The sequence below is a fragment of the Actinocorallia sp. A-T 12471 genome (assembly GCF_033875155.1).
Classification (GTDB): Bacteria; Actinomycetota; Actinomycetes; order Streptosporangiales; family Streptosporangiaceae; genus Actinocorallia.
Genome location: NZ_JAWZTE010000010.1, coordinates 171,279 through 226,841, shown reverse-complemented (window position 1 = coordinate 226,841; position 55,563 = coordinate 171,279). Strand labels below are relative to the sequence as shown.

Annotated in this window: 56 protein-coding genes and 1 riboswitch (2 of these 57 running past the window's edge); of the genes, 35 read left to right on the top strand and 21 right to left on the bottom strand. The window is 72.0% G+C overall.

From position 1 onward, the window contains the following. Nucleotides 1-66 carry the beginning of an AMP-dependent synthetase/ligase gene (locus R9X44_RS25675; RefSeq protein ID WP_319816834.1) on the bottom strand. Its footprint begins 1,716 nt before the window's first position, so 66 of the gene's 1,782 nt are visible here — the first part of the coding sequence; the start codon lies at nt 64-66; the stop codon falls past the left edge of the window. Nucleotides 67-203: 137 nt separating this feature from the next. Between R9X44_RS25675 and R9X44_RS25670 the strand changes: the two genes are divergently transcribed. The 6 genes from R9X44_RS25670 to R9X44_RS25645 all read left to right on the top strand — a co-directional run bounded on the left by R9X44_RS25670 (nt 204) and on the right by R9X44_RS25645 (nt 4,268). Further along, nucleotides 204-977 (top strand): metallophosphoesterase family protein, encoded by a 774-nt coding sequence (locus tag R9X44_RS25670; protein WP_319816833.1) that lies wholly within the window; start codon nt 204-206, stop codon nt 975-977. A 58-nt stretch (nt 978-1,035) separates the two neighbouring features. Continuing rightward, nucleotides 1,036-1,485, top strand: a complete 450-nt coding sequence (locus R9X44_RS25665; RefSeq protein WP_319816832.1) for an SRPBCC family protein — start codon at nt 1,036-1,038, stop codon at nt 1,483-1,485. A 167-nt stretch (nt 1,486-1,652) separates the two neighbouring features. Beyond that, nucleotides 1,653-2,045, top strand: a complete 393-nt coding sequence (locus tag R9X44_RS25660) for a DUF5304 family protein (protein WP_319816831.1) — start codon at nt 1,653-1,655, stop codon at nt 2,043-2,045. Between the two features lie 55 nt (nt 2,046-2,100). Next, entirely contained in the window at nt 2,101-3,045 is a 945-nt protein-coding gene (locus R9X44_RS25655; RefSeq protein ID WP_319816830.1) for an ROK family glucokinase, read from the top strand. A gap of 7 nt (nt 3,046-3,052) precedes the next feature. Then, complete coding sequence (locus R9X44_RS25650; RefSeq protein WP_319816829.1) at nt 3,053-3,733, top strand: endonuclease/exonuclease/phosphatase family protein; 681 nt, start codon at nt 3,053-3,055, stop codon at nt 3,731-3,733. Nucleotides 3,734-3,851: 118 nt separating this feature from the next. Then, the gene (locus R9X44_RS25645; protein WP_319816828.1) at nt 3,852-4,268 is read left to right on the top strand and encodes a hypothetical protein; all 417 of its coding nucleotides are present in this window, start codon (nt 3,852-3,854) and stop codon (nt 4,266-4,268) included. A gap of 10 nt (nt 4,269-4,278) precedes the next feature. On the opposite strand, the gene R9X44_RS25640 is transcribed toward R9X44_RS25645, so the two are convergent. Next, complete coding sequence (locus tag R9X44_RS25640) at nt 4,279-5,022, bottom strand: hypothetical protein (RefSeq protein ID WP_319816827.1); 744 nt, start codon at nt 5,020-5,022, stop codon at nt 4,279-4,281. A gap of 225 nt (nt 5,023-5,247) precedes the next feature. On the opposite strand from R9X44_RS25640, the gene R9X44_RS25635 reads away from it, so the two are divergent. From R9X44_RS25635 to thiI, 9 genes are all read left to right on the top strand, one after another. Further along, nucleotides 5,248-5,922 carry a lysophospholipid acyltransferase family protein gene (locus R9X44_RS25635; protein ID WP_413774986.1) on the top strand — a complete coding sequence of 225 codons (675 nt, stop codon included), beginning with the start codon at nt 5,248-5,250 and terminating at the stop codon, nt 5,920-5,922. Then, on the top strand, nt 5,919-7,061 hold the full coding sequence (gene macS / locus R9X44_RS25630) for a MacS family sensor histidine kinase (protein WP_319816825.1): 1,143 nt from the start codon (nt 5,919-5,921) through the stop codon (nt 7,059-7,061). Before R9X44_RS25635 ends, macS begins: the two co-directional genes overlap by 4 nt. A gap of 91 nt (nt 7,062-7,152) precedes the next feature. Next, entirely contained in the window at nt 7,153-7,908 is a 756-nt protein-coding gene (locus R9X44_RS25625) for a hypothetical protein (RefSeq protein WP_319816824.1), read from the top strand. A 541-nt stretch (nt 7,909-8,449) separates the two neighbouring features. Continuing rightward, a complete protein-coding gene (locus tag R9X44_RS25620) occupies nt 8,450-9,100 on the top strand; it encodes a response regulator transcription factor (protein WP_319816823.1) in 651 nt (216 codons plus the stop codon). A gap of 111 nt (nt 9,101-9,211) precedes the next feature. Further along, the gene (locus R9X44_RS25615; protein ID WP_319816822.1) at nt 9,212-10,162 is read left to right on the top strand and encodes a TIGR04222 domain-containing membrane protein; all 951 of its coding nucleotides are present in this window, start codon (nt 9,212-9,214) and stop codon (nt 10,160-10,162) included. Beyond that, on the top strand, nt 10,159-10,974 hold the full coding sequence (locus tag R9X44_RS25610; RefSeq protein ID WP_319816821.1) for a DUF692 domain-containing protein: 816 nt from the start codon (nt 10,159-10,161) through the stop codon (nt 10,972-10,974). Before R9X44_RS25615 ends, R9X44_RS25610 begins: the two co-directional genes overlap by 4 nt. A gap of 10 nt (nt 10,975-10,984) precedes the next feature. Next, nucleotides 10,985-11,404, top strand: coding sequence for a hypothetical protein (locus tag R9X44_RS25605; protein WP_319816820.1), 420 nt, complete (start codon nt 10,985-10,987; stop codon nt 11,402-11,404). A 116-nt stretch (nt 11,405-11,520) separates the two neighbouring features. Beyond that, complete coding sequence (locus R9X44_RS25600; protein ID WP_319816819.1) at nt 11,521-12,537, top strand: 6-phosphofructokinase; 1,017 nt, start codon at nt 11,521-11,523, stop codon at nt 12,535-12,537. 261 nt (nt 12,538-12,798) lie between these two features. After that, nucleotides 12,799-14,010 (top strand): tRNA uracil 4-sulfurtransferase ThiI, encoded by a 1,212-nt coding sequence (gene thiI / locus R9X44_RS25595; RefSeq protein ID WP_319816818.1) that lies wholly within the window; start codon nt 12,799-12,801, stop codon nt 14,008-14,010. Nucleotides 14,011-14,282: 272 nt separating this feature from the next. On the opposite strand, the gene R9X44_RS25590 is transcribed toward thiI, so the two are convergent. Beyond that, entirely contained in the window at nt 14,283-15,239 is a 957-nt protein-coding gene (locus R9X44_RS25590) for a DUF5954 family protein (protein ID WP_319816817.1), read from the bottom strand. Nucleotides 15,240-15,365: 126 nt separating this feature from the next. Beyond that, the gene (gene aroF / locus R9X44_RS25585) at nt 15,366-16,409 is read right to left on the bottom strand and encodes a 3-deoxy-7-phosphoheptulonate synthase (RefSeq protein WP_319816816.1); all 1,044 of its coding nucleotides are present in this window, start codon (nt 16,407-16,409) and stop codon (nt 15,366-15,368) included. Between the two features lie 265 nt (nt 16,410-16,674). Between aroF and R9X44_RS25580 the strand changes: the two genes are divergently transcribed. Together R9X44_RS25580 and R9X44_RS25575 are read left to right on the top strand one after the other, a co-directional pair. Continuing rightward, complete coding sequence (locus tag R9X44_RS25580; RefSeq protein WP_319816815.1) at nt 16,675-17,259, top strand: molybdopterin-dependent oxidoreductase; 585 nt, start codon at nt 16,675-16,677, stop codon at nt 17,257-17,259. Nucleotides 17,260-17,314: 55 nt separating this feature from the next. Beyond that, the gene (locus R9X44_RS25575) at nt 17,315-18,106 is read left to right on the top strand and encodes a LytTR family DNA-binding domain-containing protein (RefSeq protein WP_319816814.1); all 792 of its coding nucleotides are present in this window, start codon (nt 17,315-17,317) and stop codon (nt 18,104-18,106) included. Nucleotides 18,107-18,482: 376 nt separating this feature from the next. Here the strand turns inward: R9X44_RS25575 and R9X44_RS25570 are convergent, their stop codons facing one another. The 5 genes from R9X44_RS25570 to thiO form a co-directional block, all read right to left on the bottom strand. Next, entirely contained in the window at nt 18,483-19,331 is an 849-nt protein-coding gene (locus R9X44_RS25570; RefSeq protein ID WP_319816813.1) for a deoxyribonuclease IV, read from the bottom strand. Nucleotides 19,332-19,380: 49 nt separating this feature from the next. Continuing rightward, nucleotides 19,381-21,480 carry a protein kinase domain-containing protein gene (locus R9X44_RS25565; RefSeq protein ID WP_319816812.1) on the bottom strand — a complete coding sequence of 700 codons (2,100 nt, stop codon included), beginning with the start codon at nt 21,478-21,480 and terminating at the stop codon, nt 19,381-19,383. Nucleotides 21,481-21,557: 77 nt separating this feature from the next. Further along, complete coding sequence (locus tag R9X44_RS25560) at nt 21,558-22,358, bottom strand: thiazole synthase (RefSeq protein WP_413774985.1); 801 nt, start codon at nt 22,356-22,358, stop codon at nt 21,558-21,560. 2 nt (nt 22,359-22,360) lie between these two features. Next, nucleotides 22,361-22,576, bottom strand: coding sequence for a sulfur carrier protein ThiS (thiS, locus tag R9X44_RS25555; protein ID WP_319816811.1), 216 nt, complete (start codon nt 22,574-22,576; stop codon nt 22,361-22,363). After that, nucleotides 22,573-23,667 (bottom strand): glycine oxidase ThiO, encoded by a 1,095-nt coding sequence (gene thiO / locus R9X44_RS25550; RefSeq protein ID WP_319816915.1) that lies wholly within the window; start codon nt 23,665-23,667, stop codon nt 22,573-22,575. Before thiO ends, thiS begins: the two co-directional genes overlap by 4 nt. After that, nucleotides 23,667-23,775, bottom strand: a riboswitch (TPP riboswitch). It overlaps the preceding gene by 1 nt. 138 nt (nt 23,776-23,913) lie before the next feature. Between thiO and R9X44_RS25545 the strand changes: the two genes are divergently transcribed. The 5 genes from R9X44_RS25545 (at nt 23,914) to R9X44_RS25525 (ending at nt 27,370) form a co-directional block, all read left to right on the top strand. Continuing rightward, a complete protein-coding gene (locus R9X44_RS25545; protein ID WP_319816810.1) occupies nt 23,914-25,107 on the top strand; it encodes an NAD(P)/FAD-dependent oxidoreductase in 1,194 nt (397 codons plus the stop codon). A gap of 27 nt (nt 25,108-25,134) precedes the next feature. After that, the gene (locus tag R9X44_RS25540) at nt 25,135-25,512 is read left to right on the top strand and encodes an Rv2175c family DNA-binding protein (protein WP_319816809.1); all 378 of its coding nucleotides are present in this window, start codon (nt 25,135-25,137) and stop codon (nt 25,510-25,512) included. A gap of 1 nt (nt 25,513) precedes the next feature. After that, nucleotides 25,514-26,185: a thiamine phosphate synthase gene (thiE, locus tag R9X44_RS25535; protein WP_319816808.1), complete on the top strand. Its 672-nt coding sequence runs from the start codon at nt 25,514-25,516 to the stop codon at nt 26,183-26,185. 10 nt (nt 26,186-26,195) lie between these two features. After that, on the top strand, nt 26,196-26,327 hold the full coding sequence (locus R9X44_RS25530) for a hypothetical protein (RefSeq protein WP_319816807.1): 132 nt from the start codon (nt 26,196-26,198) through the stop codon (nt 26,325-26,327). A 119-nt stretch (nt 26,328-26,446) separates the two neighbouring features. Further along, nucleotides 26,447-27,370: a serine/threonine-protein kinase gene (locus tag R9X44_RS25525; RefSeq protein WP_319816806.1), complete on the top strand. Its 924-nt coding sequence runs from the start codon at nt 26,447-26,449 to the stop codon at nt 27,368-27,370. Nucleotide 27,371: 1 nt separating this feature from the next. Here R9X44_RS25525 and R9X44_RS25520 read toward each other — a convergent pair whose 3' ends face one another. The 3 genes from R9X44_RS25520 to R9X44_RS25510 form a co-directional block, all read right to left on the bottom strand. Beyond that, a complete protein-coding gene (locus R9X44_RS25520; RefSeq protein WP_319816805.1) occupies nt 27,372-28,301 on the bottom strand; it encodes a HEAT repeat domain-containing protein in 930 nt (309 codons plus the stop codon). An 89-nt stretch (nt 28,302-28,390) separates the two neighbouring features. Continuing rightward, entirely contained in the window at nt 28,391-29,581 is a 1,191-nt protein-coding gene (locus tag R9X44_RS25515) for a thiolase C-terminal domain-containing protein (protein ID WP_319816804.1), read from the bottom strand. A 125-nt stretch (nt 29,582-29,706) separates the two neighbouring features. Then, a complete protein-coding gene (locus R9X44_RS25510; RefSeq protein WP_319816803.1) occupies nt 29,707-30,759 on the bottom strand; it encodes a polyprenyl synthetase family protein in 1,053 nt (350 codons plus the stop codon). Between the two features lie 129 nt (nt 30,760-30,888). Between R9X44_RS25510 and metF the strand changes: the two genes are divergently transcribed. Beyond that, complete coding sequence (gene metF / locus R9X44_RS25505; RefSeq protein WP_319816802.1) at nt 30,889-31,797, top strand: methylenetetrahydrofolate reductase [NAD(P)H]; 909 nt, start codon at nt 30,889-30,891, stop codon at nt 31,795-31,797. Nucleotides 31,798-31,800: 3 nt separating this feature from the next. Here metF and R9X44_RS25500 read toward each other — a convergent pair whose 3' ends face one another. The 5 genes from R9X44_RS25500 to R9X44_RS25480 form a co-directional block, all read right to left on the bottom strand. After that, nucleotides 31,801-32,391, bottom strand: coding sequence for a GNAT family N-acetyltransferase (locus R9X44_RS25500; protein ID WP_319816801.1), 591 nt, complete (start codon nt 32,389-32,391; stop codon nt 31,801-31,803). 34 nt (nt 32,392-32,425) lie between these two features. Beyond that, a complete protein-coding gene (locus R9X44_RS25495) occupies nt 32,426-32,641 on the bottom strand; it encodes a hypothetical protein (RefSeq protein ID WP_319816800.1) in 216 nt (71 codons plus the stop codon). 785 nt (nt 32,642-33,426) lie between these two features. Further along, nucleotides 33,427-35,142, bottom strand: a complete 1,716-nt coding sequence (locus R9X44_RS25490) for a hypothetical protein (RefSeq protein WP_319816799.1) — start codon at nt 35,140-35,142, stop codon at nt 33,427-33,429. 93 nt (nt 35,143-35,235) lie between these two features. Further along, a complete protein-coding gene (locus tag R9X44_RS25485) occupies nt 35,236-35,586 on the bottom strand; it encodes an arsenate reductase family protein (protein ID WP_319816798.1) in 351 nt (116 codons plus the stop codon). 295 nt (nt 35,587-35,881) lie between these two features. Next, a complete protein-coding gene (locus R9X44_RS25480; protein WP_319816797.1) occupies nt 35,882-36,346 on the bottom strand; it encodes a YbaK/EbsC family protein in 465 nt (154 codons plus the stop codon). Between the two features lie 436 nt (nt 36,347-36,782). Between R9X44_RS25480 and R9X44_RS25475 the strand changes: the two genes are divergently transcribed. After that, on the top strand, nt 36,783-37,223 hold the full coding sequence (locus tag R9X44_RS25475) for an SAV_6107 family HEPN domain-containing protein (RefSeq protein ID WP_319816796.1): 441 nt from the start codon (nt 36,783-36,785) through the stop codon (nt 37,221-37,223). Between the two features lie 2,680 nt (nt 37,224-39,903). Here R9X44_RS25475 and R9X44_RS25470 read toward each other — a convergent pair. The 3 genes from R9X44_RS25470 to R9X44_RS25460 all read right to left on the bottom strand — a co-directional run bounded on the left by R9X44_RS25470 (nt 39,904) and on the right by R9X44_RS25460 (nt 42,402). Further along, complete coding sequence (locus tag R9X44_RS25470; protein ID WP_319816795.1) at nt 39,904-40,557, bottom strand: CE1759 family FMN reductase; 654 nt, start codon at nt 40,555-40,557, stop codon at nt 39,904-39,906. Then, complete coding sequence (locus R9X44_RS25465) at nt 40,550-41,821, bottom strand: LLM class flavin-dependent oxidoreductase (protein ID WP_319816794.1); 1,272 nt, start codon at nt 41,819-41,821, stop codon at nt 40,550-40,552. Before R9X44_RS25465 ends, R9X44_RS25470 begins: the two co-directional genes overlap by 8 nt. Before the next feature lie 158 nt (nt 41,822-41,979). Next, nucleotides 41,980-42,402 (bottom strand): pyridoxamine 5'-phosphate oxidase family protein, encoded by a 423-nt coding sequence (locus tag R9X44_RS25460; RefSeq protein ID WP_319816793.1) that lies wholly within the window; start codon nt 42,400-42,402, stop codon nt 41,980-41,982. Nucleotides 42,403-42,542: 140 nt separating this feature from the next. Here R9X44_RS25460 and R9X44_RS25455 point away from each other — a divergent pair, with 140 nt between their 5' ends. Further along, nucleotides 42,543-43,940: an MFS transporter gene (locus R9X44_RS25455; protein ID WP_319816792.1), complete on the top strand. Its 1,398-nt coding sequence runs from the start codon at nt 42,543-42,545 to the stop codon at nt 43,938-43,940. Between the two features lie 52 nt (nt 43,941-43,992). On the opposite strand, the gene R9X44_RS25450 is transcribed toward R9X44_RS25455, so the two are convergent. Beyond that, entirely contained in the window at nt 43,993-44,487 is a 495-nt protein-coding gene (locus R9X44_RS25450; RefSeq protein ID WP_319816791.1) for a transcriptional regulator, read from the bottom strand. 356 nt (nt 44,488-44,843) lie between these two features. On the opposite strand from R9X44_RS25450, the gene pyrR reads away from it, so the two are divergent. From pyrR to gmk, 10 genes are all read left to right on the top strand, one after another. Continuing rightward, nucleotides 44,844-45,413, top strand: coding sequence for a bifunctional pyr operon transcriptional regulator/uracil phosphoribosyltransferase PyrR (gene pyrR, locus R9X44_RS25445; RefSeq protein ID WP_319816790.1), 570 nt, complete (start codon nt 44,844-44,846; stop codon nt 45,411-45,413). Beyond that, nucleotides 45,410-46,345, top strand: a complete 936-nt coding sequence (locus R9X44_RS25440; protein WP_319816789.1) for an aspartate carbamoyltransferase catalytic subunit — start codon at nt 45,410-45,412, stop codon at nt 46,343-46,345. Before pyrR ends, R9X44_RS25440 begins: the two co-directional genes overlap by 4 nt. Then, nucleotides 46,342-47,655, top strand: coding sequence for a dihydroorotase (locus tag R9X44_RS25435; protein ID WP_319816788.1), 1,314 nt, complete (start codon nt 46,342-46,344; stop codon nt 47,653-47,655). Before R9X44_RS25440 ends, R9X44_RS25435 begins: the two co-directional genes overlap by 4 nt. Continuing rightward, complete coding sequence (gene carA / locus R9X44_RS25430) at nt 47,652-48,776, top strand: glutamine-hydrolyzing carbamoyl-phosphate synthase small subunit (RefSeq protein ID WP_319816787.1); 1,125 nt, start codon at nt 47,652-47,654, stop codon at nt 48,774-48,776. The genes R9X44_RS25435 and carA overlap by 4 nt, the downstream gene beginning before the upstream one ends. After that, nucleotides 48,777-52,079, top strand: a complete 3,303-nt coding sequence (gene carB / locus R9X44_RS25425) for a carbamoyl-phosphate synthase large subunit (RefSeq protein WP_319816786.1) — start codon at nt 48,777-48,779, stop codon at nt 52,077-52,079. A gap of 132 nt (nt 52,080-52,211) precedes the next feature. Further along, on the top strand, nt 52,212-53,003 hold the full coding sequence (locus tag R9X44_RS25420) for a dihydroorotate dehydrogenase electron transfer subunit (protein WP_319816914.1): 792 nt from the start codon (nt 52,212-52,214) through the stop codon (nt 53,001-53,003). 30 nt (nt 53,004-53,033) lie between these two features. Further along, the gene (locus R9X44_RS25415) at nt 53,034-54,017 is read left to right on the top strand and encodes a dihydroorotate dehydrogenase (RefSeq protein WP_319816785.1); all 984 of its coding nucleotides are present in this window, start codon (nt 53,034-53,036) and stop codon (nt 54,015-54,017) included. Continuing rightward, on the top strand, nt 54,014-54,709 hold the full coding sequence (gene pyrF / locus R9X44_RS25410) for an orotidine-5'-phosphate decarboxylase (RefSeq protein WP_319816784.1): 696 nt from the start codon (nt 54,014-54,016) through the stop codon (nt 54,707-54,709). The genes R9X44_RS25415 and pyrF overlap by 4 nt, the downstream gene beginning before the upstream one ends. Nucleotides 54,710-54,895: 186 nt before the next feature. Next, the gene (gene mihF, locus R9X44_RS25405) at nt 54,896-55,213 is read left to right on the top strand and encodes an integration host factor, actinobacterial type (RefSeq protein WP_211359585.1); all 318 of its coding nucleotides are present in this window, start codon (nt 54,896-54,898) and stop codon (nt 55,211-55,213) included. Between the two features lie 90 nt (nt 55,214-55,303). Continuing rightward, nucleotides 55,304-55,563, top strand: the beginning of a protein-coding gene (gene gmk / locus R9X44_RS25400) for a guanylate kinase (RefSeq protein WP_319816783.1). 328 nt of this gene lie beyond the right edge of the window; 260 of the gene's 588 nt are visible here — the first part of the coding sequence; its start codon is at nt 55,304-55,306; the stop codon falls past the right edge of the window.

The following is a 55,563-nucleotide window of genomic DNA, read 5'->3' as shown; positions in this document are numbered from 1 at the left end:
CACGGTGTCCGTCGTCGTCGCCGAGGCGGGCACCTCCACCAGGGCGGGGGCGGTGTATTCACGCACTGAACTGGTCCTTCGCGTCTTCGCGGGCAGGGGCTGGCCCGAACGTACCGTGAATTGGCTACCGCCCGGTAGCCCCACGTTCGAGGATATCCCCCTGTGCTCGTTCCTTGACCTGACCGCGACGTTATGTTGGAGGCATGCGGATTCACGTGGTGAGCGACGTCCACGGCAGGGCCGACGCGCTGGCCCGCGCGGGCGACGGCGCCGACGCGCTGATCTGCCTGGGCGACCTCATCCTGTTCGTGGACTACGCCGACCCCGCCCTCGGCATGTTCGGCGAGCTGTTCGGCGCGGAGGCCGCCAAGGAGTACCTCGCCCTGCGCTCCGGCGGCTTCTACGACGAGTCCCGCGCGCTCGCCGACCGGCTGTGGGCCACCCTCGACGGCGACCCGCGCACCTACATCGACGCGGCGGTCCGCCGCCAGTACACCGAGCTGTTCGCGGCGATGCCCGTCCCGTCGTATCTGACGTACGGCAACGTCGACGTCCCCGCGATGTGGCCCGAGTTCGTGCGGGCCGGCCAGACCGTCCTCGACGGCCAGACCGTCGAGATCGGCGGGCTGACCTTCGGTTTCGTCGGCGGCGGCCTGCGCACCCGCTACCACACGCCCAACGAGATCGCCGACGAGGAGTTCGCCGCCAAGGTCGCCGCCGTCGGCGCGGTCGACGTGCTGTGCTGCCACATCCCGCCCGCGGTGCCGGAACTGCTGTACGACACCGTCGCGCGCAGGTTCGAGCGCGGCAGCGACGCGCTGCTCGAGGCGGTCCGCGAGACCCAGCCCAGGTACGTGCTGTTCGGGCACGTCCACCAGCCGCTCGCGGCGCGGACCAGGATCGGGCGGACCGAGTGCGTCAACGTGGGGCACTTCAGGGCCAGCGGAGAGCCCTACGTGCTGCGCCTTGAGGAGTAATCTCCGCGTAGGACCAGGCGTAGGACAGGCGCAGGACGCGAACGACGAAGGGGACGCGATGGCCGACCGGACGAGCTCGAGCATCAGGATCAACGCCGCCAAGTCGCAGATCATGGGAGTGATCGCCGACTACGCCGCCTACCCGCAGTGGGCCGACGGCGTCACCGCGGCCGAGGTGCTCAGCGCCGACGACCAGGGCCGTCCCGAGATCGTCAGGATGACGCTGGCGTCGGGGCCGATCAAGGACACCTACAGCGTGCGCTGCCACTGGTCGGGCGACGACGAGCTGCGCTGGGACCTCGCCGAGCCGGGCACTGTGGTGTCGGGCCTGAGCGGCAGGTACGCGCTGGGCGAGGCGGCCGACGGCGTCGAGGTCCGCTACGAGCTCGCGGTCGACGTGAAGATCCCGATGATCGGGATGATCCGGCGCAAGGCCGAGAAGGTCATCATCGACTCGGCGCTCAAGGGGCTGAAGCGGCGCGTCGAGGTCACCGCCGCCGCGGGGTGAGCCCTGCGGGGCGCGTGGGACGGCTGTGCGGGTGGACGGCTCGGGCTGGCGGGTGGACCGATCGAAACGGACAATAGTGCTGTGTGCCGAAAAACGATGCGGTACGCGCGGGTAACCGACCGGGCACGGTACGGTTACCGGCCGACCATGAGGCGAATGGGAAGCGCATGACCGATCAGCCGGGAAACGTCCTCGAAGAGGCATTCAAGCTGTTCGAGGCGGTGCGCCGCAGGGTGGGCGACGGCCGCGACGGCCGTGCGGGCGGTGACGTGTGGAGCGAGGCGGTCCGTGAGGAGCGGGCGGAAGGCGTCTGCCCGCACAACTGTCCGGCCTGCCGGGCGATGGAGGCCGCGAGGGCCAACGGTCCCGAGGTCGTCGGCCACGTGGTCGAGGCCGGCCAGGCGCTGTTCGCCGCCTTCCAGGAGGCAGTGGCCGGATACGAACGCACGCGCGCGTCGCGTCCGGCGGGCGAGCCCCCGGAGCACGGGACGCGGGCGGATCGCGCGCCCCGGGAGGGGGAGCGCGGTTCCGGCGGGGACGACCCGCTGGACATCGGCTGAGGTGGCACACCCGGACGACGGGAACCGTCCGGTGGGAAAGAGGAGGATTCGGGCGATGTCGCTGACCATCGGTGTGGATGTGGGTGGCACCAAAGTCGCCGCGGGAGTGGTCGATGATCAGGGGCGAATCCTCGAGAAGCTGCGCAGGCCGACACCGTCGACCAACCCCGAGCTGACCGCGGGGGTGATCGCCGAGGTGACCAACCTGCTGAAGGCCAAGTACGCCGACGTCAGCGGCGTCGGCCTCGGCGCGGCGGGCTTCGTCGACGAGACGCGCTCGGTGGTGCTGTTCGCGCCCAACCTCGCGTGGCGCGACGAGCCGCTGAAGCAGAAGGTCGAGAAGCTGACCGGCCTTCCCGTGGTGGTGGAGAACGACGCGAACGCGATGGCGTGGGGCGAGTACCGCTTCGGCGCGGGCCGGGGCGAGCAGCACGTGGTGTGCGTGACCCTCGGGACGGGGATCGGCGGCGGGATCGTCATCGACGGCAGGCTCTACCGCGGCAGGCACGGCATCGGCGCGGAGCTGGGCCATGTCCGGGTCGTCCCGGACGGGCGGCGCTGCGGCTGCGGCAACCGAGGCTGCTGGGAGCAGTACGCCTCGGGCAACGCCCTGTCGCACGAGGCGCGCGACCTGGCGCGGGTCGAGCCGAAGCGCGCGGCGCGGATGATCGAGCTGAGCGGCGGCACCACCGAGATCACCGGCCTCGCGGTCTCGCAGGCCGCGCGTGAGGGCGACGCGGCGGCCCTTGAGTGCTTCGACACCGTCGCGGTCTGGGCCGGGCAGGGCCTTGCCGATCTCACCGCGACGCTCGACCCCGGGCTGTTCATCATCGGCGGCGGGCTGTCGGCGGTCGCCGACCTGTTCCTCGAGCAGATGACCAAGGCGTTCACCGAGCACGTCACCGGACGCGGCCACCGGGGCCTGCCGGAGATCAGGGTCGCCGAACTCGGGCCGGACGCAGGGATCGTCGGCGCGGCCGACCTGGCGCGGCAGGAGTAGACGCGGGGTGCGCGCGGCCGGGGCGCGGGTACTGGGCTACAACCTCAGATCGCTGCGCGACGACCCGGCCGCGGTCGCGCGCGTCGTGCGGGCGTGCGCGCCGGATCTGCTGTGCCTTCAGGAGGTGCCGCGTTATGGCCGCTGGCGTGCGGCGCGTGCCGCGCTTGCCGACGCGGTCGGGATGCGGGTGCTGGCCGGGCGGCGCACTGCGGGTTTGGCGGTGCTCGGCGGGCCGCGGGTGCGGCTGGTGCGTCGGGGTTTTCACCGGCTGAGCTGGTCGCCGCCCAGGCACCGGCGTGCGCTTGCCGTCGCGGTGGTGGAGGTCGGGGGGCTTGAGCTTGCCGTCGCCTCGACGCATTTCGCGCTCGATCCGGCCGAACGCGTCAGGCATGTGCGGGAGTTGCTGGGGGTGCTGCCTAGGTACGGCGCGCCGGTCGTGCTGGGCGGGGACTTCAACGAGGGCCCGGACGGGCCCGCGTGGGGTCTGCTCAGGGAGGCGCTGCGCGACGCGCACGCGGCGGCCCCCGAGGGCGGCTCGGCGACCTTCCCGGCGCGCGCTCCCCGTCGGCGGATCGATGGGTTCTTCACCGACCCGTCGCTCGCCGTGCTCGGTTGCGGGGTCCCCGCCGACCCCGTCGGGGACTTCCCGCGCGCCACCGACCACCTTCCGGTGCTGCTGCGGCTCTGACCGGCCGCTGACCGAAGGACCCGGGTCCCGGTCAGGTCAGCCGGGCGGCGTCGCAACCCCCGCGCGGGCCGCCTCCGGCCGCTAGGGTTCGGCGCAAAGGCAGCGTGGAGGGCGGGTCATGGAGATTCTCATCAACCTCGGCATCGGCAAGGCGGTCACCGTCGCCGCGGGCAAGCGGGTGCCGATCCCGTTCGACGTGGAGTGGAACGATCCGGACGGCGTCCACGCCGCCGGGGCCGTCGCCGCGTGGCTGCCCAAGGCTTCCGGGCTGCACGTGACCACGCTCACCGTGACCGTCAGCGGCCAGACCGCGGGGGAGAAGCTGAAGCTCACCGTCGCCGAGTACGCGCGGGACGGGTCAAAGCGCGTCAAGGACCTCGTGGGCGAGGACAAGGTCGGCAACGGGACCAAGGTCGAGTACACGCTGACCGGCCTCGTCTCGCTGTACAAGGACAAGTCCTACCGGGCCGAGGTGGAGAACTTCGGCACCACGACCGTCACCGTGGAGAAGGCTTACCTCAAGGTCGCGAAGTAGACGGGGGCGGTCAGACGACCGCGCCGTCGTCGCCGTCGCGGGGTTCGTCGCCCATCCGCAGGACGAGGGTGACGAACCCGCCGATGAACGCGGCCACCGCCAGGAAGGCCGCCCAACCGGGCGCGGACCAGCGCAGCACGACGGTGGTGAGGATGTAGGCGGGGCCGCCGACCAGGCAGACCCAGGCGAGCCTTGTCGTGGGGTCGCCGGTGGGCAGCGGGGGCGGCGGCGGGGGCTCGTAGTGGCCCTCGGTGTCCTCCTCGAGGGACCCGTCGGGCTTGGTGGGCGGCTCGTCGTCGTCCTCCTCGTCCTCGCCCGGAGGCGGGCCGGAGAAGACGATCCGCGCCGTCGGGAGCCTTCCGGTGCGGTCCTCGCCCGGGTCCAGATGCTCCTCGTCCGGCCACGACTGCTCGCCCGGCACGTCGTCGAAACCCGCGATGATCTCGGCGAAGGCCGCGTCGTCGGCGCTCTGGTCGCGCTCGGCGGGGGCCTTGCGGTCGGGGACGGGCGGCGCGGGGGAGGCGGCGAGCCTGTCGCGCAGCAGGGGGTGGAGCAGCTTCTCGGCCTCGCCCTTGTGCGCGGCGTCCACGTGCACCCGGTCGAGCACGTCGGGGCCCGCGGCGTCGCCGGTGAGGGCGTAGGCGGCGATCCCGGCCGCGCCCAGCACCGCGAGCAGTTCGTCGGCGAGGTCGGGGACGAGGTCGATCAAGGGCGTGTAGGCGTCCGCTGACAGCCCGTTCTCGCGGCGGTTCACGTCCCTCAGCTCCTCGGGTACCCGACGACCATCATGCGATGAGCCTACGGTGCGAATCGTCCCATGGAGCGCACGGGGACGCGATCGCTCCGGCCACTCCCGCCTGAGACCGCCGTCCAGTCCGTGCGAAGATGTCTCGCGCACTTCGGCGCGGAGACGGTCAAAGAGAGGCGGACGCGGATGTTCTGGTGGGTGGTCAAGTCCATCTTGGGTCCCATTCTCTGGGTGGTCTGGCGGCCCAAGAACAGCGGGATCGACAATGTGCCCGCCGACGGGCCCGCGATCCTCGCGTGCAACCACCTGTCGTTCGCCGACCACTTCTTCGGCCCGCTGCCGCTGCGCCGCAGGATCGTGTTTCTCGGCAAGCGCGACTACTTCACCGGCAAGGGGATCAAGGGCTGGTTCAGCCGGTTCTTCTTCAGCGGCGTCGGCGTCATCCCGATCGACAGGACCGGCGGCAAGGCAAGCGAGGAGGCCCTGCTGACGGGGCTGCGGGTGCTCGGCGAGGGCAAGCTCCTCGGGATCTACCCCGAGGGCACCCGGGTACCGGACAACCGGCTGTTCAAGGGCAAGACGGGCGTCGCGCGCCTCGCGCTGCAGGGAAGGGTCCCGGTCGTGCCGATGGCGATGATCCACACGTTCGAGCTGATGCCGGCGGGCGAGCGGCCCAAGGTCTTCGGGCTGCCGGGCCGTCCGGGCGTGCGGTTCGGGGTGCCGCTGGACTTCTCGGAGTATTACGGGCGCGAGGACGACCGCGAGGTGCTGCGGACCGTCACCGACCGGATCATGAAGGGCATTCAGGAGCTTTCCGGGCAGGAGTACGTCGATCGTTATGCGGCCGACGTCCGGGCCGAACTCCAGGGGCGCGAGGCGCGCCGGTCGGACGACGACGAGGAGTGAGCGCCGGCGTCGAGGCCGTCCTGTGGAGGTCGATCGCGGTCTTCCGGACGGTCTCCTGCGTCTACGCGGGGGCGTTGATCGCCACCGGGCACGGGCAATACCGGCATCCGCTGGGCGGGTTCGCCGTCCTCGCGGTGATGGCGGGGTGGACGGCGCTCGCCGTCCGGGTGCGCGGCGGGGCGCGGTTCGGCGTCGCGGACGTCGGCGTCGCGGTGTCGTGCCTGCTGGCCACCGGGCTTGTGGAGACGCGGGAGGCGCTGGCCGTCGGGGCGCCCAACCTGACCGTCAGCTGGGTGGCGGCGCCCGTCATGGCGTGGGCGCTGCGGGGCGGGGTGCGGCACGGGATCGCCGCGGCGGTGGCCGTCGCGGTGCCCGATGTGGCGTTGCGGGCGGGGTACGCGGAGGTGTTCAGCCAGACGACGTTCAACGGGGTCGTCCTGCTGCTCATGGTCGGGGTGATCGTCGGGTATCTCGGGCGGCTGGCGATCGGGGCTGAGCGGCGGATGGCGAAGGCCGTCGCGTTGGAGACCGCGACCCGGGAGCGGGAGCGGTTGGCGCGGGACATTCATGACTCGGTTCTTCAGGTGCTGGCGTTGGTGCAGCGGCGTGGGGGAGAGATCGGCGGGGAGGCGGCTGAGCTCGGGCGGCTCGCGGGGGAGCAGGAGGCGGCGTTGCGCACGTTGATCGCCGGGCCCGCGCAGGCTTTGGAGTTTCCGTTGCCGCGTCTTGCGCCGGACGCGGGGGAGGGTGGTGACGCCGTCGATCTGCGGTCGTTGCTCGCGGGGTACGGGTCGGCGGTCGTTCAGCTCGCCACACCGGCGACGCCGGTGCCGCTGCCCGCGGGTGCGGCGCGTGAGGTCGCGGCGGCGGTCGGGGCCGCACTGGACAACGTCGCGGCGCACTGCCCGCCCGGCACGCGGGCTTGGGTGCTGGTCGAGGACGACGGGGCGGCGGTGACCGTCAGCGTCCGCGACGAGGGGCCCGGCATCCCGGCCGGGAGGCTTGAGCAGGCCGCCCGCGACGGGCGGCTCGGCGTCGCCCAGTCGGTGCGCGGACGGGTCCGCGACCTCGGCGGCGTCGTGGAGATCGTCTCGGCCCCCGGCCAGGGCACCGAGGTCGAGCTGACGGTTCCGCGCTGACAGCGCGCTTACTCCGCGCACGGCATCATGTGCCGAGGGCCAGCGCCGCACGCCACCGACCCCCGACCGCGCCGGCCCGGGAGAGAACCCGATGCCCGACAGCCAGGACAAGCCCGTGGCCGGCACCCCCGGCAAGGTCCCCCCGCCCGCTGAGCCGCCGCCCCCGGGCCCACCCTCCCCCGAACCCTCGCCAGCCTCCGAGCAGCCGGTGCCGGGCGCGCCCTCAGCCGAGCCGCCGCTGGCCTCCGAGCAGCCGCCTCCGCCGGTGCCGCCGCAGCCGGGCCCGTATGCGCCCGAGCCGCCGTCAGCGTCCGAGCAGCCTCCCCCGCCCCTGCCGGGGTCGTCCTCGGCCGAGCCGCCGCTGGCGTCCGAGCAGCCGCCTCCGCCGCAGCCGGGCCCGTACGCGACCGAGCCGCCCCTGGCGTCGGAGCAGCCTCCTCCGCCCGTGCCGCCGCAGCCGGGCGCGCACGCGCCGGGCCCGCCGCCGCCTCCGCCGTTCCGCACCGAGGCCCCCGTCGCGTCCGGCCCGCCTCGTCCGCCGCTGTCGGCCCGGGTCCGCCAGGTGCTCACACCGGGTCTGCTCGGCCTGGTCGGCGCGGGCCTGATCGGCGGCCTCGTGGGCGGCGGCGTCGTCGCCCTGGCATCCGGCGGCGACGACGACCACGAGGTCGTCCGCGTCGAGTTCGACCCGCGCTGGGGCGGCGGCGGCTGGGGCGGAGGCGGCTGGAACGCCCCGCACGACCGCTACGACCGCAACGACTGGTACCGCCCGAACCACCCCTTCCCCGCCATGCCCCAAATCCCCAACGAAGGCCCAATCCCCCCCACAACCACCCCCACCCCCTAACCCCACCCCCAGCCCCGAGGAGACTGCGAGTCCGGTTCAGACCGCACAACGGCCCCACACCCGCCGCACACCCTCCCCCACAGCCCCGAAGAGACTGCCGGTCCGGCTCAGACCACACGACGGGCCCGCGCCCGGCACGCACCCTTCCCCGCAGCCCCGAGGGGACTGCGGGCTCGGTTCAGACCGCACGACGGCCCGCGCACTCCTCCCGCAGCCCCGAAAGAACTGCGGGAAGGGCTAGGCCGCACAGCGGGCCCGCGCTTGGCGCGCTCCCCTCCCCGCAGCCCCGACGGAACTGCGCGAAGGGCTGGGCCACACGAGTGGTCCGCGCTAGCGCGCCCCCTTCCCCACAGTCCCGAAGGGACTGCGGGTCGGGGTTGGGCCGCACGAGGGGTCTGCGCTTGGCGCGGGCGCTTCTCCTCGCAGGCCCGGAGGGGCTGCGGGGTGGGGTTTGGGGTGGTGTGGGCGGCGGATGTGGCGGGTTAGTGGTACTAAGGGGCTGCGTAGGGCGTGCGTCGCAGTGAGGTGAGGTGCAGGGGCGATGGCAGCGATCAGGGTGATGGTGGTCGATGATCACCCGATGTGGCGGGACGCGGTCGCCCGTGATCTCGCCGAGGCCGGGTACGACGTCGTCGCCGTGTGCGGTGAGGGGCGGCAGGCGGTGCGGATCGCGGCGGCGGTGCGGCCGCAGGTCGCCGTCGTCGACCTGCGGCTTCCGGACATCTCGGGCGTCGAGGTGACCCGGGCGCTCGCCGGGCTCGAGGTGCCCGCGCGGGTGCTCGTCCTGTCCGCGAGCGGGGAGCAGGAGGATGTGCTCGAGGCCGTCAAAGCCGGCGCGACCGGGTATCTGGTGAAGTCGGCCGCGCGCGAGGAGTTCCTCGACGCCGTCGCCCGCACCGCCGAGGGCGACGCGGTGTTCACGCCCGGGCTGGCCGGGCTCGTCCTCGGGGAGTACCGGCGGCTCGCCGCCGCGCCCGCTCCCGCGCCGGACGCGCCGCGCCTCACCGACCGGGAGACCGAGATCCTGCGCCTCGTCGCCAAGGGCCTCACCTACCGGCAGATCGCCGAGCGGCTCGTGCTGTCGCACCGGACCGTGCAGAACCACGTCCAGAACACGCTCGGGAAGCTCCACCTGCACAACCGCGTCGAACTCGTCAGGTACGCGATCGAGAAGGGCCTCGACACCCCCTAGTGGGGAACCCGGCGGGGATATCGCGCATCAAAGTCAGCAGAATCGACGCGATGCCTGAAACCTCGCATATGGGATGGCGCGGACGGGCGTGCGGTGAAGGAAGGACGCCTCATGTTCTTTGAGGACACGTCGGGCTCCGGCGCAACATGGGGGATTGAGGGCCCTGCCTTCCTCGCCCTGTACGTGTTGCTCGGCATTCTCGTCATCGGGTTCGTGCTCGGGCTGCGCCGCTGGCTCGCGGCGGGGACCGACCTGCCCGGCGACATGTCCGCGCCGGAGCTCGCCTACCTCGCCGGGGGCGAACGGCGCGCGATCGCGGCGAGCCTCGCGGCGCTGCGGCTCAGCGGGTCCGTCGCGTCCGCGCCGGGGGGCAAGGTGATCGCGACCGGGCCCGCGCCCGTCGGGGCCGCGCCGCTCGACCACGCGGTGCTCTACGCGGCCGGAGCGGGCACCCGCTCGAACCAGCTGCTGCGCAACCCGGCCGTCGCCCAGGAACTGCGCGCCGTACGCGCCGCGCTGGTAGCGCGCGGGCAACTCCTCGGTCCCGCCGAACGGCGCATCACCCGGCTCACCGCACTCCCGATCATCCTGCTCGTCGTACTCGGGATCGCCAGGCTCATCGCGGGCCTCGACGCGGGACGGCCGGTCGGCTTCCTCGTCGCCGCGCTCGTCTTCTTCGGGCTCGTCATGATCGTGCTGCTGTCCAGCGCGCCCCACCGGACGCGGGCCGCCAACCGCACGGTCACCATGTCCCAGCAGCGTTACCAGGGCCTGCACCCCGGATACTCGCCCTCCTACGCCGACCACGGGCCGCACGCCGCGGCCCTCGCCGTCGCGGTCTTCGGCGGGATCGCGCTGATGGGGATGGACCCGGTGTTCGCGGCCGAGGCCGAGGTCGACCGGCTCGCCCAGGCCACCGCGACGGGCTCGGCGGGCTCCAGCTACACCGACTCGTCGTCCGGCTACAGCGACTCGGGTTCCTCGGACTCCAGCTCGTCGTCCGACTCCGGCTCGTCCTGCGGCGGCGGAGGCGGGTGCGGCGGCGGAGGCTGCGGCGGATGACCGGCCCAGGCGTCGGGATCGGCTGGCGGCCGGAGATCGCGGACTTCGTCGACGGGCTCGGCGGCCTCGCGTTCACCGAGGTCATCGCCGAGTCCCTGCACCACCCGGACGCGCGGCTGCTCGCGCTGCGCGACCGGGGTGTGCCCGTCGTCCCGCACGGGGTGCGGCTGTCGCTGGGCGGCGCGGAGGCCGTCGATCCGGCGCGGGTCACGCATCTCGCGCACGCCGCCGAGCTCGTCGGCGCGCCGCTGGTCAGCGAGCACGTCGCGTTCGTGCGGGCGGGCGGGCTCGAAGCCGGGCACCTGCTCCCGGTGCCGCGCAGCCGCGCGGCGCTCGACGCGCTCGTCCGCAACGTCAGGGCGACCACCGCAGAACTCGGCGTGCCGCTCGCACTCGAACCGATCGCCGCCTTGTTCGACTGGCCAGACGACGACTACACCGAGGGCGATTTCCTCACCGAACTCCTCGACCGCACGGGCGCGCTGCTGCTCCTCGACGTCGCCAATGTCTACGCCAACGCGCGCAACCGGGGCCAGGACCCGGTGAAGGTGCTGGAATCGTTCCCGCTGGAGCGCGTCGCGTACTGCCACGTCGCCGGAGGAAGCGAGCGCGAGGGCATGTACCACGACACGCACACCGACCCCGTGCCCGCCGAGGTGCTCGCGCTGGTCGGCGAGGCCGAACGCCGCTGCCCGCCCTGCGGCCGCCTGGGCTACCTGCTGGAACGCGACGGGAGCTACCCGCCGCCGTCGGTCCTCGCCGCCGAACTCGACGCGATCGCCGACGCGGCGCGGCTGCCCCGCGTCACCTGAGGAGCACGTCATGGAGGAGTTCGCGGACCTCGAGGCCCGTCAGGAGGCGCTGGTGCGCGCGCTGGTCGGGGGTGCGGAGCTGCCCGAGGGCTTTGACGGCGCGACCGTCGGGGCGGCGTCGCGGGCGCTGCTGCGCAAGCGGTTCGGCGAGGTGCTGCACGCGTGGCCCGCGCTGATCGCGCACCGGGCGGAGTTCCTGAGCTGGGCCGAGGGGCGGCCGCCGCGCGGGTCCCTGCTCGACGGGTGGGACTTCGCGCGCGCTTACCGTGGCGTCCTTAGCCGGGACGCCTTGGCCGCGCTCGCGTTGCGTGAGGCGCTGTGGCGGTATGACGGCGTCGCGGCGCGGCGGCGTCGGCTTCCCGCCGTGCGGGTGTTCCGGCGGGGTGTCGCGGTCGCGGGGTTCGGCAGGGCCCGCGCCTGGGCCCGCTGAGCCCAAAAACCTGCCCAAGGTCGGGCTTGTCCCGCTTTCGTCCCTGTCCGGCCGGGGGACGGCAGGGGAGAGGGGATCGCACCGCGTGCGACCGCCGGCGCGACGAAGGAGCGACCATGCGCGTGGGCCTGCTGACCGGGGGCGGGGACTGCCCGGGGCTCAACGCGGTGATCCGGGCGGTCGTGCGCAAGGGCGTCCGCGAGTACGGCGACGAGTTCGTCGGGTTCAAGGACGGGTGGCGCGGGCCGCTCGAAGGCGACGCCGTTGAACTGCCTGTATCGGCCGTCGAAGGGATTCTCGCGCAAGGCGGCACGATCTTGGGGTCGTCGCGGACGAACCCGTTGAGCGAACCGGACGGGGCACGCAGGATCGCCGCGAACCTGACCGCGCTCGGCGTCGACGCGCTCATCGTCATGGGCGGCGAGGACACCCTGGGCGTCGCCGAGGCGCTGCACGGGCAGGGCGTGCCGCTCGTCGGGGTGCCCAAGACCATCGACAACGACCTCGCCGCGACCGACTACACCTTCGGGTTCGACACCGCCGTCGCGATCGCCACCGAGGCGCTCGACCGGCTGCGCACGACGGCCGAGAGCCACCACCGCGCCATCGTCTGCGAGGTGATGGGCAGGCACGCCGGGTGGATCGCGCTGCACGCGGGGATCGCCGGGGGCGCGGACGTCACGCTCATCCCCGAGCTGCCCTTCGACCTGGCCAAGGTGATCGCGGCGGTCGAGGCGCGGTTCCGACGCGGGCAGGCAGCGCTCCTGTGCGTCTCGGAGGGGGCGCGGCCGATCGCGGGGACCCTCACCCTCCAGGAGGGCGGCGAGGACGCGTTCGGCCACGTCAGGCTCGGCGGCGTCGCCGTCTGGCTCGCCGGACGCCTTGAGGCCGCGACGGGCCACGAGGCCCGCGCCGTCGTCCTCGGCCACTTGCAGCGCGGCGGCACCCCCACCGCCTACGACCGCGTCCTGGCCACCCGCTTCGGCCTCGCCGCCCTCGACGCCGTCCACACCCCCGCCTACGGCACCATGACCGCCCTCCGCGGCACCGAAATCCACCTAACCCCCCTCCAAGAAGCCACAAGAACCCTAAAAACCGTCCCCCCCACCCACCACCCCACCCTCCCCACCTAACCCCCCCAAAACCCGCCCCCACCCACCCCCCGAACGCAGAGGGGTGGGGTCCCTCCGGAGGGGCGCGTCTTGGGGCGGGCGGGGTTGGACCTTGGAGGGGTGGGGTTTGTCCGGAGGGCCCGCGAGCCGCTAGGCGAGCGGGGCCGGAGGCGAGGGGTTCAAGGGTTTCGGGTTTGGGTTCGCCTGGAAAAGTGTTCGAAGTGCTGCGTTGGATGGGCGACACTGAAGGAGGTCCCCGTAAGCCCTCCTGGAGGTTTGATCATGCCCGCGGCGTCCGTCATCGGTGAGCCCTGCGTTCTGCTGAAGCTCGGCGAGATCGTGCTCAAGGGCAAGAACCGGCACCAGTTCGAGCAGCGGCTGCAGAACAACATCCGCAAGGCGCTCGCGTCGACGGGTGTGGAGACCGTGCTGTGGCAGCGGGCCGGCGTGATCGTCGTGCGGGCCAAGGGCGGGGCGGTCGACGACGTCGAGAAGGTCGCCAAGCGGCTCGAGGACGTCATGGGCATCGTGATCGTGCACCGCTGCTGGCGGGTCGACAAGACGGTCGAGGCGATGACGCAGGCGGCGCTCGACATGGTCGGCCAGCACCCGGCGACCGAGCGCGGCGGCAGCTTCGCGGTCCGGCCGCGCCGGCGCGACAAGCGGTTCCCGATCACGTCGGCGGAGATCGGCGTCAGCGTCGGCTCGGCGATCAACGTCAAGTTCGGCCTGCCGGTCAACCTCAAGAACCCCGAGCTCACCGTCGCGATCGAGGTCGACCGCGACGAGGTCTTCGTCTACACCGACGGCACGCCCGGCCAGGGCGGTCTGCCGGTCGGGTCGAGCGGGCGCGGCCTCGTCCTGATGTCGGGCGGCATCGACTCGCCCGTCGCGGCCTACCGGATGATGCGGCGCGGCCTGCGGGTGGACTTCCTGCACTTCTCCGGCATGCCGTTCACCGGCCCCGAGTCGATCTACAAGGCGTACGCGCTGGTCCGCGAGCTCGACAAGTTCCAGGGCGGCTCGCGTCTGTTCGTCGTCCCGTTCGGCAAGGCACAGCAGCAGATCAAGGCCGCGGGCGAGGACAGGCTGGCGATCGTCGCCCAGCGCCGTCTCATGCTGAAGACCGCCGAGGTGCTCGCCGAGCGCCGCAAGGACGGCGCGCTCATCACCGGCGACTCGCTCGGCCAGGTCGCCAGCCAGACCCTGGTCAACATGACCGCGCTCGACGACGCCGTCGACCTGCCGATCCTGCGCCCCCTCGTCGGCATGGACAAGATCGAGATCATGGACGCCGCCCGCCGCATCGGCACCCTGTCGATCTCCGAGCTGCCCGACGAGGACTGCTGCTCGATCCTCGCCCCCCGCCGCCCCGAGACCGCCGCCAAGATCGCCGACCTCCGCCAGATCGAAAAGCGCCTCGACGCCGAAGAACTCGCCGAACAACTAGCCGACTCCATCCAGGAGCACACCCCCATCTACGGCATCGAATAACCCCGCAGTCCCTTCGGGACTGCGGGGGAGGCGGGCGCCGACTAACCTCCCGCTTCCCTACGGTCCCTTTGGGACTGCGGGGAGGTGTTGCGCCGGGTGGCGTGTGGCTGAGGTTTTGCGGAGCGCCGTTAGGCGCGGCGCGTCACGTGATCGGGCGCCCTGGGCTGCCCCGGAGGCCCCCAGGGCCGGAGGGGCAGCCCAGGTTAGCGAAGCGCCCGATCACAGCCCGCCCGTAGGCCCCCCAGGGCCGGAGGGCGGGCCAGCAAACACAGCTATTCGATGATGCCGTCGGCGCGGAGGCGCATTGCCATGATTTCGATGGGGGGGTCGGGGTCGAAGTCTGAGGTTCTGGGCATTTCTGGGCCGGTTTGGCCGAAGCGGGCGATTTTTTCGAGGCGGACTACGCGGAAGCGGCGGCCGGCCACGGCGATTTCGTCGAGGCGGGCTGAGGTGAGGAGGGCTGCGGCTTCCTCGTAGGCGCGGCGGGTCGCGGCGTCGGGGCGCTCGACGGCGGGGATGACCTGCTGGAGGTATTCGGCGAGGGCTTCGCGCGCCAGGTGGGGGGTGGTGCAGGCGGCCGTCGCCGAGCGCCAGCCGTCGTTCAGGAACTCCGCGACGGAGAAGGCGGCGGCCATCGGGACCGGGATCGGGTGGGTGTCGAGGGCGCGTTGGGCGTCGGCCAGGGCGTCGCCCTCGAACAGGCCGGGACGGGCGGCGAGGTCGGCGAACTCGGTCGCGAGGGCGACGCGGTCGGGGGTGTGCGGGCCGTCGGGCGTCAGGAGTTCGAGGGGACGCGGGCGCGGCCTGCGGAACTTCGGGTCGGGGTCGGTCGGACGCGGGCCTTCGGGGGCCGTGGCGTTCATCCGCAGGAGCTGTTCGACGCGGATCACCCGGAACGGGCGGCCCGCCACCGTCAGCTCGTCGTGCCGCTGCCAGTCGAGCCGCCGCGCCGCCGCCTGGTAGGGCTCGGGGTCGGGCGCGCGCTGCGCCTCCTGACGGAGCTGCGTGGCGAGGTCGTCGCGCGCGCACTGCGGCGTCGCCTCGCCCATGCTGCGCACCCGCCACCCCGCCGCGACGCGCTCGGCGACCCCGAACATCGGCCCCGCGGGCACGAGCACCGGGTAGACGGTCCGGGCCCGCGCCGCGTCGGCGGCGGCAAGCGCCCGCACCGGATCGCCCGACATCAGCTCGCGCAGCCCCTGCTCGGCCGCCTCGTCCTCAAAGGCCATGCCCCCATCGTTCCGTCGCCCGCACTTTTTCGCAGCATGTTGGCGCAATGTCCGGTAAATTGCCCGCCTCCCCGCGCCACACCGCCCCAGGCCACGACGGCCCGGGACGGCGGTGGGCGGTAGGACTCAGGCCGCCGGCGCGGGCTCCGGGGCCGGGGTCAGCGCCCGCCCGACGATCGGGGGAAGGGCCTTGACGAGTTCGGTCAGCTCCGCGAGGTCGTCGTGGATGAGCGCCTGCGGCCCGTCGCACAGCGCGGTCTCCGGGTGCGGGTGGACGTCGATGATGACGCCGTCGGCCCCGACGGCGATGGCCGCGCGGGTCAGCGGAAGGACGAGGTCACGGCGTCCCCCCGAGTGCGACGGGTCCACGATCACCGGCAGGTGCGACAGCCGCTGCGCGACCGGGACGGCCGAGATGTCCAGCGTGTTCCGGGTCGCCTTCTCGAAGGTCCGGATGCCGCGCTCGCACAGCACGACGTCGAGGTTGCCGCGCTGCGCGACGTACTCGGCCGACATCAGCCACTCCTCGATGGTCCCGCTCATCCCGCGCTTGATCATGACGGGCTTGCCCGCGTCGCCGACGGCCTGGAGCAGCGCGAAGTTCTGCGTGTTGCGCGTGCCGATCTGCAACATGTCGGCGTATTCCGCGACGAGCTCGACATCACGCGCGTCGACCACCTCGGTGACGATCGGCATGCCGGTCTCGGCGCGCACGTCCGCGAGAATCCGCAGCCCGGCCTCGCCGAGCCCCTGGAAGGCGTACGGGGAGGTGCGCGGCTTGAACGCGCCGCCGCGCAGCAGTGACGCCCCCGCCGACTTGGCCATGAGCGCGCCCTTGAGGGTCTGCTCGGGCGTCTCCACCGCGCACGGGCCCGCGATCAGCGTCATGGTGCCGGGGCCGATCGGCACGCCGCCGACCCGCACGACCGACCGCTCGGCGTGGTTCTCCCGGCTGACCAGCTTGTAGGGCGCGGAGATCCGCACGACGTCGCTGACGCCGCGCTGCCCGCGCAGGTTCAGCGTGCCGAACCGCTCGACGTCGCCGACGAGGCCGACGATGGTCCGGCTGACGCCGCGGCTCACGAACGCCTCGCCGCCCGCCGCGCCGACCAGCGCGACGACGTTGTCGATGTCGGACTCGGTGGCCTCGGGGGCCATCACGACGACCATGGGGTTCTCCTCGGAAGATCGGGTCAGGGTGTGCGGGCAAGCAAAAAGCCCCGGGCCTGTGCAAGGCCCGGGGCTTGGAGAGGTCGTTTCGCGTCAGCGCAGCTTTCGGCTGACGAGCGACCCGGTGCCAGACCCGGGCTCGTCATACCAAAAGTAAAAGCGGACGCCGCGCATGGGCATCAGCGTAGACCATGATCGCGGGTGCTCGGAACAGCGGGGGCTGGGGGACGGCCGGGGCCCGAGGGGTGGCAGACTGGGCCGGAAGATGACCTCCCCAGAGAAATCACTGCCGCCGGGGCAGTATGTGCCCCGGGGATTCCCGGTGCTGCACTACGGTCCGGTACCGCGTTTCCGCCCAGAACGCTGGGACTTCCGCGTCTACGGGCCCACCGCCGACGGCTCGGAGGGCCGGTGGGACTGGACGGAGTTCCAGAAGCTCCCCAGGACCGGCGTCGTCGCGGACTTCCACTGCGTCACCAAGTTCACGATCCCCGACAACCTCTGGGAGGGCGTGACGGGGCGCACGCTGACGGAGCTCGTCCCCCCGCACCCCGACGTCACGCACGTCATGCTGTGGGCGGAGTACGGCTACAGCGCGAACATCCGCATCGAGGACCTGACGGCCGAGGGCACGGTCTTCGCCACGCACCACAACGGCGAGGAGATCACGCCCGACCACGGGTTCCCGGTCCGGGCGGTGGTGCCGCACCTGTACGCGTGGAAGAGCGTGAAGTGGTCGCGCGGGTTCGAGTACCTGATCGGCAACCAGCGCGGGTTCTGGGAGGAGCGCGGGTACCACAACACCGCCGATCCGTGGCGGGAGCAGCGGTACTCCTACCAGGAGGACTGATAGTCACTCGGCGGAAGTGATTGCGCGCGCCGCGTGAGGGCGGCATGGTCCTGGCATGTCCTCAGCGTCTCCATCGCACCCGCCATCACTTGATCCCGCCCCTCTGCGCGTCCTTGCGGTGGACGACGAGCTGCCCGCCCTCGAGGAGCTGGTACACCTGCTGCGGGCCGACCCGAGGGTGGAGCGGGTCACCGGCGCGGGCGACCCGGCCGAGGCGCTGCGCGGGCTCGGCCGGATGATGGCTGCGGGGGAGCGCCTCGACGCGGTCTTCCTGGACGTGCGTATGCCGGGCCTCGACGGGCTCGACTTCACCCGTCTGCTGTCGGGCTTCGCCGAGCCGCCCGCCGTGGTGTTCGTGACCGCGCATGACGACTGCGCCGTCACCGCTTTCGAGCTCGGCGCGCTCGACTATCTGCTGAAGCCGGTCCGCCAGCGGCGGCTGGCCGAGGCCGTCGGACGGGTCCAGCGGGCCGCGCGCCGGGAGCGGACCGTCCCGGACGACGAGTTGATCCCGGTCGAGCTCGGCGGGCGGACCCGGCTGGTGAGCAGGTCGGCGGTCACGCACGTGGAGGCGCACGGCGACTATGTCCGCCTGCACACCGAGGGCGGCGAGCACCTTGTGCGGATTCCGCTGGCGGCGCTCGCGCGGCGCTGGGCGGACGCGGGCTTCGTCCGGATTCACCGCAGCACGCTGGTCGCCGCGGCGCACATCACCGAGCTGTGCTTCGACGGGGGCAGGGCGGCGGTCCGGGTCGGCGAGACGCTGCTTCCGGTGAGCCGCAGGCACACCCGCGAGGTCAGGGATCTGCTCGTGCGCGGCTTCAAGGGCGGCCCCGAGACCCGCTGACCCTCCCGCCGACGGGTCCGCCGACGGGAGAAACGGCGACCCTCGACCGTTCGTCGCGGAAAATCAACCGCTCAACCCGTAACTACGCTACGTATATCGCCGACTACATACCGTTGGTCGCGCGAGGTCCCCCAGGGCCTGCGGAAGATCCGGCCGACCCGTAATGTTCTCTTCAGCAAGACGATTCTGGAGGTCCTTCCCGGGGCCGGTCTGACTCCGGGTGAGGACCACAGCCGCCGCCTCCCGTACCGGGGGGGTGGGAGACGGCGGTGCAGGCTCAGGCGCTGAGCGGACAGTCGGGGGGTTGTCCGTCTCAGCGCCTGAGTGTTTTCCGGCCCCGCCGCGAGGCGGGGCCGGAAAACGTGAACTCTGCCCCTCAGCCCCGCAGGCGCTTGAGGGTGTCGATGTCGGTCTTGTGGGGTTCGGCGGAGCGGCCGGGGGTCTCGATGATGAACGGGACGCCGGCGGCCGCGGGGTGGCGGAAGAGCGCGGCGAAGGGGCCTTCGCCGATGTGGCCCTGGCCGATGTTCTCGTGGCGGTCCTTCTTCGAGCCGCAGACGTCCTTGGAATCGTTGGCGTGCACCAGCTTCAGGCGGCCCTCGCCGACCGTCGCGACGAGCTCGTCGAGCGTCTTGGCGACGCCGTTGTCGGCGGCGAGGTCGTGGCCCGCGGCGAAGACATGGCAGGTGTCGAGGCAGACGCCGAGCTTGGGGTGGTGGTCGAGCGCGTCGAAGTACGGGCCGAGCTGGTCGACCGTCGCGCACAGCATCGCGCCCTGCCCGGCCATGGGCTCGAGCAGCAGGTCGGGGGCGTCGTCCGGCAGCGCGTCGAGCAGCGGGAGCACATGCTCGCGCACCTGCGCCAGGGCCTGCTCGCGGGTCTGGGTGACGGCCGAGCCGGTGTGCACCACGACCCCGCGCGCGCCGATCTGGTGGCCGCGCGCCAGCGCGTGCGCCACCGAGGAGACCGACTTCTCCAGCGTCTCCTCGCTGGGCGAGCCGAAGTTCACAAGATAGGGCGCGTGTACGAACACCGGGAGCGGGCTCTCGCGCAGCTTGGCGTCCTCGGCCGGCTTGCCCACCGCCTGCGCCCAGCCGCGCGGGTTGCTCACGAAGACCTGGACGGCCTCCGCCCCGATCTCGGCGGCGTACTTCAGTCCCCCGGTGCCCAGGCCACCGGCCACCGGCACGTGCGCCCCGATGGGGCTGCTCAGCTGCTCACTCATGGTCCACCCAGGGTAGGGGACCGGTCTGACAGAACCGGCCCCCGCGCGCCTAGTGGGTGATCGTGATCGTCGTGCCCTGCGGGACGCGCTCGCCGCCGCCCGGCGACATGGAGATCACCCGTCCCGAGTTGAGCGTGCCGTTGAACGCGACGTGGAAGCCGCGCCGCTCGAGCTCGGCCTTGGCCTCCTCGATCGGCTTGCCGAACAGGTGCGGGACGAGCATGTTGCCGTTGGCGTCGGGCTGGTCGTCCTTGCAGAGCGGGTTGATCCGCTCGAAGAAGCAGTCGTTGTGCTTGTTGACGCCGAGCGTGACCGTTGATCCGGGGGCCAGGAGGGTGCCCGCCTTGGGGTCCTGCCACAGGATCGTGCCGTTGGGCTTGTTCGGGTCGTTCTGCTCCTGCTGGTTGACCGTGAGGTTGCCGTCGAGCTTGCCCTTGATCGAGTCGAGCTGGGCGTAGGCGTCGGTGGTGGCGTCGCCGACGAGGTCGGGCATGGCGAGGCCGCTGGAGATGAACAGGGTCAGCGTCTCGTCGGGGGAGAGCATCTGCCCGGCCTTGGGGTCGGTCCCGGCGGCCATGCCCTCGGGCTGGCTCGACGGCCTGTCCTCGACCTCGAGCTTGGTGAACCCCTTCAGCTTGTCGCGCGCCTCGTCCTGCGACATGCCCGCTACGTCCGGGATCTTCAGCGGGGTGAGGCCCTTGGACATCGTCAGCACGACCTTCGAGCCGGGCTGGATCTTCGCGCCCTCGCCCGGCACGACCTCTGCGACCGTGCCCTTGGGGGCGCGGTCGGAGAAGACCTTCTCGTCGGCGATCTCGTACGGGATGCCCTCGGAGCTGAGCCGCTGGGTCGCCTCCTTCTGCGACACCCCGATCAGTTTCGGGACATGGTCATACTTGCCGGACACCTGGTACCAGACCGCCCAGCCGAGCACCATCGAGGCGATGATCCCGAGGGTCAGCAGCACAAAACGGCCGGTGACGAAGTGCATGATCCGGTCGAGGAGCAGCACGTCGTCCTCGCCGGGCGGCTCCTCGCCGCGCGGCAGGACCGCGGTGTGGTTCGGGCCGCCGGGCAGGACCGACGTGCGGTTGTTCGGGTGCGCGTCGGGGCCCGCCTGGTGCAGGACGGACGTCGCGCCCTCGGGGCCGCCTCCTGGCAGGCTGCTGTGCGGCGGGTTCGTGTGCGGGCCGCTGTTGTAGGGGCCGGGGTAGCCGGGCGGCGGGATCGTCTGCGGCCCTGACGGACGCGGCCGCGCGTGCTCGCCCGAGTGGCGCATCGGCGGGCCCGGCGCGCCGGGCGCGGGCAGCGGGAGGTTCGGGTCGGCGAGCAGCGCGTAGAAGTGGCCGGCGTCCATCGGCCGCCCTGCCGGGTCCTTGCTCGTGACCGACATGACCAGCGCGTCGATGCGCGGCGGGATGTCCGGGACGAGTTGGGACGGCAGCGGGATCGGGTCGTTGACGTGCGCGTAGGCGACGGCCAGAGGGGTGTCGCCCTGGTGCGGCTGGCGTCCGGTGAGCAGCTCGAACAGCAGGATGCCCGCGGCGTAGACGTCCGAGCGCGCGTCGGCGCGGCCGTCGATCACCTGCTCGGGGGCCATGTAGGCGACCGTGCCGATGATCATGCCGGTCTTGGTCTGCTTGCTGTCGGTCTCGGCGCGGGCGAGGCCGAAGTCGGCCACCTTCACCTGGCCGTCGCGGGTCAGCAGGACGTTCTCCGGCTTCACGTCGCGGTGGATCAGCCCGCCCCGGTGCGCGGCCCCGAGCGCGGAGAGGATCGGGGCCATGATGCCGAGGGCGTCGCGGACGGGCAGGCGGCCCCGCTCGTCGAGCAGGTCGCGCAGGGTCCGGCCCGGCAGGTACTCCATGGTGAGGTAGGTGTGCGCGCCGTCGGTGCCCTGGTCGTAGACCGCGACCACGTTGGGGTGCGACAGCGCGGCGGCCGCCTTGGCCTCGCCCATGAACCGCCGGACGAACTGCTCGTCTTGCGCGAGGTGCGCGTGCATCACCTTGACGGCCACGACACGGTCGAGCTTGGTGTCGCGGCCTACGTAGACCGTGGCCATCCCGCCCTTGGCCACCTTCGACTCGATGCGGTAACGCTCGTCGAGTACCCGCCCGACGAGAGGATCCACAGTGGTCGCGTCCATCCGGGCAGTCTACGGGCGAATCGGACCCCGTCCCATCGCTCTGCGGGACTACCTTTTCGTCCGTTCTGGAACCGTGATCATGAATTGTCCTCTTTGATATTGGCCGTCCCGGAGAGGTCGGCGAGACCGTCGAACGCCGACGACGCCTGGGCCAGATGACGCCGGGGGATCCGGCCCGCAAGCCGCGCCGCGCGGCCCGCCTCGACCGCGTGCCGCATCGCCGTCGCCATCAGCGCGGGCTTGCGCGCGCGGGTGACGGCGGTGGCCAGCAGCACCGCGTCACAGCCGAGCTCCATCGCCAGCGCGGCGTCGCTCGCGGTGCCGATCCCCGCGTCGAGCACCACCGGGACCCCGGCCCGCGCGACGATCAGCTCGATGTTGTGCGGGTTGCGGATGCCGAGGCCCGAGCCGATCGGCGCGCCGAGCGGCATGACGGCCACGCACCCGGCCTGCTCGAGGCGCTGGGCGAGGACGGGGTCGTCGTTGGTGTACGGGAGCACCTTGAAGCCGTCGGCGACGAGGCGCTCTGCGGCGTCGAGCAGCTCCACCGGGTCGGGCAGGAGGGTGTGCTCGTCGGCGATGACCTCGAGCTTCACCCAGTCGGTGCCCAGCGCCTCGCGGGCCAGCCGCGCGGTGAGGACGGCCTCGCCGGAGGTGAAACATCCCGCGGTGTTCGGCAGGACCCGGATGCCGTGCTTGTCGAGCAGTTCCAGCACCGAGCCCTTCATGGCGGGATCGACCCTGCGCATCGCCACGGTCGTCAGCTCGGTGCCCGAGGCCAGCAGCGCCTCCTCCAGCGCGTGCATGCTCGGGGCCCCGCCCGTGCCCATGATGAGCCGTGAGCCGAGCTTCTCCCCGGCGATCTCCAACGCGTCCACTGTCAGCCTCCCTGGACCGCGGTGATGATCTCCACCCGGTCGCCCTCGTTCACCCGCGTCGCCGGCCACGCCGCGCGCCGCACCACCTCGTCGTTCACCGCGACGGCGATGCCGCGGCCGCTCTCCGCCGCGCCCGCCCCCGCCACGTCGGCGACGACCTCGGCGACCGTCACGTCGGCCGCGAGGTCGCGGGGGTCGCCGTTCACATGCACTCTCATCGGGTCTCCACGGGGCTGAAACGCGCCGCGGTGAACGGGCGGGCCACCTCGGGGAGGTCGCCGCCCGCGAGCACCCCGGCGAGGGCGTCGGCGGTGAGCGGGGCGAGCAGGACGCCGTTGCGGTAGTGCCCGGTCGCGTACAGCAGGCCCGCGGTCCCCGACGGGCCGAGGATCGGGGCGTTGTCCGGCGATCCGGGCCGGAACGACGCCTTCACCTCGGCGAACTCGAGCTCGGTGACGCCGGGGAAGAGCGCGCGGGCGTCGCGCAGCAGCTCCCACAGGCCGCCCGCGGTGACGCGGCCGTCGAAGCCGAGCTCCTCCTGGGTCGCGCCGACGACGAGCTCGCCGTCCGGGCGCGGCACGAGGTACATCGAGAACCCCTGGACGAGCCCGCGCGTGGCCCGGGTCAGGAACGGGTGCGGCGACCGCAGCCGGATGATCTGGCCCTTCACCGGCCGCACCGGCAGGTCGCTCAGCCCGCCCGACCAGCTCCCGGCCGCCAGGACGACCTGGTCGGCTTCGAGCACCTCGCCGCTCTCCAGCCTGACGCCCTTGGCCCGCCCGTCCTCGATGACGATCTCGCGCGCGCGCTCACGGACGATGGGTATGTCGGCGCACGCCTTCCGTAGGGCGGCGACCACCTTGCGCGGGTCCACGCTGCCGTCGTCCGGGGCGAGGATGCCGCCGCGCACGGACGGCGCGAGCATGGGCTCAAGCTTGCGGCACTCCCTGCCGGTGAGGAGTTCGGTGCGCAGGCCGAGGGAAGCCTGGAACTCGTGCTGCTCGCGTAGGAAGGCGAGGTCGTCGCCGTCGTAGGCGACCGACAGATTGCCCTCGCGCTGGTAGCCGACGTCTATGCCGGTCAGCTCCGCGAGCTCGGCCGCGAACGCCGGGTAGCGGTCGCGCGAGTCGATGCCGAGCATCAGGTGGTCTTCCTCGCCGTACTGCAGCTCGCCTACGGGCGTGAGCATCCCCGCCGCGACATGGCTCGCGCCCGACCCCGGCGCGGGGTCCACGAGGGTGACGGGCAGGCCCCGCTGCGCCGTCCGCCAGGCGACGCCGAGTCCGACGATCCCGGCCCCGATGATCACGATCAAGCGCGTCCGCTCCCTTCGCCGGCATGATCCGGATCAGGTTCCTACGGTCGGGAGCCGCGCGCTCCCCTCTCAGCCCCCGCGGGGGCTCCCGTGCCTTCCGACACAGCGTATGCCCTGAGCAGGAATCATGAGTTATCGGGCATCCCTGTACGGAACGTCATTCTCGGTTGCGGCTAAGGTGGCGGGACCTTGCCGTCATCCGGCCCTCGGGCCGGTGTGTGGGTGTCGTGGAGGGCTTGCATGGAACGTGTCATCGTCGTCGGCGGAGGGCTCGCCGGGGTACGCGCCGTGGAGGCGCTGCGGGCCAGGGAGTACACGGGCGCGCTCACCCTCGTCTGCGCGGAGGGGGTGCTTCCTTACGACCGTCCGCCGCTGTCCAAGGCCGTCCTCACCGGCGACAGCGACGACACCACCGTGGATGCCGCCTGGGACGCGCTCGACTGCGACGTGCGCTTCGGCGTCACCGCGACCGGCCTGCGCGCCGAGGAGCGGGTGCTGGAGACGACGGACGGTGACCTGCCGTATGACGGGCTCGTGATCGCCGTCGGAGCCGACCCGATCAGGCTGCCCGGGCCGGGTGCCCAGCACGTCGTCAGGACCATGAAGGACGCGCTTGAGCTGCGTCCGCTGCTGGTGTCGGGCGCGCGTGTGGTCGTCGTCGGGGCCGGGTGGATCGGGGCTGAGGTCGCGACGAGCGCGGCCAAGCTCGGCTGCCGGGTGACCGTCCTCGAGGCCGCCGAGACCCCTGTGGCCGTCGCCCTCGGGACGCAGCTGGGCGCGCTTACCGAGCCCTGGTACGCCGAGGCGGGGGTGGAGCTGCGCTGCGGCGTCAAGGTCGCCTCGATCGAGGACGGCGGGGTCGCCCTGGTCGGCGGCGAGTTCCTTGACGCCGACGCCGTCGTCGTCGGGATCGGGGTGCGGCCGTCGCTCGGCTGGGTCGGCGACGCGCTCGAGCTCGACGCGCGGCTCGGCGGGATCGTCGTGGACGGCGCGATGCGCACGTCGCGGCCGGAGATCGTCGCGGTCGGGGACTGCGCCGCGTGGTGGTCGGGCAGGTACGGGCGGCGGGTCAGGGTCGAGCACTGGGACGTCGCGCTCAACGCGCCGGAGGTCGCGGTCGCCGCCCTGCTCGGTGACGCCGACGCCGTCTACGACGAGCCGCCCTACTTCTGGTCCGAGCAGTTCGGGCGGATGGTCCAGTTCGCCGGGTACCACGAGGGCACGGAGCGGATGATCTACCGGGGCGACCCCTCGGAGCGCAAATGGGCCGTGTGCTGGGTGACCGGCGACCGTCTCGACGCGATCCTCACCGTGGACAAACCGCGCGATCTCGTCCAGGCCCGGCGGATCATCGGCCAGGGCGTCGCGGTCGACGTCGCGAAGCTGGCGGATCCGGCCGTAGCCATCCGAAACGCCGTCCGGACGGTTTCATAGCCGCCGCCGGATGGTAGACACGGAACCGTGACGAAGACGCACGTTGACATTGATCCCGAACTCGACTCCCTCGTGGGGGAATGGCACACCCTGACCGGCGCCGCCGCCCTGTTCGGCCTCCCGGCCGGACGGGTGAAGCAGTGGGTGAAGGAGGGCAAGCTCCTCGCCGCCTACCGGTCGGTCGGAGGCGGCCCGCAGGTACCCGCCGCGTTCTTCGAGGACGGCGAGATCATCAAGGGCCTCCCCGGCACCCTGACCCTGCTCGGCGACGCCGGCTTCGACGACGTCGAGGCGCTGCGGTGGCTGTTCACGCCCGACGAGACCCTGCCCGGCAGCCCCGTGCAGGCGCTCCGGGAGAACCGGGGCACCGAGGTCCGCCGCCGCGCCCAGGCCCTGGCCTTCTGAGGTGGTCCCGAGCGAGAAGGCGGTGGCCCTGCGCGCGCGGCTGGCCACCGCCCGGCTGTACCTGTGCGTAGACACCCGCGCCAAGCAGGGCGACCTACCCGAGTTCCTTGACGCCGTGCTCTCGGGCGGCGTGGACATCGTCCAGCTACGGGAGAAGGGGATCGAGGCCAAGCAGGAGCTCGAGGCCCTCGAGGTGTTCCGCGACGCCTGTGCGCGGCATGGGGCGCTGCTCGCGGTGAACGACAGGGCCGACGTGGCCTTCGCCGCCGGAGCCGACATCCTGCACCTCGGACAAGACGACCTTCCCGTACCGCTCGCGCGCAGGATCGTCGGACAGGACATGCTGATCGGGCGGTCCACCCACGCGGTCGAGCAGGTCGCGGCGGCCGAGCGGGAGGAGGGCGTCGACTACTTCGCGGTCGGGCCCGTCTGGCCGACGGCCACCAAACCCGGCCGCGCGGCGGCGGGGGCCGAGCCCGTACGGGCGGCCGCCTCGGCGCGGCGTCCCTGGTTCGCGATCGGCGGGATCGACGCGGGCAACCTCGCGGAGGTCCAGGAGATGGGCGCGCGGCGGATCGTCGTCGTCCGCGCCCTCACCGAGGCCCCCGACCCGCACAAGGCGGCCCGCGCCCTGGCCGCCGCCCTCGACGCCCGGGGGCTTGAGGCCGAATAGCATGGACGCCATGAACCCCGAAGACGCCTCCCCGCTCCTGCCCGACCTCACGAGCGACGAACGGGCCGAGGGCTGGGGCGACTGGCGCGAGGACGAGGGCAACGACCGACGCCTGCGGGAAGACGTACCCCCGCACTGGTGACGACTAGAGGCGGCCGGACGCAATGAGCGTTCGGCCGCTGTGTCTATTCCGGGCCTGTTGAGGGCCGGGGTTTGGTATAAATCGGCACTCTGGACCCGTCCCCCGTGAGGTCGCCGCCCGTGTCGTTGCAGCATGAGGTTCCGCTTCGTCCTGAGGATCCGCGCAGGATCGGGCCTTATGCGCTTTCCGGACGGTTGGGGGAGGGCGGGCAGGGGGTCGTCTACCTCGGCAGGGACCGGGAGGGGCGGGCCGTGGCCGTCAAGGTGCTGAAGGGCGGGCCCGTGGCGTCGCCCAAGGCGCGCGGCAGGTTCATCAAGGAGGCGGGCGCGGCGAGCCGGGTGGAAGCACCGCAGGTCGCCAGGGTGCTCGACGCCAAGGTGACGGCCGAGCGGCCCTACATCGTCAGCGAGTACGTGCGCGGCAGGACCCTGCAGGACGAGGTCGCAGAGGCCGGTCCGCTCAAGGGCCCCGAACTGCACAAGATCGCGCTGCGCACCGCCGTCGGGCTCGCCGCGATCCACCGGGCGCAGGTCGTGCACCGCGACCTCAAGCCGAGCAACGTGGTGCTCGGGCCGCGCGGCGCGAAGGTCATCGACTTCGGGGTGGCGCGGCTGCTGGACGGCCGCACCCCGCAGACCAACCACCCGGTGGGCACCCCGGCGTACATGTCGCCGGAGCAGGTCGAGGATCTGCACGTCGGGCCCGAGTCCGACGTGTTCGCCTGGGGTTCGACGGTCGTCTACGCCGCCACCGGACGGCCGCCGTTCGGCACCGGCCCGACCGGCGCGGTGATGCGCCGGATCACCGACCGCGAACCCGACCTGGGAGCCCTGCGCGGCGGGCTACGCGGACTTGTAGCGCGCTGTCTGGACAAGGAACCCGCGGCCCGGCCGACCGCCGCCGAGATCGTCAGGTTCCTGCGGGCCGAGGCGCGTCCCAAGGCCAAGGCCGCGCCCAAGCGGGTGCCCCGCTACCGCTCCCGGATGATCATCGCGCTGGTGATCGTCTCGGTGCTGGGGTTCACCTGCGGGGTGCTGATCTAGCTCACCAGCGGCCCATCGCGCGCAGCGCGTTGTGCAGGCGGGCTTCGCGGGTCCGGCGGTCCCCGGGGTCGAGGGAGGGCCATCCGGCCGTCCTGAGGGATCTGAGGGCCTTGCGGAGGTCCTTGCGCAGCGGGCGGGGCAGGTCGTCGGCGAGGAACGCGGCGGCGGTGACGAACGCGGCGTGGACGTCGGGGGCGGACAACTCATGACGGAGCAGGTCGAACGCCTGGGGGTCGCCGTTGCGGATCAGGCGTTCGGCGGCCGCCGCGCGCAGTTCGGGGTCGGCGGAGCCGAGCAGGGGCGTCAGGGCGGCGTCGGCGCTGAGGCCGTCCTCGTCCCAGCGGACCATGAGGCGCGCCGCGTGCCGTCGGACGGCGGGGTCGTCGGCCCCCAGGAGGGCGGTGAGCTCGTGCGTCAGGCGGGACAGCGGCAGCGTGACGGGGTCGCCCTCCCAGTCGCCCAGCGAGCCGATCAGGGCCGCGGCGGCGAGCCTGACGTCGGGGTCGCTGTGCGCGACGAGCGGCCGCGCGGCCTCCAGCATCGCGGCGGCCAGGGCGTTGGCGCCGACCGCGTCCATGACGTCGAAGGCGAGCTGGACGATCAGCGGATCGGGATGCCGGAACAGCGCCAGCGCGTGCCGCGCGCCCTCGGGGGTGCCGATGTCCTCGTAGATCTCCAGCGCGGCCCCCAGGACGCCCGGGTGCAGCCGGTCTCCGGTGGCGATCATCTCGCGCAACGCGGCCTCGGCCCATGCCTGCTCGTCCGGCACCCACGGGTAGACGTCGGCGAGCGCGGCCAGCGCGCGCCGGGCCGTCAGGGGGTCGGCCGTGCGCGCGACCTCGACGAGCCAGGCCGTCGGCTTTCCGCCGAACTCCCCGACGAACTCGTCCCACACGTCGGTCCCGGCGTCCGGCAACAGCTCGACCCGCATCCCCCGCCCCACTTTCCCCAGAAGCTCCCGTTCCGGGAAGTAGGACGCCTCCTGACCCGGCAAGGTTCGGCCGGGTCAGGAGGCTGTTCTCAGCGCGCTGGGCGGTAGACGGCCACCGCGCAGGCGCTTCCGAGGCCGATGTTGTGCTGGAGGGCGACGCGCGCGCCCTCGACCTGGCGTGCGCCCGCCTGACCGCGCAGCTGCCAGGTGAGCTCGGCGCACTGGGCGATGCCGGTCGCGCCGAGCGGGTGGCCCTTGGAGATCAGGCCGCCGGAGGGGTTGACCACCCACCTGCCGCCGTAGGTCGTGGCCTCGGCTTCGACGAGCTTGTGCGCCTCGCCTACCGGGGCCATGCCGAGGGCCTCGTAGCTGATCAGCTCATTGGCGCTGAAGCAGTCGTGCAGCTCGATCACGTCGACGTCCTCGATCGTGATCCCCGCCTCGTCCATCGCCTTGGCCGCCGCGCGCTGGGAGCAGCCGAAGCCGACGGCCTGGATTGACGACTTCTCCGCGAAGCTGTCGACGGTGTCGGTCGCGATGTGCTGGCCCGCGATCTCGACGGCCTGGTCCCACAGGTCGTGCTCGGTGAGGAACCTCTCGCTGACGACGATCGCGGCGGCCGCGCCGTCGGAGGTGGGGGAGCACTGCAGCTTGGTCAGCGGGTTGAAGATCATCGGCGCGTCCTTCACCTGGTCCAGGGTGTACTCGTCCTGGAACTGGGCGTAAGGGTTGTTCACCGAGTGCTTGTGGTTCTTCCACCCGATCCACGCGTAGTGCTCGGGCGTGGAGCCGTACCGCTCCATGTGCTCGCGCCCGGCGTTGCCGAACATCTGCGGCATCGGCGCTGCGGCCTCCCAGCCGCCCCTGCCCTCGACCATCGCCCTCAGGTGGTGGTCGACGATGGTGACCTTGGACGAGCCCATGCCCGCGCCGAGCGAGCCCTTCTCCATCTTCTCCATGCCGAAGGCCAGGACGCAGTCGGCGAGGCCGCCCCGGACGGCGTTACGGGCGAGGAAGAGGGCGGAAGAGCCCGTCGCGCAGGCGTTGGAGACCGTCATGACCGGGAGGCCGGTCATGCCCACCTCGTAGAGGGCGCGCTGGCCCATGGAGCCGTAAGCCGAGCCCGCGTACGCCTGCTCGATCTGCTCGTAAGACAGCCCGGCGTCTTCCAGCGCCTTCCCGACGGCCTCCTTGGCCATGTCGGGGTACTCCCAGTCCTTCGACCCGGGCTTCTCGAACTTGGTCATTCCGACGCCTACGACGAACGCGCGACCCGCCATGCCGTCTCCTCCTCGGGTGAGATCCGGGCCCGAGCATAACTTGTCGGCTAGCGCTTACTTGGTTTCGGGGGCGTCGGGCGGGAACGCCGAAGGCCCCGCCTAGGCGGGGCCTTCAGGGAAGTCGGTCAGACGCGGCGCGCGGTGGCCGCGACAGCCAGGTCGGTGAGGGCGGCGCGGGCCTCGTCGGTGATGTCGAGCTCGGCCAGCGCGCGGTGGGCGTCGGCGGCGAAACCGTCGATCATCTTCTCGCAGCCCGCGAGCGCGCCCGTCTCGGTGAGGATGCCGCGCAGCTCCGCGACGCCGTCGAGATCGAGGTCAGGGTCGCCGAGGCGGCGGTTCAGGGTGTCGCGCTGGGCGGCGGTCGCCTTCTCCATCGCCAGGGCGATCAGTACCGTCCGCTTGCCTTCGCGCAGGTCGTCCCCTGCGGGCTTGCCCGTCTCGGCCGGGTCGCCGAAGACGCCCAGGACGTCGTCGCGCAGCTGGAAGGCCGCGCCGAGGGGGAGGCCGTAAGCCGACAGGCCGTCCAGGTGGGCCTCATCCGCGCCCGCCATGGCCGCGCCCAGGTGAAGCGGCCTCTCGATGGTGTACTTGGCGGACTTGTAGCGCACCACCCTGAGGGCGCTGTCTACGTCGCCGGTACCCCTGGCCTGCTCCAGCATGTCCAGGTACTGCCCGCACATGACCTCGGTGCGCATGATGTCGTAGATCGGACGGCCGGGCGCGAGCGACGCCTCCGGCAGTCCGGACGCCTCGTACATCTCGGTCGACCAGGCGAGGGTGACGTCGCCGAGCAGGATCGCCGCACCCGTCCCGAAGGACTCCGCCGAGCCGGGCCAGCCCTCGCGGCCGTGCATCGCCTCGAACCTGCGGTGGACCGACGGCTGGCCGCGCCGGGTGTCGCTGCCGTCCATGACGTCGTCGTGGATCAGCGCGCTGGCCTGCAGCAGCTCGAGGGACGCGGCCGCGGCGAAGACCTCGGGGCCGTCCGCGCCGCCCGCGCCGCGCCAGCCCCAGTAGCAGAACGCCGGACGCAGCCGCTTGCCGCCCGACAGCAGGGAGTCGAGCGCCGAGAGCATCGGCTCGAGGTCCTCGGTGATCGCCAGGAGGACGGGACGCTGCCGGTCGACGAAGGCGTAAAGGGCCTCGTCGACCTCTTTGCGGACGCGGCTGGAGGTCATGCGCCTCAGCCTAATGGCGGCAGGTTCTATTTATGCTGTTTTGTGGTATCTGCTGTATCTCTGTTCTTGTTGGGCCTCCTGCCTTGCCAGGACCACCCGTCTCACCATGTGGATCGGTACCCTGCTCCCATGACGTCAGCGCGCCCCACAATCCGCGAACTCCTTTCGATGGGTGAGACGACCTTCTCCTTCGAGTTCCTCCCCCCGAAGACCGAGCAGGGCCTGATCAACCTGTGGCGCGCCGTCCGCGAGGTTGAGGCGCTGCACCCCGCGTTCGTGTCCGTCACCTACGGGGCCGGGGGCAGCTCCCGCGACACCACGGTCGGCATCGTCGAGCGGATCGTCGCCGACACCACCCTCACCCCCGTCGCGCACTTCACCGCCGTCAACCACTCGATGGCCGAGCTGCGCAACCTCGTCGGACGGTTCGCGTCGGTGGGCGTCAACAACATCCTCGCCCTGCGCGGCGACCCCCCCGGCAACCCCATGGGCGAGTGGATCAAGCACCCCGACGGCGTCGAATACGCGGGGGAACTCGTGGAGTTGATCCGGGAATGGGGTGACTTCTGCGTCGGCGTCGCGGCGTTCCCCTACAAGCACCCGCGCTCGCCCGACATCGAGACCGACACCCGCAGGTTCGTCGAGAAGTGCCGCGCGGGGGCCGACTACGCGATCACCCAGATGTTCTTCCGCGCCGAGGACTACTTCAGGCTGCGCGACCGCGTCGCCGCCGCGGGCTGCGACATCCCCATCCTGCCGGGGATCATGCCGGTCACCCAGCTGAGCACGATCGACAGGTCCGAGCAGCTGTCCGGCGCGCCCTTCCCCGCCGACCTCGCCGAGCGCTTCCGCGCGTACGGCGACGACGCCGAAGCCGTCCGCGACTTCGGCGTCGAACACTGCGCCGAGCTGTGCCAGGAGCTCCTCGACGGAGGCGCGCCGGGCATCCACTTCATCACCATGAACCGGTCGACCGCGACGCGCGAGGTGTTCGGGCTGCTCGGCGCGTCAGCCGCGCGGGCCGGCGCCGTCGTGTGACCGTCAGCGGCGCGCGCCGGCCTCGACCCGTACCAGGGGCAGGCGCGCGCCCATCACCGCGTACGGCGGGCCGCCCCCGGGGAACTCGAACTCGCTCAGCAGGTCGTGGAAGCCGACCGACCGGTACAGGTGCTTGGCGGGGGTCTCAGGGCGGCGGTCCAACGTCGACAGGACCACGGTGCGCTCCCTACGGCCCGCGCAGAGCGTCGTAAGGAGAGTGCGGCCAAGTCCCCGGCCCTGGTACTCCGGACGCACGTGCAGCTCAGCGACCTCGTAGGCGTCGCTCAGCCAGCTCGCCGCGTGCTCGTACCCTGCCCGCTCGCGCAACTCGTCGTCGACGACGTCGTGCCACCACTGCCCGGACGCGCCGTGGAAGCCGTACGCGAACGCCACGGGGCTCGCGCCGAACACTTTGCGCTGCTCCACCACAAGCGCCCGGAAACCCGGATAAGTCGCGTGCTTCAGCATGATCGTCTGACGGCCCGGCAGCTGCGCCGGAGGCGGGTCCATCGCCGCCACATAAACCTCGAGCAGCCCGCCGAGCACCCGGCGGAACGTCTTCGCGTCGATCTCACGCAGCGTCGGCTCCCTCACCCGTCCGACCCTATTGCCGCCCCCGTCCACCGGGTCAACCGGTGGCGATGGTGCGGGGCGTCGCGCCGACCCTGTCGTAGATCGACCACAGGATCGTGTCGGCGGCGTTCTGCAGCTTGCGGCGCGTCGCCGTCAGCTCCTCGCCCCACGCCCGCGCCTCCGGCCCGAGCCACGCGTCGGTCGCCGTGAACGTCCGATGCGGCGCGTTCATCGACTCCCGCAACGCATCAACACTCCCGTACGCAGCCACATAATGCTGATAAATCTCCCGATAAGCCGGATTCGGCACAGTCCCCGGCGGCGCCTCCCCCGGCCCATAAGGCAACGGCACAGTCCCCGGCGCCGGCGGCGCAGACGGCATCCCCATCAGTAACCCCACCTCCCTCTCACCAACCCACCCAACCCCCCGCCCCCCACGCACAACCCACGACCCAGCCCCATCCGTCCCGTGGGCACACGGCCCCGCCGCCCACGGCCCAACCGACTGCGGACCGGACGCATGCGGCCCGTGGCCGCGCACACCTGACACGCGCGGACCAGCCGCATGCGAGCCAGCCGAGTGCGGGTCGGACGTGTGCGGGTCGGACGTGTGCGGGCCAGGCACGGACGGACTGGACACGTGTGAACTGGACGCGTATGGGCCGGACGTGTGCGGACTGAACGCGTCCGTCCCGTGGGCGTGCAGCCCGGACGCGTGCGACCCAGCCGACTGCGGCCCAGCCGCGTGCGGACTGGACACGTGCGGGCCAGCCGCGTGCGCTCGGGCACATACGGACTGGACGCGCGCGAACTGAGCGCGCACGGGTCGGACGCGTGCGGACCGGACGTGGGCGGGCCGTGGGTGGGTGGAGCGGGGCTGCGGGGCGGGCTCGGCGGGGTTGGCGTCCGGGTCAGTGCGGGACGGGCTTGGGGCGCGCGAACTCGCGGGCGGTTCGCCTGTGGCGGGGTGCGGGTGGGCGGGCGGGCGCTGTCGTGGTGCGGGGACAGGTCGGTTCGCCTGCGGGGGTGTGGGGGGTGGGGGCACCGGGCGTCCTCCTACTCGTTCCGCGGGCCGGTTCCGGCACCCGTCAGCCGGGTCGTGGACGCGGTCGCGCCGCCCATCGGCGTCGCACCGAGCACGGTCGCCGCGTCGGCCTGCACGCCGAGCTCAACGGCCTCGGCCCGCACGTCCGCCGCCCACTGGGCGTCAAGGTCAAGCTGTCCCTGCGCGCTGGACAGCGACTCGGCGATCACCTCAAGACGCGCCGGGTCCCCGTCCGCCGCCGCGATCAGCTGCGCGGTCCCCTCAGCCCCCAACCGCTCGTAGTACGCCGCCGTATAGTCCCCGTCGCCCGAGAACTCCCCGAGCTTCTCCCAAACCCCCACATCAACCCCGCCCCCGCTCCCCAACGCCTCAACCGTCGCATACCCATCGACAACACCCCCGGCAACCCCACCCCCACCTTCTCCGCCAGACCCACCGACCCCGTCGGCCCCGGACCCGCCGCCTCCGTCACCTTCGGCCCCGTCACCGGAACCATCGCCCCCCGCCCCGTCCGCCGACTGGCCCGCACCCGAACCATCCCCGTCCGCAGACCCACCCCCGTCACTATGCCCAGAAGATCCCTGATCGTGCCCACTTCCAGATTCATGCCCACCTGACCCATGCTCGGACCCGCTCCCGGACCCGTGCTCGCCAGAGCCCTGCTCGTGCCCGGACCCCGAGTCATGCCCGCTCCCAGACCCGTGCTCGTGCCCGCCGGAGTCATGCCCCGCACCCGAGTCATGCCCGCCGCCCGACTCATGCCCCGAGCCGTGTTCGTGCCCGCCGCCCGACTCGTGCCCGGAACCGGAGTCGTGACCCGTACCGCCTTGATCGTGCCCGCTGCCGGAGTCGTGACCGCTTCCCGACCCGTCGGACCCGTGCTCGTGCCCGCCTCCCGAGTCGTGCCCGGTTCCGGAGCCGTGGTCGTGGCCGCCCGAATCGTGCCCGCTCGATCCCTGGTCGTGCCCATCACCCGAATTGTGCCCGCCGCCGGAGTTGTGCCCGGTGGAGCCTTGGTCGTGGCCGCCGGAGTCGTGCCCGCTTCCGTGGTCACTGCCGGAATCGTGGCCGCTGCCCTGGTCGTGCCCTTCGCCGGGATTGTGCCCGGTGCCCGGGTTGTGGCCGCTACCTGAGCCGTGGTCGGAGGGGTCCTGGCCGTGGTTGTCCGTGCCAGTGCCGGTGCCGCCGCCGGTTCCTGTGCCGCCGCCGGTGCCTGAACCGGTGTCGGGGGTGTCGTCGTTGTGGACTTCGGGGGTTTCGGGGGTGTCTGTTCCGGTTCCGGGGCCGCCGCCTGGTGTGGTGCCCAGGTCGAGGTCGGGGTCGTTCTCCGGGGTCGGGGGGTTGCCCGCGTCCGTGCCCGGGGTGGTGCCGGGTGTGGGTGCGGGGGGCGGGGTGGGGGTTGGGCCGGGGGTGGGGGCTGCGGCGGGGGAGTCGGGTGTGTCGGTGTTGGGAGGGGTTCCTACGGGGATGTCGGGGTCGTCCAGCTGGGTCTGGGCGGCGTCGCGGCGGCGGTTCAGCATGCCGAGCTGGCCGGTTATCCACTGCTGGGCGGCGCGGGCCTCGCGGTAGCCGTTGCCGGCGACGCCGGGCGGCGGGGGATGGGCGGACAGCCACGTGCCGATCTCGTCGGCGGCGCGTTCCATCTGCCGGATCAACTGGGAGAGGGCCGCGGCCTCAACACCGCGGAAGTTCGGGTCTCGACTCGCCGGCCCCGTCCGCATGCTCATCGGCGCGCTCCCCGCCCAAGGACACCTTCCGTGACCTGTGTACCACAGGATCCCCCGCCGCGTCTGCCGGGAACGACCGTCTTGTCGACGGTCTCAGCGGCCCAGTGCGGCCTCGATCGACGCCTCGTCGCGGGCGACGTGCGCGCGTCCGTCGTCGGTGAGGATGATGGGCCGTTGGATGAGCGAAGGGTGCGTCGCGAGAATCTCGATCCAGCGCGCGCGATCGCGTTCGGCGGACTTCAGCCCGAGCTCCTTCGCGACGGGTTCGCCCATCCGCGTGATATCCCACGGCTCCAGTCCGAGCCGCGTAAGGACGTCCTCGAGCTCGGCCGCAGTGGGCGCGTCGTCAAGGTAACGCCGCTCGCTGAACTCGGCTCCGCTCTCGTTCAACGCCGCCAGCGCGGCCCGGCTCTTGGAGCACCTCGGGTTGTGCCAGATCTCCATGGGCCGACCCTACGACCTCCCCCAACCCCGCCCACACACACGGTGCCTTGCTCGCCGCGGCGGCGCGGCCGGGATCGCGCTCGGCGGCGTCGAAGAGCAGCCCGTGCGCCTCGACCCGTCCGCGCGGCTCGTCGGGATCGGTGCCGCGGCCGGCGAAGCCCGCCCGCACACCACGCCGCCCGGCCGCGTGAGGGAGATGACGGCATCGCCCGGACCGTGTACCTGGGAGCCTTGCTCGGCGCTCGGCGCTCGGCGCTCGGCGCTCGGCGCTCGGCGCTCGGTGGAAGTCCTAGGCTTACGCGACTTCGGCGGGGGTTCCGGCGGTGAGTTTGAGGAGTTCTGTGTAGTTCGTCGGGAAGACGGTGTGGGGGTGACCGGCCGCAGCCCAGACCGTGTCGTACTGCTCCAGCGCCACGTCCACGAGCGTGCGGATCGGGGCGGGGTGCCCGACGGGGGAGACGCCGCCGATGGGCTGGCCGGTGGCGTCCCGGACGAACTCGGGAGTAGCGCGCTTGACCTTCGCGGCCCCGACGAGTGCGGCGACCTTCTTCACGTCGACGCGGTGCGCGCCGCTGGTGAGCACGAGCAGCGGCGTGCCGTCGGCGTCGAAGACCAGGCTGTTGGCGATCGCGCCGATCGCGCATCGGAGCAGGTCGGCGGCTGCCTGGGCGGTCGGCGCGGCCTCGTCCAGCTCCACTACCTCGCCGACCGCCCCGAAGGACGCGAGGACGGCGGCGACGTGTGCGGTGTTCGGGTGCATGGGCGAAGCCTAGTAGCGCGCTAGGCGAGGGTCGCACGGGTTTTCCGGGACGCCGAAAGAGCCGTGGGACGGGTTCGCGAAAAAGTTGTCCACAGGCGTCGAAGCGTTCTGTCAGTGTCCTGTGTTCTCATCTGAGTACCCGGTCGACCTGGGGTTCCATGGATCATGGACACGCCGAATCGAACGTATTGACGAACGATCGCGGTTGGGGTTAACTGGGGGCATGTCGAACCGATGTTCGACATGGTGCGGGACTCGCGGCCCGCATCCGAGGCACAGGCGAGACGGCGGCAGCGCAAACCGGCCGGCTCGCTCCGGCCGGGCTGGAGGAGGGGAAGCCTCCGGTCCGGCCGGGCCGCCGAAGGGAAAGGGGCGCGAGGAGTTCGTCCCGGGAGGGGCCGTCCGGCTCCGTCCGGCCGAGAAGGAGGCGAATGCCATGAACGTGCATCCGATGCCTCCGGGTCCGCCGATCCGGAAGGCACCCCCGACCCACGCCCAGCACCTCTTGCGTGACGCGCGCAGGCTCCTCGCGGAAGCCGCCGAGTCCTCCCACCCGAACCTCCGCTACGCCACCGCGCACCTCGCCGCGCTGCGCGCCGCCGCGGCGGTCCTCGCGGTCCGCGGCCCCGTCGCGCCCGCGCGCGGGCGGCCACGCACCGCATGGGTGCTCCTGGAGCAGGCCGAACCACTGCTCGCCCAGTGGGCAGCCTTCTTCGCCGCGGGCGCCCCCACCCGTGCCGCCGCCGAAGCCGGCCTCCCAGGCGCAACGACCCCCGCCGAAGCCGACGACCTCCTCCACAGCACCGAGACCTTCCTGACCGTCGTCGAAGACACCCTGCACATCCCCACCCAACAGTCCCTCCCTCTGACCGGCTAATCCCCCTGCGGCCAGAGGGAGGGACCGCCCCACCCACCCACCCAACCCACCCACGACCTGTCCGCCCCAGACCCGCTCAACCAACGACCCTGTCCCACCCAGACCCCGTCCAACCACGACCCTGTCCGCCCTAGACCCCGCCCAACCAACGACTCTGCCCCACCCACGACGCTGTCTCACCCGACGCCGACCCGTGCTCCCACCGGGCCGAACCCGTGCCACGCTCCGGACCCCGGCACCCAGCCGAGCCCGGACCCGCTCCGGGCCCTGACCTGCGCTCCCATACCGGGCCGAACCTCGGGCCTCGTTCCGGATGCCGCACCAGGCCGAGTCCCGGGCACCGCTCCGGACGCCGCACCCGTCCGAACCCCGGGCCCTGGCCCGCGCTCCCACACTGGGCCGAACTTCGGGCCCGACCCGGACCCGCGCCCGGTCGAGTCCCGGTCCCCGCTCTGGAGCCCGATCCGGCTCAGGTGTCGCGACCCGGGGCCGGTACCACTGCGCTGGCCATGCCCCGGGCCCTGACCTGCGCTCCCATACCTGGGCGAACCTCGGGCCCATTCCGGACGCTGCACCGGGCAGGGTCCCAGGCCCCGCTCCGGGCCCTGGCCCGCGCTCTTACAGCGGGCTGAGCCCCGGGCCCCGCCCCGGACGCTGCACCCGGCTGAGTTTCGGGGCCTGCTCCGGGTTCTGGCGCGTGCTCCCGCACCGGCCGAACCCCGGGCCCCGACGCGCGCTCCACACGGGGCCGAACCTCGGGCCCCGGCCCGGACGCCGCGCCCGGCAGAGTCCCGGGCCATGCTCAGTGCCTGACGCGGGACCCCACACCGGGCCGGACCCCGGGCACCGATGCGCGCTCCCACATGGGGCAGAAACCGGGCCCCCGCTCCGGCCCCCGCTCCGGCCCCCGCTCCGGACCCCGCTCCGGGCAGGGTCCCGTGCCGTGCTCCGGGTTCTGACCTGTGCTTCCATTCCGGGCCGGAGCCCGGGCCTCACTCAGGACGCCGCATCGGGCCGAGTCCCGGGGCCTGCTCCGGGTCCTGACGCGCGCGGTCCCGCACCGGCCGAACCCCGGGCCCCGATGCGCGCTGTCACACGGGTCCGAAGCCTGGGACACGCTTCGGACCCCTCACTGGGCAGAGTCCCGGGCCCTGCTCCGGGTTCTGACCTGTGCTCCCATACCGGGCCGAACTTCGGGCCCCGAGTCGGACGTCGCGCCCGGCTGAGTCTCGGTCCCCGCGTGCCTGACGCGGGGCCCCGCACCGGGCCGAAGCCCGGGCCCCGACGCGCGCTTCCGCACCGGGCCGAAGCCCGGGCCCCGACGCGCGCTCCCACACAGGGCCGAAGCCCGGGACGCGCTCTGGACGCCGCACTGGGCGGAGTTTCGGGGCCTGCTTCGGGGCCTGGCGCGTGCTTCCGCACCGGCCGGACCTCGGGCGCTGACGTGTGCTCTCGTGCTGGGTTGAAGCTCGGGTGCCGAGCCGGGCGTTGCGGTTGGCTGAGTACCGGGGCTTGCTCTGGAGGTTGGTCTGGCTTAGGGATTGCGGAGTGGGACGGTAGTACTGCGGTGGCCATGCTCTTGGCGTTCGTGTTGCGCTCGCGGAGCAGCGGTGTGGTGTGTTTGGGCGGGGTGGTGTTGTTAAGTGAGTGTGTGACGGGGTTGCTGGGCCGTGTGGGGTTGTTGTTCTTCATTTGGGTGAGCCGCTGCGGGTCGGGCCTGTGGCGCATTTGCTTGTTGACGTGGGGGAGTGCGGTGATGCGCGGTGTGTGCATGAGTTGGAGGGTTGCGCGCTGCCGTGGGGGGCGAAGCCCGGTCGGGCAGGGGCCTGAAGGGCCGAACCGGCCTCTGGACCCTTCTGGACGCTCGCCTGGGCCCGCCCTCTGGAGTGCGTCCCCCTGGGTGTGGGGGCCTTGCCGGAGATGTTCGGCGACTTGGGCTCGATGGTGAGAACGGGCTGTAGAAGGTGTTCGTTCGGGTTGGTGAGGGTGTGCGTGCTGCTGTGCTGCGCCTGCGCAGGGGGCCGCTATGTCGGGCACTGCCTTCTTGCCCTGAACTGGCTGGTCCCGGCCCCAGACCGCGACCAGGGATCGCGTGCCGGACTGCTGGCGTCGGGCGTTTTCGCTGACGTTTCCGTCGCGTTCGAGGCCGACCTGTGCTCTCGCAGCGGCCGGGGTGACAGTTGGCTCGTGGTTTGACGCGGTGTGGGATTGGGATCTTGGGGCGCTTTAGGGGCTCAGGGTTGTGCTTGCCTGCGGGTCTGTCGCGTTGGACGGTGGTCTGCGGTTCTGGCCTTGGCTGCGACCCCGGCTGCAAGCCTGACCCTGGCGTCGGCTGCGACTCCGCTCTCGGCGGCGACCCTGACCCTGGTCGCGGCCCTGGCGTCGGCTGCGACCCCCGTCGCAACCCCGACCCCCGCGTCGGCTGCGACTCCGATCCCGGCCGCGGTCCTGACTCTGGTCGCGGCCGTGACCCTGGACTCGGCCGTGACTTCGGACTCGGACTTGGGCGTGGGCCTGGGTTGGGGGTGCGGGCGGGATGCTGTGTGCTGTTGGGGGGGCTGCGATGGGGTGTTGTGTTTGATGGGGAGGGGGCGGCTGGGTCGGAGGTGGGTTTGGGGGGGTTGTGACGGTGTGTTGGGCTTGTGGCTGTGTGGGTTGTGGGGGGTGCGGGTTTTGGGGGTTAGGGGGGTGGGGGGAGGAGGTGGGTCATGGGGGTGAAGTTGGTGAAGTTGTCTTTGGGGGTGGGGGTGGGGGTGGGGGAGGGGGAAGGGGTGGGGAGGAGGGAGTGGGCCAGGGCGGTGGCGGCGGTGTGGGTTCGGGTGGTGAGGGGGGTGGTGTGGGGGGCGGTGGTGGGGGAGCCGAAGTCTTCGGAGGCGGCGAAGACTGAGGTGGGGAGGGGGGTGGCCTTCAGGTAGGTGAAGAGGGGGCGGAGGGTGTAGTCGATGGCCAGGGAGTGACGGGCTGTGCCGCCCGTCGCGCCTAGGAGGACGGGGACGCCCGCGAAGGCGCCTTCGTCTATGACGTCTATGAAGGACTTGAAGAGGCCCGCGTAAGAGAGGTTGAAGATAGGGGTGACGGCTATGACGCCGTCGGCGGCCTTCACCAGGTCGATCGCCTTCTGGAGGCGTTCGTTCGCGAAGTGGGTGAGGGTCGCGTCGACGATGTCGTGGGCGAGGTCCTTGACCTCGATGACGTCGGTCGTGACCGCGCGTCCGTAGCTCTCCAGGACGTCGCGGGTGGCGGAGGCGAGCCGGTCGGCGAGCATCCGGGTGGACGACGGGACGCTCAGCCCCGACGAGATCACCGCGAGACGGATCGGGCGCGCGTCACTCATCTTCGGTTCCCTTCTCGGCGGACTCGCGTCCGGCGGCGGACTCGGCGAGGCGGGCGCGCTCGAGGCGGTCCTTCAGCTGGGCCTCGCGCAGGGCCTGCTCGCCGCCCTCGGCGGTGAGGCCGGTCCAGTTGTCGCCGGTGCCGAAGCGGTAGGCGTCGGAGTACGGGGGCGCGCCCTCGGCGGCGCGGGCCGCGTCGCGGGCGGCGACGAGGGAGGCGTGCGTGGGCCCGTCCGGGACGTGTGCGGGCCGCTTCGCGTCGAGCTCCCTGCGCAGCACCGGGACGATCTGGGTGCCGAGGATCTCGATCTGCTCGAGCGCGGTCTTGTGCGGCAGGCCCGCGTGGTCGACGAGGAACAGCTGACGCTGGTAGTCCCCGACGTGGTCGCGCATCGACAGGTAACGCTCGATGACCTGGTCGGGCGACCCGACGGTCAGCGGCGTGTCGCGCGTGAAGTCCTCGAGCGACGGCCCGTGCCCGTAGACGGGCGCGTTGTCGAAGTAGGGCCGGAACTCGCGGACGGCGTCCTGGCTGTTCGGCCTGGCGAAGAACTGCCCGCCGAGCCCGACGATCGCCTGGTCGGCCGAGCCGTGGCCGTAGTGCTCGAAGCGCTGCCGGTAGAACTCGACCATCTGCTTGGTGTGCCGGATGGGCCAAAAGATGTTGTTATGAAGGAACCCGTCGCCATAGAACGCGGCCTGTTCGGCGATCTGCGGGGAGCGGATCGAGCCGTGCCAGACGAACGGGGCGACGCCGTCGAGCGGGCGCGGGGTCGAGGTGAACTGCTGGAGCGGCGTGCGGAACTTGCCCTCCCAGTCGACGACGTCCTCGGTCCACAGCCGGTGGAGCAAATGGTAGTTCTCGATCGCGAGGTTGATGCCCTCGCGGATGTCCTGCCCGAACCACGGGTAGACGGGTCCGGTGTTGCCCCGTCCCATGACGAGGTCGACGCGCCCGCCCGACATGTGCTGGAGCATCGCGTAGTCCTCGGCGATCTTGACCGGGTCGTTGGTCGTGATCAGCGTGGTCGCGGTCGACAGCAGCAGGTCGGTGGTCTGTCCGGCGATGTAGCCGAGCGTGGTGGTCGGCGACGAGGTGACGAACGGCGGGTTGTGGTGCTCGCCGAGCGCGAAGACGTCGAGCCCGACCTGTTCGGCGAGCTTCGCCATCTCCACGATGCCGCGCAGGCGTTCGTGCTCGGTCGGAATCCTCCCGGTGGTCGGGTCCGGGGTGATGTCGGCGATGCTGAAGATGCCGAACTGCATGGTGACGGCTCCCTCCGGGCTCCGGGTCCGGCACCGCGCCGGCCCAGGTGGTTGAAGGTTGAACTATCTCACGCCCACCCCTATTCCCGCCGGAAACCGCCCCCGTCGGGCCGGGAGCGCGGACGGTTGAGCGCCCCCGCTCCCGGCCCGCGCCGGCGTCAGAGGTTCCCCAGGTCGGAGGAGATCCAGTGCTCGGGCCGCATCCTGATCACCACCGACGGCCCGTGCTCGCGCAAGGCGCTCTCGACGTACGCGTCGACCTGGTCGGGCGGCAGATAGCGCGCTGAGATCTCCTTCAGCTGCTCGAGGGTCGCCTCCTCGGTCGACGTGACGGGCCCCTCGACGCCCACGTAACGGATCGTCGGCGACAGCCTGTCGATCATCAGCGTGAACCTGCCGGACTCGGCGATGCGCTTGGCCTTGCGCGAGTCGCGTCCGGTGAGGATCCACACCTCCTCGCCCGGCGCGTACTGGTACCAGACCGGCACCGTCAGGGGCCCGCGCCCCGGTTCGGCGACGGACAGGGCGGCGACGTGCGGTTCGGCGAAGAAGGTCTGGCGTTCGTCGCGGGACAGCGGCATCGGTGCGGCTCCTCGGGCTGGCTCAACGGGTTCGACGGGGTCGGCGGCACCGCCCCCCTGTTCCCCTTCCCCGATCCCGCGCGAACCCACCCCCACCCCAGATCCCCACATATCCGGCAAAGGTGAGAATCTATCGCCTTATGAACAAGCGCTGGGGCAGCCGAGGACTCGTCAGGACACTCGCTTTCCTCGGCGTCGTCGCCTACGCGATGCCGGTCGCGGTGATGACCCCCGCGCTGCCCGTCGTCCAGGCCGAGCTCGGCGCGAGCGCGGCGGGCGCGGCGTGGAGCATCACCGCGATCACCCTGAGCGCGGCGGTCGCGACGCCGGTGATCGGCAGGCTCGGCGACCTCTTCGGGGCCCTGCGCGTCATGCGGTGGGTGCTGCCGCTCGCCCTCGTCGGCCAGGCCGTGACGGCCCTCGCCCCGAACCTCCCGGTCCTGCTCGCGGGACGTGCCCTCGCCGGTGTGGGCAGCGGCGTCTTCCCGCTCGCGTACACGCTCATCCGCGCCCACGGTAAGGAACGCGCGATATCCGGCCTCGGCGTGATGTCGTCGATGCTCGCGCTGGGCGGCGCGGCGGCCTGGGTGGTGGCGGGGCCGGTGATCGACCTCGCGGGCTGGCGCTGGCTCGTCGCGGTGCCCGCCACGCTGCTGCTCGTCGGCACGTTCCTCGCCCGACGGCTTCCGGAGACCGACGGCAGCCCGGGCCAGCGCGTCGACTGGTGGGGCGCGGTCCTGTTCGCGGGCTGGATGGGCGCGGGCCTCACCGGCCTCACCCAGGGCCTGTCGTGGGGGTGGACGTCACCGGGCGTCCTCGCGCTCGCGGGGGCGGCCGTCGCGCTATGCGGGGTGTGGGTGCGGGTCGAGGCGCGGGTGCCGCAGCCGCTCATGGACCCCAGGATGCTGCGGCTGCGCGGCGTGTGGACGGCCAACCTCGGCTCGATCATCGCCGGTTTCTGCCTGATGGCGGCGGGCGTCCTCATGCCGCTGCTGGTCCAGGCCCCAGAACGCGACGGGTTCGGCTTCGGCGGCACCGCGACCGACACCGCACTCGTCGCCCTCCCGGCGAGCATCGCGATGACGGCGTCCGGCATGCTCGCCGCCCTGCTCGCGCGCGGGATCGGGGCCCGCGCGGTGCTCGCGGCGGGCGGCGTCCTCACCGCCGCGTCCTACGCGATGATGCTCGCCCTGCACGCCGAGCTGTGGCAGCTGATGGCCGCCAACGCGGTGCGCGGCGCGGGACTCGGCCTCGCCTACGCGGCCGTCGCGACCCTCGTCGTCGCGGCGGTCCCGATGGCGCAGACCGGCGTCGCGACCGGCGTCAACACCCTCCTGCGGACGGTCGGGGCGGGCCTCGGCACCCAGGCGACGGCGGTCATGGTCGCCGCCTTCGCGGGCGCGCGCCAGGGCTTCCTGCTGGCGTTCGGCAGCTGCGCGGTGCTCGCCCTCGGCGTCGTCGCGGCGGCGGTCCTCGCCCCGCGCCCGGCCAAGGCCGCGTCCCCCGAGACGGGACGGCTTCCCGAGCCCGCCTCCTAAACGCAAAAATGGCCCGGTCCAACAATGTGGACCGGGCCAAGTCAGGGAGGCGTCAGAAACCCTCGACGGCGCGGCGCGCCTCGGCGTCGAGCACGCCCCAGCTGATCAGTTCCTCGGTCAGCTCCGCCGGGGACTTGTCGTAGATGACGGCAAGCGAACGGAGGTCCTCCTGACGGATCGACAGGACCTTCCCGTTGTAGTCGCCCCGCTGTGACTGGATCGTCGCGGCGTACCGGGCGAGGGGGCCTGCCTTGTCCTTCGGAAGCTGGGTGAGCCGCTCAAGGTCGATGACGAGCTTGGGCGTCGGGCCCAGGGGGCTCGGCGCGGCACCGCCGGGGAGCAACTCGTTGACGGGCACGCCGTAGAACTCGGCGAGCTCGTTCAGCTTCTGAACGGTGACGGCGCGGTCGCCACGCTCGTACGAACCGACGACGACGGCCTTCCAACGGCCGCGCGACTTCTCCTCCACTCCGTGCAGGGACAGGCCCTGCTGGGTCCGGATGGCACGAAGCCGTGCGCCCAGAGCCTTTGCGTATTCAGACGGCATCTTTGCGGCCCCCAGGCTCACTCTCATAGTCGTGGTTCTCCCAGGGCGTCCGGCACGGGGTCGGATGACCACCCTGAGTACGGTTACGGACAGTGACGGTAAAACGGAGACGGCCAAAGGTCAAGCTGTTCGGAAAAATCCGGTCGAATCTGTCACGGACTTCTGACCCTCCGCGAGTCGAAAGCCCCCTCGGGCAGGAGGTTATCGGCAGTGACCCCTTCGCCCCGTGTGACCCCTCTCACCTGCTGTTATGGAGGAGCCGCCGGGGACGACGCAGGATGACGGTACTGCTACCGTGAAGAGGACATGGCGTCCTTTAAGCCCCGTCCCGTGAGGCGGGAAAGGAGGTTGGTGCAGTGACCGCTGCCCAAAGCCAGGACGCGCCCTACAAGGCAGTCCTGGAGGCCCCGGAGATCCGCCGGGCGCTCACCCGTATCGCGCACGAGATCCTCGAACGCACCAAGGGCGGCTCTGACGTCGTCCTGCTGGGCATCCAGACGCGGGGAGTGAACCTCGCGAGGATGCTCGCCGAGCGGTTCCGCGAGGTCGAGGGTCTGGAGATCCCGTGCGGGTCGCTCGACGTGACGATGTACCGCGACGACCTGCGCATGAAGCCCGCCAGAGCGCTCACCAAGACCGAGCTCCCCGCGGAGGGCATCGACGACAAGATCGTCGTCCTGGTCGATGACGTGCTCTACTCCGGCCGCACGATCCGCGCGGCCCTGGATGCCCTGAACGACCTGGGCCGTCCGCGCGCGGTCCAGCTCGCCGTGCTGGTCGACCGGGGGCACCGCGAGCTGCCGATCCGGGCCGACTACGTGGGCAAGAACCTGCCGACGTCGAGCCAGGAGACGGTCCGCGTGCTCCTGCGCGACGTCGACGGGCGTGACGCGGTCCTGCTGGGGCCGAAGGGGGACGGCAAGTGAAACGGCATCTGATCTCGGCCAAGGACCTCAGCCGTGACGACGCGCTGCTCGTCCTCGACACCGCCGAGGAGCTGACGAGGGTCACCGAGCGTTCGGTGAAGAAGCTCCCGACGCTGCGCGGCCTGACGGTGGTGAACCTGTTCTTCGAGGACTCCACCCGCACCCGCATCTCGTTCGAGGCCGCCGCCAAGCGCCTGTCCGCCGACGTCATCAACTTCTCGGCCAAGGGATCGAGCGTCTCCAAGGGCGAGTCCCTGAAGGACACCGCGCTCACCCTCGAGGCGATGGGCGCCGACGCCGTCGTCATCAGGCACGGCGCCTCCGGCGCGCCCTACCGGCTCGCCGACTGGATCAACGGCAACGTCATCAACGCCGGCGACGGCACCCACGAGCACCCCACCCAGGCCCTCCTCGACGCCTACACGATGCGCCGCCACCTCGGCTCGCTGGACGGCCGCAAGATCACGATCGTCGGCGACGTCCTGCACAGCCGGGTCGCCCGATCCAACGTGCTGCTGCTGTCCACGCTGGGCGCGGAGGTCACGCTGGTGGCCCCGCCGACGCTGCTGCCGGTCTCGATCGGCACCTGGCCGTGCAAGGTCTCCTACGACCTCGACTCGGTCCTGCCCAAGAGCGACGCCGTCATGATGCTGCGCGTGCAGCGCGAGCGCATGAACGCCGCATACTTCCCGACGGTCCGCGAGTACAGCCGCAGGTACGGCCTGTCGGCCGAGCGGTACTCGCACCTTCCCGAGCACGCCATCGTCATGCACCCGGGCCCGATGAACCGGGGCGTGGAGATCGCCGCCGAGGTCGCCGACTCGGCCCGCTCGACCATCGTCGAGCAGGTCGGCAACGGCGTCAGCGTGCGCATGGCAGTCCTGTACCTGCTGCTGGGCGGCGCCCAGCCCGCGATCGGAGCCGACAAGTGAGCCTGTACCTCATCCGGAACGCGAGCATCCTGGGCGGGGAGGCCCGGGACATCCTGGTCCGGGACGGCGAGATCGCCGAGATCGGCGTCGGGATCGAGGCCCCGGCGGCCGAGGTCGTGGAGGCGTCCGGGCTGGTCGCGCTGCCGGGCCTCGTCGACCTGCACACGCACCTGCGCGAGCCGGGCCGCGAGGACAACGAGACAGTCCAGTCCGGCACGCAGGCCGCCGCCAAGGGCGGTTTCACCGCGGTGCACGCGATGGCCAACACCACGCCGGTCGCCGACACCGCGGGCGTCGTGGAGCAGGTGTGGCACCTGGGCCAGGAGTACGGCTACTGCGACGTCCACCCGGTCGGCGCGGTCACCGAGGGCCTGGCGGGCAAGAAGCTCGCCGAGCTCGGCGCGATGGCCGAGTCGGCGGCTGGCGTGCGGGTCTTCTCCGACGACGGCCACTGTGTGGACGACGCCGTCATCATGCGCCGCGCGCTGGAGTACGTGAAGGCGTTCGACGGCGTCGTCGCCCAGCACGCCCAGGAGCCGCGGCTCACCGAGGGCGCGCAGATGAACGAGGGCGAGGTGTCCGACCGGCTCGGCCTGCGCGGCTGGCCCGCGGTCGCCGAGGAGTCGATCATCGCGCGCGACTGCCTGCTGGCGGCGCACGTCGGCTCCCGCCTGCACGTCTGCCATGTCTCGACGGCAGGTTCGGTGGAGATCGTGCGCTGGGCCAAGTCCAAGGGCTGGAACATCACCGCCGAGGTGACCCCGCACCACCTGTTCCTCACCGACGCGTGCTGCGAGCACTCGCCCCTCGGCCGTTCCTACGACCCGATCTACAAGGTCAACCCTCCGCTGCGCACCCAGCGCGACGTGGACGCCCTGCGCGCGGGCCTTGCCGACGGCACCATCGACTGCGTCGCCACCGACCACGCCCCCCACGCCGTGGAGGACAAGGAGACCGAGTGGGCCGACGCCGCCATGGGAATGATCGGCCTGGAGACCGCGCTGAGCGTGGTGCAGGCCGCCATGGTCGACACGGGGCTGCTCGACTGGGCCGGCGTCGCCGACCGCATGTCCGCCAAACCCGCTGAGATCGGACGCCTGACGGGCCAGGGCCGCCCGCTCGAGCCCGGCTCCCCGGCCAACATCACCCTCTACGACCCGGCCTACCGCGCTCAGGTGGACGCGACGGTGATCAACTCCTTCGCCTCCAAGAGCCGCAACACCCCGTACGCCGGTCTCGAACTGCCCGGACGGGTCGTCGCCACGTTCCTGCGCGGCCGCCCCACGGTGCTGGAAGGAAAACTCGTATGACGCAGGCCATGCTCGTCCTTGAGGACGGACGGGTGTTCTATGGGGAGGCGTTCGGCGCTGAGGGGGAGACCTTCGGCGAGGTCGTCTTCAACACCGGGATGACCGGGTACCAGGAGACGCTTACCGACCCCTCCTACCACCGGCAGATCGTGGCGATGACCGCGCCGCACATCGGGAACACCGGGGTGAACGACCTCGACCCCGAGTCGCGACGGGTGCAGGTCGCCGGATATGTCGTGCGCGAGCCCGCGCGGGTGGCGTCGAACTGGCGGGCGCAGCGGTCGCTGGACGCCGAGCTGAAGGCGTACGGGGTCGTCGGCATCGCGATGCCCGGCACGCGTGCGCTGACCCGTCACCTGCGCGATCGCGGGGCGATGCGCGCCGGGATCTCGTCGGTGGAGAGCGACCCGCGCCAGCTGCACGCCCGCGTGCTGGCCAGCCCGCAGATGGCCGGGGCCGACCTGGCGGCCGAGGTCGCCACCACCGAGCCCTATGTGGTGCCCGCGCGCGGTGAGGCGCGCTTCCGCGTCGCCGCCGTCGACCTGGGCATCAAGGCGATGACCCCCTACCGGATGGCCGAGCGCGGCTGCGAGGTGACGGTCCTGCCCGCGACGGTCACCGCCGAGCAGATCCTGTCGCTGAACCCCGACGGCGTCTTCTTCTCCAACGGCCCCGGCGACCCGGCCACCGCCGACCGGCAGGTCGAGGCGCTGCGCGGCGTGCTGGCCTCCGGCACCCCGTTCTTCGGCATCTGCTTCGGCAACCAGATCTTCGGCCGCGCGCTGGGCCTTGGCACCTACAAGCTGCGCTTCGGGCACCGGGGCGTCAACCAGCCGGTGCAGGACAGGCGCACCGGACGGGTCGAGATCTCCGCGCACAACCACGGCTTCGCCGTCGACGCCCCCCTCGACGGGCCCTTCGACACCCCGTACGGCCGCGCCGAGGTCTCCCACGTGAACCTGAACGACGGCTGCGTCGAGGGGCTGCGGCTGCTCGAGCGGCCCGCCTTCTCCGTGCAGTACCACCCCGAGGCCGCGGCGGGCCCGCACGACTCGACAGTCCTGTTCGACCAGTTCTGCGCCCTGATGCAGCACGCCCGCAACCTCAAGGAAGGTGTCTGAATGCCGCGGCGCGAGGACCTGAAGTCCGTACTGATCATCGGCTCCGGCCCGATCGTCATCGGCCAGGCGTGCGAGTTCGACTACTCGGGCACCCAGGCGTGCCGGGTGCTCAAGGCCGAGGGCCTGCGGGTCATCCTGGTCAACAGCAACCCCGCGACGATCATGACCGACCCCGAGTTCGCCGACGCGACCTACGTCGAGCCGATCACCCCCGAGGTCGTCGAGAAGATCATCGCCAAGGAGCGCCCCGACGCGCTGCTGCCGACGCTCGGCGGCCAGACCGCGCTGAACTGCGCGGTCGCCCTGCACGAGGCGGGCGTCCTGGAGCGTTACGGCGTCGAGCTGATCGGCGCGAACTTCGACGCGATCCAGCGCGGCGAGAACCGCGAGATCTTCAAGGGCATCGTGGAGGAGCTGGGCGCGGAGGTCGCGCGCAGCATCATCTGCCACACGATGGACGAGGTGCTGGCCGCCGCCGGGCAGCTCGGCTACCCGCTGGTCGTGCGCCCGTCGTTCACCATGGGCGGCCTGGGCTCGGGCTTCGCCTACACCGAGGACGACCTCCGCCAGATCGCGGGCGCGGGCCTTGCGGCGTCCCCGACCAGCGAGGTGCTCCTCGAGGAGTCGATCCTCGGCTGGAAGGAGTACGAGCTCGAGCTGATGCGCGACCGCAACGACAACGTCGTGGTGGTCTGCTCGATCGAGAACCTCGACCCGATGGGCGTGCACACCGGCGACTCCATCACCGTCGCCCCCGCGCTGACCCTCACCGACCGCGAGTACCAGCACATGCGCGACGTGGCCATCGCGGTCATCCGCAAGGTCGGCGTGGACACCGGCGGCTGCAACATCCAGTTCGCGGTGCACCCGTCGACCGGGCGCATGATCGTCATCGAGATGAACCCGCGGGTGTCGCGCTCGTCGGCGCTGGCGTCCAAGGCAACGGGCTTCCCGATCGCCAAGATCGCCGCGCGTCTCGCCGTCGGGTACACCCTTGACGAGATCCCGAACGACATCACCAAGGTCACCCCCGCCTCGTTCGAGCCGGTGCTGGACTACATCGTCGTCAAGGTGCCGCGGTTCGCGTTCGAGAAGTTCCCCGGCGCCGACCCGACGCTGACCACGCACATGAAGTCAGTCGGCGAGGCCATGGCGATCGGCCGCAGCTTCCCCGAGGCGCTGCAGAAGGCGCTGCGCTCCCTCGAGCAGAAGAACGCCTCGTTCTCCTGGGACGACGTCCCGCCGCTGGAGCAGCTCCTCGAGTCGATCCGCGTCCCGCACGACGGCCGTCTGCACGAGGTCCAGCAGGCGCTGCTGGCCGGCGCGACGATCGAGCAGGTCTACGCCATCACCGGCATCGACCCGTGGTTCCTCGACCAGATCGCCGGGATCAACGAGATCGCCGCCGACATCCGCCTGGCCGACGACGCCCTCACCGCGCCGAAGCTGGTCCGCGCCAAGCGCGCTGGCTTCTCCGACGCGCAGATCGGGCAGCTGCGCGGCCTGAACGAGGCGGTCGTACGCGAGGTCCGTTACGCGCTCGGCGTCCGGCCCGTCTACCTGACCGTGGACACCTGCGCCGCCGAGTTCGCCGCGCAGACCCCGTACATGTACTCCTCCTACGACGAGGAGACCGAGGTCCCGCCCGGCGGCAAGCCGAAGGTCCTCATCCTGGGGTCGGGCCCCAACCGCATCGGGCAGGGCGTGGAGTTCGACTACTCCTGCGTGCACGCCTCGTTCACGCTCGCCGAGGCGGGCTACGAGACGGTCATGGTCAACTGCAACCCCGAGACCGTCTCGACCGACTACGACACCTCCGACCGGCTGTACTTCGAGCCGCTCACCCTTGAGGACGTGCTCGAGGTCGTCCACGCCGAGCAGCAGACGGGGACCGTCGCGGGCGTGATCGTCCAGCTCGGCGGCCAGACCCCGCTGGGCCTCGCGCAGCGGCTGAAGGACGCGGGCGTGCCGATCGTCGGCACCAGCCCCGAGTCGATCCACCTCGCCGAGGACCGCGGCGCGTTCGGCCAGGTGCTCGCCGAGGCCGAGCTTCCCGCGCCCAAGCACGGCACCGCCGTGGCCGTTGACGAGGCCGTCGCGATCGCCAACGAGATCGGCTACCCCGTCCTGGTCCGGCCGTCCTACGTGCTCGGCGGACGCGGCATGGAGATCGTCTACGACGACGCCGCCCTCATCGCGTACATGGACACCGCGACCGAGGTCAGCGCCGACCGGCCAGTCCTCGTCGACCGCTTCCTCGACGACGCCATCGAGATCGACGTCGACGCCCTGTTCGACGGCGAGGAGCTGTACCTCGGCGGCGTCATGGAGCACATCGAGGAGGCCGGCATCCACTCCGGCGACTCCGCGTGCGCGCTTCCGCCGATCACGCTGGGCCGTCAGGACATCGAGCGCATCCGCGAGTCCACCCTTCGGCTCGCGCGCGGCATCGGCGTGCGCGGCCTGATGAACGTCCAGTACGCGCTGTCGGCGGGCGTCCTGTACGTCCTGGAAGCCAACCCGCGCGCTTCGCGGACCGTGCCCTTCGTGTCCAAGGCGACGGCCGTGCCGCTCGCCAAGGCCGCCGCCCGGGTGATGCTGGGCGCGTCCATCGCGAGGCTGCGCGCCGAAGGCGTCCTGCCGAAGGAGGGCGACGGGGGAGACCTGCCCCTTGACGCGCCCATCGCGGTCAAGGAGGCCGTGCTCCCGTTCAACCGGTTCCGCAACGCCGAGGGCCAGGGCGTCGACACCGTGCTCGGCCCGGAGATGCGCTCGACCGGCGAGGTCATGGGTATAGACGAGGTCTTCGGCACCGCCTACGCCAAGTCGCAGTCGGCCGCCTACGGTTCGCTGCCGACCAAGGGACGCGCGTTCGTTTCGGTCGCCAACCGGGACAAGCGGCACATGATCTTCCCGGTGAAGCGGCTCGCGGACCTCGGTTTTGAGATTCTTGCCACCGAGGGAACCGCCGAGGTGCTGCGGCGCAACGGCGTCCGTGCCAAGATCGTCCGTAAGCACAGCGAGGGCCCGGGACCGGACGGCGAACCCACCGTCGTGCGGCGCGTCCTCGACGGCGAGGTGGATCTCATCGTCAATACTCCGTTCGGCGACGGCCAGTCCGGGCCCCGCCTCGACGGCTACGAGATCCGCACCGCCGCGGTGCTGCGCGGCATCCCGTGCGTGACCACGGTCCAGGGCCTCGCCGCCGCCGTCCAGGGCATCGAGGCGGTGACGCGCGGGGACGTGGGCGTCCGCTCCCTGCAGGAGCACGCGCAGCGGCTCAGCGGCGCGCGCGAGGACTAGCCGGGGGCGCGTACCGGCAACAGAACAGTCGAGAGGGAGGCCGCCATCTCCACCGAGGCATCCGGCGGGACGGGACCCGTCCAGTCGCCCGGGACCGTCCTCACGGTCCGGCAGGTGGCGGCCTACCACGCGATGACCGTGGTGGCCCCGGCCGTCGCCGAGCGGTTCAGGCCGGGGCAGTTCGTCGCGGTCGCCGTCGGCGGTGAGCACACCTCGCTGCTGGCGCGGCGCTGCCTGCCGGTGTACGAGGTCAAGCCGGACTACGGCGGCACCGTCGAGTTCGTCTTCGCCGCCGACGACCCCGGCAGCCGGTGGCTCGCCTCCCGCCGCTCCCGCGACGCGCTCGACCTCATCGGGCCGCTCGGCCGCCCCTTCCCGCTGCCGCGCGACCCCGCCTCCTGCCTGCTCGTCGGGGGCGCGCACGGCTCGTCCGGGCTGTTCGCGCTCGCCGACGCGCTGCGCCAGCGCGACTGCAAGGTGCACTTCGTGCTCGCCGCCCCGCACGCCCACCAGGTGTACGGGGCGCTCAGCGCCCAGCGGATCGGCGACAGCTCCACGGTCATCACCCGCGACGGCTCCCTCGGCACCGCGGGCATGGTCCCCGACCTGCTGCCCGCGATCATCGACCGGACCGAGGCCGACGTCGTCTACGCCGCGGGCCCCACCGGCATGCTCAGCGCCGTCAGCGGCATCGCCTCGTCCCTCGGCATCCCCTGCCAGGTCAGCCTCGGCGAGCTGCTCGGCGAGACCGGCGCGTGCGGCATCGGCGTGTGCGCGTCCTGCGTCCTGCCCGTCATCGGCGACGACGGCCACACCCGCATGGTCCGCGCCTGCGCCGAGGGCCCCGTCCTGCGCGGCGAACGCGTCCGCTGGACCGACCTCGGCACGATCCCCCTCGACGCCCTGGGCGGGCCGCGCGGTTGATCGAGTCGACCTGCTCCTAGGAGGAGAACCGTGGATCTGAGTACGCGGATCGGGGGCGTCACGCTCGCCAACCCGCTGCTTACGGCGTCGGGGTGCGGGGGGAGCGGGCGTGAGCTCGCGCCCTACACCGATCTCGCGCGGCTCGGCGCGTTCACCACCGCGACGGTGATGGGACGGCCCAGGGCCGGGCGGCCGACGCCCCGGATGGCCGAGACGCCCAGCGGGCTGCTCAACGCGATGGGGCTGCCGGGCCCCGGGCTCGACGCGTTCCTCGCGCGGGATCTGCCGTGGCTCACCGAGCACGAGGTGCCGACCGTCGTCTCGGTCGGCGGGGGGAGCGTGCAGGAGTTCGGGGAGGTCGCCGGACGGCTCGCCGCGTCCCCGGCCGCGCGGTCGATCGTCGGGGTCGAGGTGAACGTCGCGTGCCCGAACGCCGAGGACCGGGGACGTATGTTCGCGGCCTCTCCGGCGGCCGCCGCGGAGGTCGTCCGCGCGGTGCGCGGCGCAATTCATCGGGACGTCCCGGTATTGGCCAAGCTTTCGCCTGACGTGACAGATATCGCGACCATTGCACTGGCCTGTGCCGACGCCGGGGCCACCGGATTGTCACTCATCAACACGGTCTCCGGACTGGCCATTGATCCGGCCACATTGCGGCCCGCGCTCAGCGGCGTGTCCGGCGGCCTTTCCGGGCCCGCGCTGCGGCCCGTCGCGCTGCGCTGCGTCTTCCAGGTCCACGCCGCGATCCCGGAACTGCCGATCGTCGGCGGCGGCGGCGTCGCCACCGGGTCCGACGCGCTTGAGTTCCTCGTGGCGGGCGCGACCGCCGTCTCCGTCGGCACCACCCTCCTGCACGACCCGTCGGCCCCCCAGCGCATTCTCAGGGAGCTGGAGGAGGCCCTTGCCGCGCGGGGGATGACCAGGCCCGGCGACGCCGTCGGGCTCGCCCACCGGCCCGCCTCGGCGGTCCCCCAGATCGCGCGCCCGCGCGCCCGTATCGAGGAGTTCTCATGACGACGCCCGCGCCCATCGCGGTGGCCCTTGACACCGACGACATCGCCACGGCCGTCCGCTGGACCGGCCAGGTCGCCCCGCACGTCAGCACGGTCAAGGTCGGCCTCGAGCTGTACTTGCGTTATGGGCGCGAGGCCGTCGCGCGGGTGCGCGAGGCGGGCGGGCGGCGGGTGTTCCTCGACCTGAAGCTGCACGACATCCCCGCGACGGTCGAGAAGGCAGTCCACGCCGTCGCCGACCTCGCCCCCGCGTACCTGACCGTGCACGCGCTGGGCGGCACCGCGATGGTGAAGGCGGCGGCCGCGGCCGCGCCGGAGACGAAGATCACAGCGGTGACCGTGCTGACGTCCATGGGCGAGGGCGACCTTGCGGCCGTGGGCGTCGCGGGGCCCGCCGACGACGCCGTCCGCAGGCTCGCGGCCCTCGCCGTCGAGGCCGGGGCCCGCGCGCTGGTGTGCTCCCCGCGCGAGGTCGCCCTTGTGCGCGCGGAGGTAGGCGAAGGAATCGACCTCATCACCCCCGGCGTGCGCCCTGCGGGAGCCGCCGCCGACGACCAGACGCGCGTCGCGACGCCCGAGTCCGCGCTCGCCGCGGGGGCCGATCTGCTGGTTATCGGACGGCCAATTACCCGGGATTCGGACCCGGGAAGGGCCGCCGCCGAGATCGCGGCGGCACTGCGCGCCCAGGGGTGAGTGAAAGCCCAGGCAGCCGGGCTGTAGCGCAATTGCGATAGACGCAGTGTGATGGCTCGATTACGGATAGAGAATTTCGTAGATATCTCACGGGAATAACCGCTCATCACGTTGCTTTATGGGGGGGAAAGTCGCTAGTTTCCGGGGCGTCCGACTCCGTCGAGTGGAAAACACGAGGTGACCGGCGTGGCTCTTCCGCCCCTTACCCCCGAACAGCGTGCCGCGGCCCTGGAAAAGGCCGCATTGGCCCGCAGGGAGCGCGCAGAGGTCAAGGTCAAGCTCAAGAACCAGGAGATCTCACTCTCCGACGTGCTTCAGCAGGGCCTTGCCGACGACATCGTCGGCAAGATGAAGGTCTCCGCGCTCCTGGAGTCGCTGCCCGGCGTCGGCAAGGTCCGCGCCAAGCAGATCATGGAGCGGCACGGCATCGCCGAGTCCCGCCGCGTGCGGGGCCTGGGCGCCAACCAGCGCGCCTCCCTGGAGCGCGAGCTGGGCAACAAGTAGCGGCGCGCGTCCCGCCGGGTCCGGCCACCGGTCCTGACCCGGCAGGACACCCCGCCCGCGCCGCCGGGGTCGTGATAAACCTGGGGCGTCATGGAAACCTCCGATTCACCCGCCCTTACGCCGCGGGCCACCAAACGCCTCACGGTCCTGTCCGGACCGTCCGGCGTAGGCAAGAGCACAGTCATCGCCCACCTGCGCGCCGACCACCCCGAGGTCTGGCTGTCGGTGTCGGTGACCACCCGCAAGCCACGTCCCGGTGAGACCGACGGCGTCGAGTACTACTTCACCGACGACGCCGGATTCGACCGGATGGTCGCCGAAGGCTCGCTGCTGGAATGGGCCGAGTTCGC

Bases quoted from the DNA above. Each gene is read 5' to 3' on its own strand.
- R9X44_RS25645 (WP_319816828.1), top strand. From the start codon at position 3,852: ATGGAGATTCTCATCAACCTCGGCATCGGCAAGGCGGTCACCGTCGCC.
- R9X44_RS25620 (WP_319816823.1), top strand. From the start codon at position 8,450: ATGGCAGCGATCAGGGTGATGGTGGTCGATGATCACCCGATGTGGCGG.
- R9X44_RS25600 (WP_319816819.1), top strand. From the start codon at position 11,521: ATGCGCGTGGGCCTGCTGACCGGGGGCGGGGACTGCCCGGGGCTCAAC.
- R9X44_RS25570 (WP_319816813.1), bottom strand. From the start codon at position 19,331: ATGAGTGAGCAGCTGAGCAGCCCCATCGGGGCGCACGTGCCGGTGGCC.
- aroF (WP_319816816.1), bottom strand. From the start codon at position 16,409: ATGGTCGTCGTGATGGCCCCCGAGGCCACCGAGTCCGACATCGACAAC.
- R9X44_RS25575 (WP_319816814.1), top strand. From the start codon at position 17,315: ATGTCCTCAGCGTCTCCATCGCACCCGCCATCACTTGATCCCGCCCCT.
- R9X44_RS25450 (WP_319816791.1), bottom strand. From the start codon at position 44,487: ATGCCGTCTGAATACGCAAAGGCTCTGGGCGCACGGCTTCGTGCCATC.
- R9X44_RS25670 (WP_319816833.1), top strand. From the start codon at position 204: ATGCGGATTCACGTGGTGAGCGACGTCCACGGCAGGGCCGACGCGCTG.
- R9X44_RS25485 (WP_319816798.1), bottom strand. From the start codon at position 35,586: ATGGAGATCTGGCACAACCCGAGGTGCTCCAAGAGCCGGGCCGCGCTG.
- R9X44_RS25465 (WP_319816794.1), bottom strand. From the start codon at position 41,821: ATGCAGTTCGGCATCTTCAGCATCGCCGACATCACCCCGGACCCGACC.
- R9X44_RS25610 (WP_319816821.1), top strand. From the start codon at position 10,159: ATGACCGGCCCAGGCGTCGGGATCGGCTGGCGGCCGGAGATCGCGGAC.
- R9X44_RS25615 (WP_319816822.1), top strand. From the start codon at position 9,212: ATGTTCTTTGAGGACACGTCGGGCTCCGGCGCAACATGGGGGATTGAG.
- carB (WP_319816786.1), top strand. From the start codon at position 48,777: ATGCCGCGGCGCGAGGACCTGAAGTCCGTACTGATCATCGGCTCCGGC.
- thiI (WP_319816818.1), top strand. From the start codon at position 12,799: ATGCCCGCGGCGTCCGTCATCGGTGAGCCCTGCGTTCTGCTGAAGCTC.
- R9X44_RS25475 (WP_319816796.1), top strand. From the start codon at position 36,783: ATGAACGTGCATCCGATGCCTCCGGGTCCGCCGATCCGGAAGGCACCC.
- R9X44_RS25520 (WP_319816805.1), bottom strand. From the start codon at position 28,301: ATGCGGGTCGAGCTGTTGCCGGACGCCGGGACCGACGTGTGGGACGAG.
- R9X44_RS25460 (WP_319816793.1), bottom strand. From the start codon at position 42,402: ATGCCGCTGTCCCGCGACGAACGCCAGACCTTCTTCGCCGAACCGCAC.
- R9X44_RS25565 (WP_319816812.1), bottom strand. From the start codon at position 21,480: ATGGACGCGACCACTGTGGATCCTCTCGTCGGGCGGGTACTCGACGAG.
- thiS (WP_319816811.1), bottom strand. From the start codon at position 22,576: ATGAGAGTGCATGTGAACGGCGACCCCCGCGACCTCGCGGCCGACGTG.
- R9X44_RS25490 (WP_319816799.1), bottom strand. From the start codon at position 35,142: ATGAGCATGCGGACGGGGCCGGCGAGTCGAGACCCGAACTTCCGCGGT.
- R9X44_RS25545 (WP_319816810.1), top strand. From the start codon at position 23,914: ATGGAACGTGTCATCGTCGTCGGCGGAGGGCTCGCCGGGGTACGCGCC.
- R9X44_RS25660 (WP_319816831.1), top strand. From the start codon at position 1,653: ATGACCGATCAGCCGGGAAACGTCCTCGAAGAGGCATTCAAGCTGTTC.
- R9X44_RS25580 (WP_319816815.1), top strand. From the start codon at position 16,675: ATGACCTCCCCAGAGAAATCACTGCCGCCGGGGCAGTATGTGCCCCGG.
- R9X44_RS25480 (WP_319816797.1), bottom strand. From the start codon at position 36,346: ATGCACCCGAACACCGCACACGTCGCCGCCGTCCTCGCGTCCTTCGGG.
- carA (WP_319816787.1), top strand. From the start codon at position 47,652: ATGACGCAGGCCATGCTCGTCCTTGAGGACGGACGGGTGTTCTATGGG.
- R9X44_RS25605 (WP_319816820.1), top strand. From the start codon at position 10,985: ATGGAGGAGTTCGCGGACCTCGAGGCCCGTCAGGAGGCGCTGGTGCGC.
- R9X44_RS25530 (WP_319816807.1), top strand. From the start codon at position 26,196: ATGAACCCCGAAGACGCCTCCCCGCTCCTGCCCGACCTCACGAGCGAC.
- R9X44_RS25470 (WP_319816795.1), bottom strand. From the start codon at position 40,557: ATGAGTGACGCGCGCCCGATCCGTCTCGCGGTGATCTCGTCGGGGCTG.
- R9X44_RS25455 (WP_319816792.1), top strand. From the start codon at position 42,543: ATGAACAAGCGCTGGGGCAGCCGAGGACTCGTCAGGACACTCGCTTTC.
- R9X44_RS25625 (WP_319816824.1), top strand. From the start codon at position 7,153: ATGCCCGACAGCCAGGACAAGCCCGTGGCCGGCACCCCCGGCAAGGTC.
- R9X44_RS25510 (WP_319816803.1), bottom strand. From the start codon at position 30,759: ATGACCTCCAGCCGCGTCCGCAAAGAGGTCGACGAGGCCCTTTACGCC.
- R9X44_RS25420 (WP_319816914.1), top strand. From the start codon at position 52,212: ATGACCGTGGTGGCCCCGGCCGTCGCCGAGCGGTTCAGGCCGGGGCAG.
- R9X44_RS25515 (WP_319816804.1), bottom strand. From the start codon at position 29,581: ATGGCGGGTCGCGCGTTCGTCGTAGGCGTCGGAATGACCAAGTTCGAG.
- metF (WP_319816802.1), top strand. From the start codon at position 30,889: ATGACGTCAGCGCGCCCCACAATCCGCGAACTCCTTTCGATGGGTGAG.
- pyrF (WP_319816784.1), top strand. From the start codon at position 54,014: ATGACGACGCCCGCGCCCATCGCGGTGGCCCTTGACACCGACGACATC.
- R9X44_RS25655 (WP_319816830.1), top strand. From the start codon at position 2,101: ATGTCGCTGACCATCGGTGTGGATGTGGGTGGCACCAAAGTCGCCGCG.
- R9X44_RS25590 (WP_319816817.1), bottom strand. From the start codon at position 15,239: ATGGCCTTTGAGGACGAGGCGGCCGAGCAGGGGCTGCGCGAGCTGATG.
- R9X44_RS25665 (WP_319816832.1), top strand. From the start codon at position 1,036: ATGGCCGACCGGACGAGCTCGAGCATCAGGATCAACGCCGCCAAGTCG.